Source organism: Marinobacter sp. F4216, assembly GCF_019931195.1.
Lineage (GTDB): Bacteria > Pseudomonadota > Gammaproteobacteria > Pseudomonadales > Oleiphilaceae > Marinobacter > Marinobacter suaedae.
This window is the reverse complement of sequence record NZ_JAIOUO010000005.1, coordinates 1-57,671: the sequence shown is the minus strand read 5'-3', so window position 1 is coordinate 57,671 and position 57,671 is coordinate 1. Positions and strand designations below refer to the sequence as shown.

Genomic DNA, 57,671 nt, shown 5'->3' with positions numbered 1-57,671 from the left:
TCAATCAACAGCCCCAGGCAGTCGCCGGATAGCTGGTAAACGCATTCGGTGCGGCCCTGATCGTCTTTCCGGCAGCGGACCATGGGCAGTTCCCTGGCCAGTTCCGTCATCTGCTGGGCAAGCATTTTCATTAACCGCTCACTCCGGGCCAGCCCGAGGGTGCGGTGGATCTCTTCCATGCGGGTAATACGGACAATGCCGACTATGTACTCGTCGTCCGGGTTCTGGCTGATGACCTGATTGGCCATTCGCTCGAAACGGTTTCGGTTTGGCAGCCCGGTGACCGGATCGTGGGTCATAGCCTCGGTCAGTCTTTGCTGGGCGAGGTTGCGGGCCTTCTCCTTGCGCAGACTGTTTTCCTGGGCTTCATAGCGATCTTTTCGCTCCAGATACAGGCGATCGGCCAGGGCGAGGGTCAGGATAAAGGCCTCCAGTCCGGAGCCAATCTGCATGGCGTGTTCGGTCAGGAAGTTTACCGGCAGAAAGCCCATGGCCCGTCCCGCAGTGGCCAGTACGCCGAGGGTCAGGGGTGTCCAGGCGAGGGTGAAGAACTTGCCAGCGCGGACACCCTCGGCCCATGAGACAGGGCCAGCAACAAACAGCAAGCCGAAAAAGATGATGGCAACGATGCTGAAATTGAGGATTGCCCAGTTGTATCCGGCAAACAGCGCCGTAACAAAATTCAGTGTTTCAACGAAGATCAACAGGCGAATGGCAAAATCCAGGCGCGGGCTGTGTTCCTTTGTCTTCAGGAATTCCCGACAAAACAGGAGGGAAAACAGTCCGAGGACTGGCATGGACAGTAACAGCATTCGGGCGTGTAAGGCCGGGAAATCCGGGTAAAGCACCTGGAAACTGAACCCTTTTATTGAGGCAAAGAACAGCAGATACCCGCTGATCGCGAGGGCGTAGTACAGGTAGAGCTTCTCTCTGAGGGTCAGGAACACCGCCAGGTTGATAAGAATGATGACCGAGAGACAGCCGTAGTAGAAAAAGTGCAGCTTTTGCTCCGCGGAGGCGGAACCGAAGAATTCGTGCTCGTGCCAGAGGTCCAGTGGAACGACCAGCGAGCCTTCGGTCTGCACACGTACATACAGGGTTTTGGATTCGTCCGGGCTGAGAGTGAACCGCAACAGCATGTTCGGGTGATCGATTTCCCGGGGATGGAACGGGCGCCGATCACCCGTGCGCACTTCCCGGATCGGATCGCCATTTGAGATCACATGGAAAATGACATCGTCCAACTGGGAGTAGCCGAGTTCGGCCACCAGGTTGAGCGTCTGTGCTGTTTGGTTTTGAACAGAGAATCGGAGCCAGTAGGCTGACTGGGTGATCCCAAAGGTGGCGCTGCCCTCTGGTACATGCCGCCACTGGCTGTCGTCCAGGGCCATGACCTCTTCGAGCGTTGCCTCGCCGTTCGGGTTTTCCCAGACGTCGAAATACGGTTCGATTTGGCCGCTTGACGAGACGATCACGGCTTCGGCGTCGGCCAGCGCTGGTTGGCAGATCAGCGCGCCGAGAAGCAGGAAAACAAAACGAAGTGCCGAAGACTTTGTCACGATCATATAGCCGGTTTCGACGTCAAAACGATTCGGGACAGACACGGGGAAAGCGTGGGTTTCTGTCCGGTCTGACGAGGATCACCTTGTCCCATGGATACTTGTTGTTGTGACTTGTGTTTTCTTCATGCTAACGCCGGGATGGTTGGTCCGGAATCGGCTTTATGTATAAAAATGTGTCTCGGTGCCCGCCAGGGCCCGGCATGTGGTACTTTTCGGCAATTCGACCGTGCCGACGAGGAGCGATTGTGGGACAGAACTGGATCAATCAGGCGATTGCCGCCATCGAAGCGGATTTTCGCCGCTCCTCCGATACCCATCTGCTGAAGCTGGATTTGCCGGCGTGCGGGGATATCACCCTGTACCTCAAGGACGAATCCACCCATCCGACCGGCAGCCTCAAGCACCGCCTGGCCCGATCGCTCTTCCTCTACGGCCTGTGCAATGGCCAGATTCACGAGGGCACGCCGATCATCGAGGCGTCGTCCGGCAGTACCGCCATTTCCGAGGCCTATTTCGCCAAGCTGCTCGGCCTGCCGTTTATTGCCGTGATTCCCAGGGGGACCTCGCAGGAAAAAATCGACAAGATCGCTTTTTACGGCGGCAAGTGCCACCTGGTGGAGGCCTGCGACATCTATTCCGAGGCGGCCCGGCTGGCGCAGGAGTTGAAGGGCCACTACATGGACCAGTTCACCTTTGCCGAGCGGGCGACGGACTGGCGTGGGAACAACAACATTGCCGAGTCGATTTTCCAGCAGATGAGTGCCGAACCGCACCCGGTGCCGGACTGGATTGTGGTCAGCGCCGGCACCGGTGGAACGTCGGCCACCATTGGTCGGTACATTCGTTACCAGTGCCACCCAACCCGGCTGTGTGTGGCAGACCCGGACAATTCTGTGTTTTTCGATTACTATCAGAGCGGTGACTCGAACCTGACGACTCAACGGCGTTCCATGATCGAGGGCATTGGTCGACCCCGCGTCGAGCCATCCTTCGTGTCATCGGTCATCGACCGCATGAGCAAAGTACCCGATTCAGCCGCGTTCGCGACCATCCATGAGCTGGAGAAGATGCTGGGCCGCCGGTGCGGTGGTTCCACCGGCACCAACGTGTATGCGGCGTTCCAGATTATTTCCGAGATGGTTGCCCGGAATGAGTCCGGCAGCGTGGTATCGATGATCTGCGATGGCGGCGAACGCTACCTGGATACCTACTACAACGAGCACTGGCTTGCGAACAACGGCTTCGATACCAGGCCCTACCAAAAACAGTTGGAACGCTTTTTTGAAACCGGCGTTCTGACATCCTAACTCTGAAATTTACACGCTAAACCGGGAACCAATCCGTGAAAAATTATCTGTCTGTCAGTCTGGTCGCTGCACTTTTCCTGCTCACCGGGTGTTCGCCTGAAGTCGGCAGCACCGCCTGGTGTGAAGATATGGATGAAACACCCAAGGGTGAGTGGACGGCCAACGACGCAAAAGAGTATGCCAAGAACTGCCTGTTCCGTTCCGAGGACTGATCGGGGGTCAGTTGTCCTCGTCTTTTTCCTGGGCGTCCAGTTCCGCTTTACGCTGGCGGATTTTCTCCAGTTTGTCTGGTGGAATCCGCATGTTGGCCGAGTCGCGCAAGAACATCAGGCTGCCGATGATCATGGCGGCGGCGAGGATAACAATAATCCACCCAATGGCTGGCATGGCACGAGCTCCGGAGTGAGGATGACGCTATCAGTTTGAACCACATGGGGCTGTTCCCTCAAGCCATTAACCGTCTTCAGGGAGCACGGCGATGACAGAAGACTCCATGAGCCCGGAAGAGTGGGCGGCGGTGCTGGAAGCCATTCCCGATGTGCGCGATGGCCTGACCCGTACCGAACGCCTGATTCTGTACCTCATTCACCAAACCCAGAAAGAGCTGGGCGGGCGCAATGTGCCCACCGCCATGCTCTACGGCCGCGTATTGGAATATGTGAACCTCAGCGAGGCGGAGCTGCATCTCTATCTGGACCGCCTGGGTGTCAAGGGGAACGGCGTGACGCCACGCTGATACCCGGCAAATGCAGGTTTCCCAGAACAGCCTGCTTGTTCTGGCGGCACGCCAACTATACTCCCTTCAGAATGCGGTTTACTGAACCCTGAAGGGAGACCCCTGTGAATCAGATACTGGTCGGAAAAGGCGAACAGCCCGTGTGGCTGTCGGGCCGTTACGGAAACCGCCATGGCTTGATTGCGGGTGCCACGGGTACGGGCAAGACCGTGACCATGATGGTACTGGCGGAAGGCTTTTCCCGTATGGGGGTGCCCGTGTTTCTTGCCGACGTAAAGGGTGATGTGGCCGGCCTCTCACAACCCGGGGCAGCCAGTGAAAAGCTTCAGGCCAGGGCTGCCGAACTTGGAGTGGAGGGCTATGCCTCCGAAGCCAATCCGGTGGTGTTCTGGGATCTGTATGGTCAGCAGGGGCATCCGGTGCGCACCACCATCAGCGAGATGGGGCCGGCCCTGATATCCAGATTGCTGGAACTGAATGACACCCAGACCGGTGTGATGGAAGTGACCTTCCGGGTGGCGGACGATCAGGGTCTGTTGCTGCTGGATCTGGAAGACCTCCGGGCCATGCTCGGCCTGGTGTCGGAGCTGCGCAAGGAGATTTCGGAGCAATACGGTCTGGTCAGCCCCCAGTCCATTGCCGCCATTCAGCGTGACCTGCTGACCCTGGAGCGGGAGGGTGGTGACCTCCTGTTCGGCGAGCCGGCGTTGGTATTGAACGACCTGATGGGGACCGATCTCAGTGGGCGCGGGGTGATCAATATCTTCGCGGCGGATCAGCTGATTCTCAAGCCCCGGCTGTATTCCTGTTTCCTGCTCTGGCTGCTGTCCGAGTTATTTGAAAACCTCCCCGAAGTGGGCGATCCGGACAAGCCCCGCATGGTGTTGTTCTTTGATGAGGCACACCTGCTGTTTGATGACGCCCCGCCGGTGCTCCTCAAGCGTATCGAGCAGGTGGTCCGGCTGATCCGCTCCAAAGGTGTGGGCATCTATTTCTGTTCCCAGTTCCCGGACGACCTGCCGGGGGAAGTACTGGGCCAGCTTGGAAACCGGATTCAGCATGCACTGCGGGCCTATACGCCCCGGGACCAGAAGGCTGTAAAGACGGCAGCGGAAACCTTTCCGGACAACCCGGCACTGGATGTGGCATCCGTTATCTCGGAGCTGGCAGTGGGGGAGGCGCTTGTGTCCACCTTGCAGGACAAGGGGGTTCCCATGCCGGTCGAGCGAACCCGGATTGCGCCGCCACGCTGCCGGATGGGGCCGGTGACGGCGGACGAGCGGGCTGCGAGCATGAGCCGAAGTCCGGTCGGAACCAAGTACGACACGCCCATCAACCGGGAATCGGCCCATGAAATTCTGGCCGCACGCGCCGAGGCCGCAGTGAAGGCGGCGGAAGAGGCCAAAGCATCCGTTTCTGAAAAGAAAAAACCGGACAGTAATCCGCTCAGCGAGGTGTTGTGGGGCACAGGGCGTCGGCAGGGCGTGGTGGAAGCCATGGCGAAATCGGCAGCCCGATCGGTGGGCAGCCAACTGGGACGTCAGATTCTGCGGGGGTTACTTGGCGGGTTGCTGGGCGGCGGGCGTCGTTAAACGAACGAACTGGAGGGTGGAAAACCACCGGGACAGCCAGTGCCTGAGCACTGCCCGGCTATGCAATCCATCCGGCCTCAGAAGGTGAAGGCACCGCCAACCGAGAAGTAATCGATATCGGCATTGTCCAGGTCGTAACGTTCCCATTCCGCCCGGACCTGCAGTGAAAACAAGGTAAAGCGGGCGCCGATGCCGTACAGCGGGTCGGTGCCATCGTCGTCGCCCAGGCCGCCGCTGAACTCGCTATCCCAGAGCGCAGCGCCCACCTTGCCGAATATACCGACCGGGCCCAATTTGATGCCGGCCAGTCCAGCGCCAGTCCAGGCAGTCACGTCCAGATCGGCATTGACCGGGCCTGCGCTGCCCCCGAAGGAGCCGAAATCCACGTAGGCACCCTCAACGGCCAGATCCACCAGTGGAATCAAACCGAAGTTATACCCACCGAAAATCTTGTAGCCGGTATCGTCGTCGTCGAAATCAATGGAGCCAAAATCCGGGTCCGATTCATTCAGTTCCAGGTTTGCCTGGCCCACCGACGCACCCACGTAGAAGCCGCTGTCGCTACCCGCAAACGCGGTGCCGGACACGGCCGCCAAAGATACAGCAAGAGCTAAGGGGAGGGGGTTCTTCATGGTCTTAGCCTCCTGTGCTAAGCGGTTTTGACGGTTAAAAACTAGGCGATGGTTCCCGTTTTGTCGAATAGAACGGGAAAATATCTGAAAAGCTTTGTTTGCAGGGTTTTCAACGGTTTTTGTGGTGTTTTTAAGGCATCTTTTGAGGACCCCTGGCCGGGACCGATTCCCGGTGATCGTTTCTGTCCGGTTGAGCTGGCAGTGTCTATGCTGTGTTAACCGCTGGTTATTTTTTGTCCGATAACGGTTGAGGAAGGGCACTATGTTTGTGGCAGAGACATCAACAGGGCATCTCATCGAGGTGCTGGACGCCCAGAGTCTGTTTGACCCGCACAAGTCCCAGATCCAGGGCAGTCTCCATTACGGTGAAGAGGCACAGGACCCTGAAATGTATGATAAATCCGATCTAAGTTTTCCGTCTGGTGAGGCCTTGCCCCGGTGCTGGACGGATCCCGACTACCGGCGAAAACCCTGATCCATTCCGAAGGTTTCTTCGGAAATCCCGAATGAGCGACGAAATGATCAAAATGTGATCAAGGTTGAAATCACACCAACAGCCCGTTATCATTTTATTAATTGAACGTTCAATTAACGAAAAGCGAAGTAGCGACGGCGACGTTGAAATGCCAAAGACTGGAGTCAAAGACACCCGCAGACAGCAGTTGATCGATGCCACCATGGCGTCCATCGCTGAACTGGGTATGCAGAACACCACGATTGTCAGCATCAGCAAACGGGCTGGCATGTCGTCGGGCATTATCAGCCACTATTTCGGTGGCAAGCAGGGGCTGATTGAGGCGGCATTGCGCTACATGCTCAATCAGCTGGGTGGGGAATTGAGGGAGCGAATGGCCAGGGCGGATGGATCCCCACAGCAGCGGCTGAACTGCATTATCGAAGCGAACTTTTCGGAATTTCAGCGCTCGTCCCTGGCGGCCAAAACCTGGTTGAGCTTCTGGGCCCGGTCCATGCATGAACCCGGCCTGAAGCGCCTCCAGCAGATCAACAATGCCCGGCTGTACAGCAACCTGCGCTATTCACTGGCGCAGGTGCTTGAGCCGGAACGGGCAACCGCAGTCGCGCGTCAGACCGCAGCCATGATTGACGGCTTCTGGCTTCGCAGCGCCCTGAGCCTGGACCCCGAAGAAAGCTTCGAGGCGGGCGAACTACTGTGCAAGCGTTTCGTGAAAGACGCGCTGGACCAATACACGAACTTGTAAACGCGAGGACACTCGTTATGTCTGAATCACTCCCTCGTTACCAGAACTTTGTCCACGGTCGTTTCCTGGCCAACACCAGCGGTGAAACCTTTCCCGTGGTGAACCCGGGTACCGGCGAAGTCATTTATGAAGTGGAAGTGGCGGACGAGTCCGTCCAGCAAGCGGCCATCGAAAGTGCCAAGCAGGGCTTTGCCGAGTGGTCTGCCATGCCGGCGATCGAGCGTGGCCGGATTCTGAATAGGGCCGTCGCGTTACTGCGCGAGCGTAACGATGAGTTGGCGGCGGTGGAAGTCCGGGATAACGGAAAGCCCTTGCAGGAAGCCGAGGCCGTCGATGTCGCCACTGGGGCGGACGTGATCGAGTATTTCGCCGGTCTGGCGCCATCGGTTGAGGGTATCCAGCAGGACCTGGGTGGTGATTTTTACTACACCCGTCGGGAGCCGCTGGGCGTGTGTGCTGGCATCGGTGCCTGGAACTACCCGATCCAGATTGCCTGCTGGAAGTCCGGCCCGGCACTGGCTGCTGGTAACGCACTGATTTTCAAGCCTTCGGAAGAAACCCCCATGGGCGCCATCAAGCTGGCGGAAATTTATGTCGAAGCGGGTGTGCCCGCAGGCGTATTCAACGTGGTGCACGGCGCGGCCGAGGTCGGCCAGTGGCTGACCCACCATCCGGACATCGAGAAAGTGTCCTTCACCGGTGAAGTCGCTACCGGCAAGAAGGTCATGGCCGCTGCGGCCTCCACCCTCAAGGATGTCACTATGGAATTGGGCGGTAAGTCGCCGCTGATTATCTTTGATGATGCGGATCTGGAAAACGCGGTGTCCGCTGCCATGGTGGGTAATTTCTACACCCAGGGAGAGATCTGTACCAACGGCACCCGCGTATTTGTTCAGGAAGGCATCTATCAACGTTTCATGGACCGGCTGCTGGAACGTACGCGCAACAACATCAAGCCGGGGGATCCAATGGATCCGGCCACCAACTACGGGGCCCTCATCTCTGCTAAGCACCGGGATTTGGTGCTGGACTACATCGCCAAAGGAAAGGCCGAGGGCGCGACCCTGGCAGAAGGCGGCCATACCCTGGCTCCGGCATCGGCCGAAGGGGGCTATTTTGTGGCGCCGACCATCTTCACCAACTGCACCGACGAGATGACCATCGTCAAAGAGGAAATCTTTGGCCCGGTGATGTCCGTGCTCACCTTCTCCGACGAAGACGAAGTGATTGCCCGCGCCAATGATACCGAGACGGGTCTGGCTGCTGGTGTCTTCACCAACGATATTCGTCGTGCCCATCGGGTGATTCATCAGATTGATGCCGGTATCTGCTGGATCAACAGCTACGGCGCATCCCCGGCAGAAATGCCGGTCGGTGGCTACAAGCTGTCAGGCGTTGGTCGAGAGAACGGCCGAGTCACCCTGGATCATTACACCCAGATCAAATCCGTGTATGTCGGCATGGAGGATCTGGACGCCCCGTTCTAAACGGGCGATCCAACCGGGAGGTCTGGTATGAAAGAAAACCAATACGATTACATTGTGGTAGGGGCGGGCTCGGCCGGCTGTGTGCTGGCCAACCGCCTGACCGAGGACGGCAAGAAGTCGGTGCTGCTGCTGGAAACCGGCGGCAGCGATAAGAGCATCTTTATCCAGATGCCAACAGCGCTGTCCATTCCTATGAATACCAAGAAGTACGCCTGGCAGTTCGAAACCGAGCCGGAGCCCTATCTGGACAACCGCCGTATGCACTGTCCGCGGGGCAAGGTGTTGGGTGGTTCCTCGTCCATCAACGGCATGGTGTATGTGCGCGGACACGCCCGGGATTTCGATGAATGGCAGCAGGAAGGCGCCGAAGGCTGGGATTACCGCCACGTTCTGCCGTACTTCAAAAAGGCCGAGACCTGGGCCTTCGGTGGCGACGACTACCGGGGCGGCAAGGGCCCGCTGGGCGTGAATAACGGCAACAACATGCAAAACCCGCTGTACAAGGCGTTTATCGAGGCGGGTAAGGATGCCGGTTACTTCGAGACCGAGGACTACAACGGTGCCCAGCAGGAGGGCTTCGGCCCCATGCACATGACTGTGATGCATGGTCGCCGCTGGTCTACCGCCAATGCGTATCTGCGCCCGGCCATGAAGCGCCCGAACCTGACGGTGGTAACCCATGCGCTGGCGCACCAGGTGTTGCTCGACGGAAAAACCGCCACCGGCGTCCGCTACGAAGTGGGTGGCCAGGTACACGAAGCCCACGCCAACGACGAGGTGATTCTGTCCGCCGGTTCCATCGGCTCACCGCACCTGCTGCAACTGTCGGGTATCGGCAGTCGCGAGGTCCTGGAAAAGGCCGGTATTGAAGTGAAGCACGAACTGCCAGGTGTGGGCGAAAACCTGCAGGACCACCTGGAGTTCTACTTCCAGTTCCGCTGCAAACAGCCGGTCTCCCTGAACCGAAAGCTGGACCCCTGGAGCAAGCTCAAGATCGGCGTGCGCTGGATTCTGAAGAAGGACGGCCTGGGTGCCACCAACCACTTTGAGTCCTGTGGATTCATTCGCTCCAAGGCGGGTGTGGAATGGCCTGACCTGCAATACCACTTCCTGCCGGCGGCCATGCGCTACGACGGTCGGGAAGCGTTCAAGGGTGATGGTTTCCAGCTGCATATCGGGCACAACAAGCCCAAGAGTCGTGGCTTTGTGCACGTGAAATCAGCGGATCCGAAAGACCATCCCCGCATCCTCTTTAATTACCTGCAGCACGAGGACGACCGGGAAGGCTTCCGCGACTGTGTTCGCCTGACCCGGGAAATCATCAACCAGCCGGCGATGGACGAGTACCGGGGAGCGGAGATCCAGCCAGGCGAGGACATCACTACCGACGAGCAGATCGACAAGTTCGTTCGCCAGGCGGTGGAAAGCGCTTATCACCCATCCTGCTCCTGCAAGATGGGGACCGATGACATGGCCGTAGTAGACCCGGAAACCCGGGTCCGCGGCATCCAGAATCTTCGGGTGGTGGATTCGTCCATCTTCCCGACGATACCGAATGGCAACCTTAACTCGCCGACCATTATGGTGGCCGAGCGGGCAGCCGACCTGATTCGCGGTATGGAGCCGCTGAAACCTTCCGATGCGCCCGTCGTCATGGACGACCAGTGGCAGGCACGTCAACGATCGGGCGAGGCCAAACGAGCAGCTAATTAATGGATGCTTGAGGTCTTCCCGAGCCCCGGGGTGTCGAACCCCGGGGTCGCAAGCCCTCAGGATTTCCCTATCAGCGCAGCGGTTGCGACCGCTTGGGGCGCCAGATAGGCAAGTCTTGGGTTTGTGTCCGATTCGAAATTCGAAAAAGTAAAAGTAGAGGAGGAACACGCAAATGCAGTTCGACTATCTTGAAAACGCCACGTGGAGGGTGCCGGTATGACGCTCTGGCTATCCGCAGGCATGATCTTTACCTTCGCCGCCATCGCGGTGATTCTGCTCAAATGGGGCAACATGAAGGTGATCGGTGTCACACCGGTACACACCTTCACGTTCATTGCCATTTTGTTTACTTCCGGTCTGGATGTGGGACTGATCATGTTCCCGCTGACCGAGTTTGCCGGTTACGCCAACGTGACTGAGAACCCGGAATACGGCTTTGCCAACCCGCTCGCCATCGAGTTCGGGTTCTGGGCCTTCCTGATATGGGGGTTCTATTTCCTGACCTGCTTCTATTTCGCGATCATCGAGCCGCGGGTGAAGTTCTTTGAGATTACGCCGGTCAAGATCATTAACAACGTGGTGATCATCGGGACCTGTGCGTTCACCGCCTACCTGTTGCTGGCGAACCTGCCCTGGTACCTGCCGCAACTGGGTGATGGGGAAAGCGTGGTACCCGCGTTCTACATCATCGTGTTTGTGTCCATTGCGCTGGCGGTCTACTCCAGCTCAAAACTCAAGTACGTCCGTATCCTGAGTGTGGGCTCCAGTATTCTGTTCATTGCACTCATCAGCTTCATGTGGGTGCGGGCGTTCGTGATTGGCCAAGGCTCACCGGATGAGTTCTTTGGCACCGCGGGACTGCTGACCGAGTACTTCACCAACATTCACCAGTTCATTCTGCCAATCAACGACTACCACGAGTTCTACCTGTTCTGGTGGTTCGCCTGGAGCATCATGATCGGTCAGTTCACTGCCCGTTTCGTGAGCGGTATTCGTACCTGGCAGCTGCTGATCGCCATGCTGGTGATTCCGTCCGTCGCCATTGGTGTCTGGTTCACCGTGCTGTACCAGTATCACCGAGAGGGTCTTGAGGTGATGGCGCTGACCAACATCGCGATGATCAGTGTGGGCGTACTGATGGTGATCAACTCCCTGGATTCGTTGATCCGCCTGTACACCGACAACCTGAACCTGACTGCCGAGCGCTTTGGCCAGTTCAACTACCTGCTGTTCAACTTCATTGCCATGGCAGGGCTGACCATGCTGTTCAAGCTGGAGTTCCTGCAGATACAGTGGGTCGGCGCACTGGTCATAGCGCTGTACTTCAGCTGCTTTGCCTACATCCTGTCGACCAAGAGCCGGGATGTGTTCAGCATCGACTCCTCCCCGAAGGATCGGGTTCTGGACTTCCACAAGGTGGACGAAGTGGACGAGGCGCACTCGAGCGCCTGACGCCAAAGGGGTTGGTCCTCAGGACCAACCCCTTTTTTCTGCCTGAACCGCTACTTGTTCAATTACAGCTCTCCAGCTGGTTAATCCAGTCGGCTACCAGCTCGGCTCCCCGACGATCCACCACGTGCACGCTGATCGGTGGCATACGCACCTCCCGCTCAGCCACCATCCTCAGGTAAAGCAACGAATTCTCCGCATCCCCGGGCCGCAGCAACACGGCACCGGCCTGCCCCAGATTGCCATTACGGGGTTCGGTTTCGCAGGTGCCGGTCTGACTGAGTGAGGTGGTGATGCGCCAATCCATGGCACTCTGAGTGCTGGCTCCGGGCCGGTGACAATGGCTGCAGTTGGTGTGTAGGTAGCTTCGGGCCCGGGCGTCCAGCGAGGCCTCGGTATCGGTGCTGCGGGTCAGTGTGGTCTGGCGCTGGGCGGAGGTCGGAGTATTTTCCAGCAGGCCGATGGCGGCGAACGTGTTTAGCTGATTGGCGGTTCGGCCGGTCTGCGGGTAGGTGAAATTCCGGTTCAGCTGCGCCACTTCCAGCCCCAGGCTGTTGCCGGCCGCCGAGGTGTGGCACAGGGCGCATTCGCCCGCGGAGGGGTAGTGCCAGATCTGGCCACCGACATCCACATCCCGGCCGCCGGTCACCAGGGTGGCGTCCGATCCGGTGTCGTTCCACTGATAGCTGTAGCCGGACCAGCTGCCATCAACATTATGCAGGTAAAGCCGGGTTTCGATCAGGCGCTGATCCAGGGTGAAATTCTTGACCAGTACGGTGCCCCGGGGAAACCGGAAATCACCGCTGGCGTCCACCTCGATGGTGGTTCGGTCGGGCAGGCCGAAGTAGCGGGTCTTGTCGGCCCCGTCGGACCAGAAGGGTTCGATGACGGTGTAGGGAATCAGCCCGTCAGCGGGTTGCGTTGGATCGTTGCTCTGGACGCACCCGGTATCTGACAGTCGCTGAGGCAGCTCGGTCTCCTCCAGTACCGGATCGATCCGGAACAGCCCCTGAAAGGTCACCAGATACAGTTCGCCGTCACGGTCCTCGGCAAAGGAGGCCACGTTGTAGCCGGTTTCCAGCAGAGTGCGGCGCTGATAACTGCCATCACCCTGCGGGTCCAGCGCCCACAGGGTGCCGGTCCCGAAGTCGGAAAACAGGTAGCTGCCACGGAGGGCGGGCATGGTACTGCCCCGGTACACATAGCCGCCGGTAACGGATACCCCGTCCCCGCGCCCGTAGGCGGCGACGGGGTCGGTGAACGGGCCGGTGGTGCTGCAACTGTTGCTGGTTCGCTCGAAACCTTCATAGCAGCGCCAGCCATAGTTTCCGCCGAGGGTGATGCGATTGATTTCCTCGAATCGGGTTTCGCCCACGTCTCCGGCCCACAGGTCGCCGGTGGCACGGTCAAAGCTCCAGCGCCAGGGGTTGCGCAGGCCGTAGGCGTAGATCTCCGGCACGGAACCGGAAACGCCGTTGTTCGCCGGGGTTCCGTCAGGCCGGATGCGCAGGATTTTGCCCAGCCGGGTAGACAGGCTCTGGGCCCGGTTACCGGGGTCATCGGCGGAGCCGCCGTCGCCGAGGCCGATGTACAGCAGCCCGTCGGGCCCGAAGGCAATATGCCCGCCATTGTGGTTGGCAAAGGGCTGTGACTGCTCCAGCAGATTAGTCCGAAGCAGGCCGCCGGCGGCACTCTGGCGCAGGCTACGGCCGTTATCGAGGGATTCGAAGCGCGCGACGTGGGAGGTGATGCCACCCCGTTGTTCTGTGAACGACAGGTAGACAAAACCATTGCTGGCAAAATCGGGGTCAAAGGCCATGCCCAGCAGGCCGCATTCCTCGCAGTTGGCGAGTGGGTACACCTCGGACAGATCCACCAGTTCGCTGCGGGTATTGGCGCCGGTATCAAGGCGGTAAACGATGCCGCCCTGCTGCACCACATAGAAGATATTGTCCAGGGAGGGGTGCTGCAGCATCAGCAGCGGGGCGCTGAAGGACAGGTCCCCGGCAACGGGGGTCAGCCGGACATCGGCGGATGGAGAGAAAGCCACACACTCGGCGTTGGCCGGACGTCCGTTCAGACCACCTGATCCGGAACCGTTACCTGAACCTCCACCTCCACCACAACCGGCCAGCGCGAGGAAGAAAAACAGATACAGGCAATGTTTCATAAGCCCTGTCCTCCCGGCAGAGCATTAAGAATAGATCATGAATACCGCCCAGCCTGTTGAAGTGGCGGATTCCGTCTCCATTAAGGAACACGTCGGTAGAAAGAACAAAGACTTACTGCCGGCTATAGTGGGGAGTTTTCGTGTCCACGGATCAAAATAGCCAATGCCTATCTTTGGTTTGGGAATTATCAATTTCATCATGACGGCCCGGATCCGTAATCTAGGCGTCGTTAATTCATATATACATCCACCTTTTTAGAAAGGAGTGTTCTTAATGGGCATCATCAACAGCGAGATCAAGCCGTTCAATGCAACCGCTTTCAAACAGGGCGAGTTCGTAGAGATCTCTGAAGCAGACGTGAAAGGCAAGTGGGCTGTATTCTTCTTCTACCCGGCTGACTTCACTTTCGTTTGCCCGACCGAACTGGGCGACGTTGCAGACAAGTACGAAGAGCTGCAGAAGATGGGCGTTGAAGTATTCTCCGTGTCTACCGACACCCACTTCACCCACAAGGCGTGGCACGACACTTCCGAAACCATTGGCAAGATCAACTACTACATGGTTGGCGACCAGACCGGCACCATCACCAACAACTTCGGTGTGATGCGTGAAGGCCAGGGCCTGGCCGATCGTGCGACTTTCGTGATCGACCCGGACGGCGTTATCCAGGCTATGGAAATCACTGCTGAAGGCATCGGCCGTGACGCAGACGACCTGGTCCGCAAGATCAAGGCCGCTCAGTACGTTCGCAACAATCCGGGTGAAGTGTGCCCGGCCAAGTGGAAAGAAGGCGAAGAGACTCTGGCTCCGTCTTTGGACCTGGTTGGCAAGATCTAAGGTAGCCGTAACCCGGACTACCCTGGACAAGGGCCCGCGAGGCGGGCCCTGCGCCAAAAACAAACCCCGGCTTGTGCCGGGGTTTGTTGTTTCTCGGCCTGTGAAAATCGGCCGGGATAAGACCCGTTCAGAGCGCCGCCAGAATGGCCTCCGAACTGGTGGTTTCCAGCCCTTTTTCATCGATGTTCAACAGCGAGACGACGCCATCGTCGATCACCATGGCATAACGCTGGCTACGGATGCCCATTTGCCCGGCGGTTCGGTCCTGGGTCAGGCCGAGCGCAGCCGCAAATTCGCCCAGGCCATCGGCCAGCATCACGATGTGATCGGCATTGTGAGCCTTGCCCCAGGCGTCCATCACAAAGGCATCGTTCACGGACGTACAGATGATGCTGTCGACGCCTTTGGCCTTGATCTTGTCCGCGTCCACCACAAAACCGGGCAGGTGTGCCGCCGAGCACGTAGGGGTGAAGGCGCCGGGGACCGCAAACAGGACCACCTTCTTGCCAGCCATCAGTTCGCCTGTGCGCACCGCCTGTGGGCCATCATTGCTCATAACCCGAAGTTCAATATCCGGGACCTTGTCGCCTACCTGAATCGTCATGAATGGGTTCTCCGTTTTTCGCTATGGAAATGGGATGTCTGGTCTTGGTAAAGCTATGGTACATCAGACAGTACTGCCGTAATCCACGCCTCTTGCCTTGAGCTGGTAGAAATGGTCGAGCACCTTGGCCATGTCATCGGCGTTGTAGGGGCGAAGTCCGCTCAGCACCAGACTCTTGGTGACCTCCCCCTCGACCTGTCCGCCGGACAGCAGCCGGTAATTCAGAAACACCTGGCCACGTTTGCCATGGTCCTGCAGGTCCGCGCTCTCCAGTTCCAGATCCGGTGATGTGATGGCCAGGCTGTCCAGTGCCAAACTCATGCTCTCGTACATCACCATGGGCCGTTCCGGGTTGAACATCACGCCCTTGGATTCCATCAGCGGCTGAAGCGTATGGGGAAAGTTCTTGCCCGATGCCGACACATAACAGCGGGTAAAATCTTCAATCACCGCAGGATCCCGAACTGTGTCGCCGCTTCGGTCTACCTCCAGGTAAACCTTTCCGCTGGCGTCCGCCACTTCAATCCGTTCCTCCGAGGGGGTATGAAACGCCAGACCCACGTCTTTGCTCAGCAGGGCCTTGAAGCAGAAACTCATCCGCTCCGACAGGCCAAAGCGCGAGAGTACCAGCGCGAACAGAAGGTCGCCGGGTACGCAGAAACGGCGGGCATCGGGGTCGTGAATCGGGTTGAAGTCCCCGGCAATTTCCTTGGCAAACTGGCTGGCTTGCACAGGAGTAATCCGAACGAATCCATTTTGAACGGAGTGAAAGCGGTCTAGAAACATGAATGGTTTTACCTGATTATCGCAGAGGCTGTGCGAATGAGTTACCTCCTCTCATCATAATGGAATGCTCTGACACCCTGATATGCGCTATTCGTCCTATCGGCGCCGGGATCTTCGCCTGTTCATTAATGAAATCTATGGTGTTTGAATAGCAGGCGCCTATCAATCTATTAAGGTCAATCAATTTGAGCCGAAGGTGGCGCACCCTTATCGTTACGTTCAAGTTCAAACCCGTTGTTATTAACAGTTTCCGTTAACAACGAAAGTATCTAACGCATCGAGTAGGGGAGCACTAACCGTATGTTGGACGCGAACATCAAGGCACAGCTGAACGCCTACATGGAAAAACTGCAGCAGCCGATCGAGCTGGTGGCGGCCTATGACGATGGCGCCAAGTCCCAGGAACTGAAGGGCCTGCTGGAAGAACTGGCGGCGATGTCCGATAAAATCAGCCTGCGGACCGAGGACAGCGACACCGTCCGTCGGCCATCCTTCTCCATCAACCGGGTCGGCACGGACATTGGTGTTCGGTTTGCCGGTATTCCCATGGGCCACGAGTTCACGTCGCTGGTGCTGGCTCTGCTGCAGGTGGGTGGTCACCCCCCCAAGGTGTCCCAGGACGTCATTGAACGGGTTCAGGCGCTGGAAGGCGCTTTCGAGTTTGAGACCTACTTCTCCCTGTCGTGCCAGAACTGCCCGGACGTGGTACAGGCCCTCAACCTGATGAGTGTGCTGAACCCGAACATCAAACACACCTCCATCGATGGCGCCCTGTTCCAGGACGAAGTGGAACAGCGCGAGGTGATGGCGGTGCCCAGCGTTTACCTGAACGGTGAAGCCTGGGGCTCCGGTCGGATGACCCTGGAAGAAATCGTCGCCAGACTGGACACCAAGTCGGACGAGAAAGAGGCTGAGAAGCTGAACCAGAAAGATCCGTTCGAGGTGCTGGTCATCGGTGGTGGGCCGGCCGGTTCTGCGGCCGCTATCTACGCCTCCCGCAAAGGCATTTCTACCGGTATTGCAGCAGAGCGCTTTGGTGGCCAGGTGGCCGACACCATGGGTATCGAGAACCTGATTTCCGTGCCCTACACCGAGGGTCCCAAGCTGGTGGCTGCCATGGAGCAGCACGTCAATGAGTACGATGTCGACATCATGAACATGCAGCGGGCAGAAAAGCTGATTCCTGCTGCCCGGACTGGCGGCCTGCATGAAGTGCGCCTGGCCAATGGCGCATCCCTGAAAGCGCGGACCCTTGTCCTGTCCACCGGCGCCCGCTGGCGCCAGCTGGGTGTTCCGGGTGAGGACGAGTACCGTAACAAGGGCGTCGCCTACTGCCCGCACTGTGACGGCCCGCTGTTCAAGGGCAAGCGTGTCGCGGTCATCGGTGGCGGTAACTCCGGCGTGGAAGCGGCCATCGATCTGGCCGGGATTGTCGGCCACGTGACGCTGATCGAATTCGGTGCCGAGATGCGTGCAGACGACGTACTGCAGAAGAAACTGCGCAGCCTGAAGAACGTGGAAATCATTACGTCCGGCCAGACCACCGAAATCACCGGTGAGAACGGCAAGGTCAATGGCCTGAGCTACACCGATCGCAACACCGGTGATAACCACCACGTTGCTCTCGAGGGTGTGTTTGTTCAGATTGGCCTGGTGCCCAACACCGAGTGGCTGAAAGGCGACATTGAGCTGAGCCAGCACGGAGAAATCGTGGTGAACGATCGGAACGAAACGTCCATTCCGGGTGTGTTCGCAGCAGGTGACGCGACCACGGTACCCTACAAGCAGATCGTGATCTCCATGGGGGAAGGCTCCAAGGCCGCCCTGAGTGCCTTTGACTTCCTGATCCGGAATTCCGCTCAGGATGACGAGGAGGATGTCCAGGCGGCCTGATGTTGCCCGGGCGTTGAACCTGAAGAGGGGGCCAATACTGGCCCCCTTTGCTTGTTGGCACCCTGCTATTGCAGTAAGTTATTGCGCTTCCTAAGCCATTGACCAGGAGTTCTGGGTGCCTGTATTGACGATTGTTACTCGCTCGACCCTGCTGGCAGTGCTGTTTTGCTATTCGTTTCTGGCTTCGGCAAGCGGTACCCGACCGAACGTCATTTTCCTTTCCCCTGATGACTCCCGTTTCTGGAACCTGGTGTCCGGATTCATGACCGCCGTTGCCACTGATCTGGAGATGGACCTGGAAGTGCTGGTTGATGAGGAAGAGCACCGGTTTAGTTACCTGAAACTGGCCAGGAAGGTTTTGAACCGGCCCGAAAAACCGGATTATCTGGTGTTTATGTGCAAGGAAAATGTAACGACCCAGATGCTGAGCCTGGCCAACGCTGTGGGCGTCAAGGTCTTTACCTTCAATACACAGGTGCCGGAATACACCAGAGCGGCGGTGGGTTCGCCCCGGGATAGCATGCTTGGCTGGCTGGGTCACCTCAGTGCGGACAACGTCGCTGCTGGGGAGATGCTGACCCGGTTCCTGGAGCAACAGGTTCGTCAGCAGGGTATCGTGCAATCGGACCAGCCGGTCCCGATGATTGCCCTCGGCGGTACGCTCGACTCGTCCGCCTCCAAGGATCGCAGCCAGGGCCTCATAGCCGCGGCCGATGGCCAGGGTATTGACCTTGCCCAACTGGTCTCCGCGGACTGGAACGGCGATGCAGCGGCGTACAAGACCGGCATCCTGCTAAAGCGTTATCCCGATACCCGGTCGGTCTGGAGCGCCAGCGACGGAATGGCGCTGGGAGCCCTGGATGCGGTGAAACAGGTTGGCCTGGTGCCCGGTAAGGACATACTGGTCGGTGGCGTTGACTGGGAGCCCAGGGCGCTGGATGCCATCGAGCGTGGCGAAATGGCCGTGAGCCTGGGGCGCCACTTTATGGCCGGCGGGTTACTGATGGTGTTGTTGCACGATTATCACCACGGCCAGGATTTTGCGAGTCAGCCCGAGGACTCGGTGCTGCAGTACAGGTTGCACGCAGTGACCCGTGAGAATGTGGCGCAGGTGCAACGCCTGCTGAATCCGGATAACTGGCAGGCGGTGGATTTCCGCCGGTTCAGCCGGGTGCATCATCCCGAGCAGGCCAGCGCCTTGAACAGTGCCGATCAATTGCTGGATGCCTTCACAGATGCCCTGGCCGGCAGTGGTGCGAAAGATGTGCAGGTCACCCGCGCCGAGCCGGAGCCCGTTGGAGGCTGATCAGCCGACTTCCGATGCCAGGGTGCGAGGCCCGGCAGCAATGAGCTGGCGACTCTCGAACAGGTGAGGGTAAGCCGCCTGTACGCCAGCCACTATGAACTCGTGTGGCACATCCCCGAACACCCCGTGATCCCTCACATATTCCATATGAGCCTGACCGGATTCGGTGTATTCCTGAAACACCGAATCGTTCACCCCGTCAAAGGCCAGTGGTTCCACGTTCATCAGTTCGCACAGTGACCGGTTAAAGGCCGGCGTGGCTTTCACCCACCGCCCGTTCAGGTACAGCTCGATAAACCCGTGCATGCAGAACACATCAGATTGCAGGTACTCGATCAGCTTCGGGCTCGACAGGTGGTTGCGCACATCTGCCAGGGCCAGGCGGCTGGGGATGCCCAGGGCACGGGCGGCAGCCCCAAGTAATACCGCCTTCGGGATGCAGTAGGTTTCGCCCGAGGTCAGAGCGTAACTGGCCGTGAGCGTGACCGGGTCAGTCTTGAACACGTAGGGGTTATAAGTGATGCCGTCCCGCACCGCCAGGTACAGGGTCTTGATCCGCTCAATGGGGTCTTCTGGCACGCCAGCAAGCTGCTTTTCCATCCAGTCACGGATGGCCGGGTGCTGGTAGTCAAAGAAGGTGGTGCTCTGAAGATAGGATTCCATGCAGGCGTATTCCGGATTGGCGACATCGGGCCACCATCGTCTTCAATGAGCAAGCTACTGGCAATGACAAAATCTGCCACATTGACTGCCGGGAGGGCTCAACCTGATCAGTCTGACGGTTTCCGGACCAGTTCGTAGGCGCAGATGTTGACCGAGGTGGCCAGGTTCAGGGATTCAATATCGCCGCGTCCCTCGATGGTGTAGGCCGTTGTTCCGAGCTTTTCCAGTGCCTGTCGTGGTACACCCCGGGCTTCATTACCGAACAGGTAGCAATCGTGCCGGTGAAACCCGTCGCTGGTCAGCTGTTTGCCGTTCAGGTCGAGACTGGCAATGTTGCTGTACCGTCTGGCCAGGATGTCCAGAGGTACGTCGGTTTCCAGAGGCAGGTGGAAGAGGGCGCCCATGCTTGCCCGTACCACCTTGGGATTGTACGGATCAACACTGCCGGGGCTGAGCAGGCAGCGGAAGCCCCCGAACCAGGCAAGGGTGCGCAGAATGGTACCCAGGTTGCCCGGGTCCTGAACTTCATACAGGTAAATTGCCCGTTCCCCGTCAACCGGGCTTATTTCCTGATTCCCGTCGGGGATGGGCACCACCGCCAGAATCCCCTGGGGATGCTGGGTATCGGCCAGTTGCGCCATCTGGCGCTCGCCGACGACGTGTGTGGTAAACGGGCTTTGCCAGTGTTCGTAGGCATCTGTCACGTAGAGTTCGGCGTTGCGCAGCGCTGGCTGGTGTACTGCCGCCTTCTGCAGTTCCTGAACCAGATGTTCACCCTCCACCAGATAATGTTTGAACGCATTGCGGTATTTTTTCTGGTGCAGTTTCCGGATGTCATTCAGTTTCACGGTGATGGCCTGTGTGTCTCGTGGGGGCTCCGGCAGGTCAGGCTGGCGGTACGACGGGTTGATTGTACGTGGGACCGGGGCGGCTGTCAGGGTTTTGCCGGGCACGGAGGCGACACGTACAATAAGAGACTGTCCTCCTCCGGTTTGAAGAATCCCTATGGCCCGATCAAAAAGTAGCAACCGCTGGCTTGAAGAGCACGTCAACGATCCCTTCGTGAAACAGGCGCAGCTGGATGGTTATCGTTCCCGAGCCAGCTACAAGCTTCTGGAAATCAGCAAGAAGGATCGCCTGATTCGTCCCAACATGGTGGTGATGGACCTGGGTTCGGCGCCTGGCGGCTGGTCCCAGGTGGCGGCCGACCTGGTTGGGCACAAGGGCCGGGTCATCGCTTCGGACATCCTGCCGATGGACCCGATTGCCGGCGTGGAGTTCATCCAGGGCGATTTCACCGAGAACGAGGTGTTTGATGAGATCATGGCGACCCTCGGTGATACCCCGGTGGATGTGGTGATCTCGGACATGGCGCCGAACATCAGCGGCATCGCCGTGGCGGACCAGGCGTCCTCCATGTATCTGGTGGAACTGGCGCTGGATATGGCCTGCCAGGTGCTCAAGCCGAAAGGCGACTTCCTGGCCAAAGTGTTTCAGGGCGAGGGCTACGACGAGTACCTGAAATCCGTACGCGCCGCGTTCGACAAGGTGGTGGTGCGCAAGCCGGACTCCTCCCGCGCCCGCTCCCGGGAAGTTTATATTCTGGGCAAGGGCTTCAAGGGCTGATCACGGTGTGTACCAGATCGGGCTGGTCCATGCCCGTTCCTGTATCGAGGTCGGAAGATCCTTCGGCGGTTCGACCCCGAGTTTCACCGCGTCATACAACGACCAGCGCGGCGTAGGTATTTGCAGCACGCGGGCGTAGTAAACCGCCCGTTGATCGGCCTGGAAATCCGGGTCCGTCCATACGGTCGCTAATTGGGCATCGCCAATGTCGTTGGTATAGGTGGCGTCCCTGGTGTTGACGGTGTTACCCACCGGAGGAACATCGCCATCCTCGGCGGCCTTGCGTCCGTCGGACAGCGCCACATCGTAGATTTTCTCCTGGGGTTCGCCGTTCTCATCCAGCCAGCCCTTGATGATCTGAATGCGATCCAGATTGGCGCCGTTGGCCTCTTTCATGGCGTGGATCAGGAAACTGGGGGCTTTGCCATCGGGTGCTGCCGTCAGGTCGCCGCCCATAGGCACGCCCTTGTCGTAGGCCGCTTTTAACCAGTCGCTGTCTTCGAGGCTGTTTTCGCCGTAATCAAACCCGCCAAAGAACCTTACCTTCAGGCGCGGGCCCGATGTGGCGTAGGTTTCCTTTCGGGCAATTGCCTCAAAAATCTCCTCGCGAGTGTTAGCTCCGGCCCAGACACCGGCGACACCGCCACTGCTGAATTGCCGAACCTGCTTGGCAGCGGCTTCACTGACTCCGGGCGGGCCTTCAAGGCGGTGTTTGGGGTCGTTTTCGAAACCGAATTTGCCGGAGTAGTTGTCCTCTTCAATGGTCGCGGCCGAGTTGTGGGTGTCCGAGTCACCGATGAAACCGTATTTGAACGGATTGCCGTTGCCTTCGGCTTCCAGTTTCAGGCCCCGGATCAGCGCTTCACGCATGTAACCGCCCTTTTTCTTCTCAGGTGGGGTTGCGGTTGAAGCGAGGGTGTAATCCCAAAGCTCAAAACCGCCAAACTCATCGTTCGGTGAGAGTTTCGGATGGGTTTCCGAGGTGCCCTTGATCTGGGTGATCTCATACACCGGCTCATTCCGCATCCGGTTTTCGGCATAGTCTTCGGTCAGGGCACTGCCACCGTATGACTGTTCCGTCGGGAACATCAGGCCATTACTGGCGTTACCATTGTGGGGTACCGCGAGTACTTCGGCTCCGTTTTCCCGCTGCTGGTTCATCCACGCCCAGAGCTCTTCGGGCACATCGGTGTCGACCGCCGACAGTGGCTTGTCGGGCAGGTTTTCCGAGCCTTTGAAGAACACGATCCGATGCAGATTCTGCCAACTGGGGTTGGAGGTCCATTCAAACCCGACAAAGGTGGTGAACTTGCCGGGTTCGTAGTGCTTGTCCGCGTTCTTGATCACCTTTGACCAAATATCGGTGCTGATTTCGTCGCTGCCCAGGATCGGATCCTTGTTCCGGTTAGAGATGCCATCGAGTATTTCGGTGTAGGCGTCGAACGAGGCCTTGGGATCATCCCCGGTAATGGCGTCCGCCAGTGGATGCTTGCTGGCGGGGCTGTCTTCATCGGCCATCATCGGCAGGGCGCCGAGGTATTCGGCGTGGTCCGCCACGATGTACCAGTCCAGGGGAACTTTGATTTTCAGAGGCGTGCCATCACCACCCCCGGGGATTTCCTCACCCTTGGCCCACCGGTAGGCACCATCCGGGCCGGTGGCGGCGCCATTGATGTACGCGTCGAAAGACCAGCTTGAGTGAATGTGGAAATTGCCGAAATACACATCGTTCTGAGGATTCAGATCGGGTTCGGCGGCAACCGCCGGAAAGCTCAGGCCAATCGCAAGCAAGGCGGTGGATAATGTTTTGGGATCGGTCATTTAGGAACCTGCTGCGTTGATGGTCAATAAGATTTGCAGCCTGTCCTGAAACGGCCAGCGAACATCCAGCTGTTCAGTTGTTGGCTATCTAATAAATGTAGCAGCGAATCGCCAATCAGCCATTACACCGGCACCGGTGAGTGACGGGCGGTCATGAGTGACTGAGCATAGAGTATCAACGGAAGCCAGTGCCAGGGATCATGGACGGATCTGGTGGTCTAGTATTGTTGGTCTATTCCCGGATAAAGGATGGTGACAATGACTCTGTTAAGGAAGCTGGTGTTCGTGGTTTCCGCGCTACTGTTGTCTGGTCTGGCGCAGGCGGCTGATGGCCTGATTGCGGTCAAAAGTAACCACAGCGTATCGGACACCACGGAAAGGCTGGTTGCTGCCCTGCAGGACAAAGGCATGATGGTCATGAACCGGATCGATCACGCCGCTGGCGCCGGATCGGTGGGCGCCGAGTTGCGACCCACCGAGGTGGTGATTTTCGGCAACCCGAAAGTGGGGACGCCCCTGATGCAGTGTGCCCAGAGCGTGGCGGTGGATCTGCCCCAGAAGGCGCTGATCTGGGAGGATAACGAGGGGCAGGTCTGGCTTGGGTACAATGATCCGGCCTATCTGAAGGCGCGCCACGGAATCGAAGGCTGTGATGAGGTTCTGGCGAAAGTGGAAGCTGCCCTGGATAATTTTGCCAGTATGGCCACGCGCTGATTCGACGCTTGAGGCAACCGCGCCCGGCCGGGCGTTGCTGCAAAATTTTACACCAAACCGCGAGTGACTGTGGCAGGCTGCGCAGCTCTCGAACCGATTGGCGTCCTCCGGAGCTCGGGGATGACCGGTTTTTCTTACGGTAAAAGGTGATGGTGGTATGGCTTCACGTCGAAAGAATTCAAAGCGTCCTTTATGGCATCCGGCCTTTCTGGGGGCCTGGATCACGGTTTTCATCCTCTGGTTGGTGTCCTTATTGCCGATGGCGACCAAGCAACGTTTCGGTGACTGGCTGGGGCGTAAACTGGCGCGCAAACTGAAATCCAGGGCCAGGGTCGTGGATGCCAACCTGAAGGCCTGCCTGCCAGAACTGGATGACGCTGCCCGGAAGCGGCTGGTTGAAGATACGTTCGTTGCGTCAACCCGCGGTATGCTGGAAAGCACCCACGCCTGGTGGCGGGATGTCGCTCCCTACTGCGAAAGCGAGATCGTTCTGGGTCGGGAGCACCTGGAAGAGGCCAGGAAGCAGGGCCGGGGGGTGCTGCTGATTGGTGGCCATTACAGCATCTTTGATTTTGCCCTTCCGCTGGTTGCCAGCAACCTGGATAAGCCCGGCTATATGTATCGCCCGAACAACAATCCGGTGATTGACCGGATGATCGAGCGGGGCCGGCGTCGCCATTTCAACATTCGCCCGTTTACCAAGCGCGAGCTGCGCCCGATGATGGAGTTCCTGAAAGAGGGGGGGCAGGTCTGGTATGCGTGTGACCAGGATTTTGGTCGCAAGACCGAAGTATTTGCACCTTTCTTCGGGATTCAGGCCGGGTGCATTACCACCCCCAGTTACATCGCCCGGGAATCCGGAGCGGCGATTATCTGTGTGAGTCATCTTAGGCTGCCCGATGGTGGCTACCGGGTCGAGTTTTCGCCCATTCAGGAAGGGTTTGGTGACGATCCGAAACAGGATGCGAAAACCTGGAACGGCTTTATCGAGAGCACCATTCGGGAGTTGCCAGACCAGTACCTGTGGCTGCACAAACGCTTCAAAACCCGCCCCGAAGGCGCGCCCAGCATTTACTGAATCTGGCCGCCATTTGGTTTCTTTAGCGCTGGGGTGAATAAAAACACCTATAGCTTATTCCCCAGTGCTCTGTTAGTGTGCCTGCATCCTGCCTCTAGGGATTCCGCAGTTTTTGGCGAATGACCGCCATGCGAACCTCCATACGACCTGTCAGAGGACGTCACCCCGTTGAACGGCGCGTGACCGTAGTCGTCTTTTTTCCATGAATCATCATGGCATCTGCCCGCATTCACCGGTCCCGGCGTTCGTGGAGGCAGAATAATCAAGAGTTGATCTTATATGAGTTTTTCTTCACTCGGCTTGTCCGAGCAGCTGGTACGTGCCACTTCCGAGCAGGGTTACGAAACCCCGTCCCCCATCCAGGCCAAGGCGATTCCCGCGGTGCTGTCCGGCAAGGATGTTATGGCCGCCGCACAGACAGGAACCGGCAAAACCGCCGGCTTTACCCTGCCGCTGCTGCAGCGCCTGTCGGAAAAGCCACGCACCGGCAAGGGGCCTCGTGCCCTGATCCTCGCACCGACCCGCGAACTGGCGGCTCAGGTACACGACAACGTAGCCCGCTACAGTGCGTACCTGCCCACCCGTTCCGCCGTGGTGTTTGGCGGGGTAAAAATCAATCCGCAGATGATGAAGCTGCGCAAGGGTCTGGACGTTCTGGTGGCAACGCCGGGACGTTTGATGGATCTGTACCAGCAGAACGCCGTTCGCCTGAACGAGGTGGAAGTGCTGGTGCTGGACGAAGCCGACCGGATGCTGGACATGGGCTTTATCCGCGACATCCGCAAGATTCTCGCGCTGTTGCCTGAAAAACGTCAGAACCTGCTGTTCTCCGCCACTTTTTCGAACGAGATTCGCTCACTGGCGCAGGGCCTGCTGGATAACCCCGTGCAAGTGGAAGTGGCCGCTCGCAACACCACTGCAGAGCGGGTGAAGCAGTCGGTTTACCCTGTGGATCAGAGCCAGAAAACGGCACTTCTGAGCAAGCTGGTTCGCGATCACAGCTGGGAACAGGTACTGGTATTCACCCGCACCAAGCACGGTGCCAACCGCCTGACCCAGAAGCTGGAGCGCGATGGCATCACCGCCGCAGCGATTCACGGCAACAAGTCCCAGGGCGCACGTACCCGGGCCCTGAATGAATTCAAGCAAGGGGATATTCGTGTCCTGGTGGCCACCGACATCGCTGCCCGGGGCCTGGACATCAAGCAGTTGCCGCAGGTAGTGAATTTTGAACTGCCCAATGTGCCGGAAGACTACGTGCACCGTATCGGTCGGACCGGTCGTGCCGGCGAGAGCGGCCACGCCCTGTCACTGGTGAGTGCTGACGAAGGCAAATTGCTGGCGGGTATCGAAAAGCTGATCAAGAAGCAGTTGCCGCGTACGGTGGTGGACGGTTTTGAACCGACCAACAACCTGCCGCTCAAGCCGAAGGCCAAGGCCGATCCGAGCAAGGCGCGCAAGCGCCCGGGCGGCGGTAATGGCAAACCGCGCAGCTTTGGTGCCAAGCCCGGCGGGCGCAGTGGTAATGGTAATGGAAATGGCGGTGGCGGCCAGCGTGGCCGCAGTCAGCGCGCCAGTGCCTGACCTGCCATAAAGGAAAGCCAAAAAGGCGGAGCACATGCTCCGCCTTTTTGTTTGTGTCGGATTAAAAAAGCGGGGCCATCAAGGCCCCGCGAGGGGAGTGTACCGTCGGCTTGCTTGCACCCCCCGGTCAGCCGGCCGGACGGTACAGACTTAAAACTTGTAGGTCAGACCCACCATGTAAACCCAGGGGTCGATCTCGACGTCCAGCTTACCGGTGGTGATTTTGCTGCCGTCGGCGGCGTAAACACCGATATCGGCGTCGGTGTCGATATCAATCCACCAGACGGTCGCGTTGACTCCCAGGTTGTCGGTGATCAGGTAGTCGAAGCCCAGTTCGCCGGCCAGGCCGAAACTGTCGTCCAGCTTGATATCTGTCCGGTCGACGGTGCCGGCTGGCGTTCCCAGCACCGCCTGCGCCGCACCATCCAGGGTATCGGTCAGTGTCTGGGTGGTCTTCTCTTCAAAGAAGTTGGTGTAGTTCACGCCGAGGCCAGCGTACGGCTGGAACTTGCTGCCAGAGGGCATGGGGAAGAACTGCACGGTAACGGTTGGCGGCAGATGCTTGGTCTCGGCCAGTTTGCCGGTGCCGCTCAGGGCAGCGCCGTCGCCTTTAATGTCGTGCTTGAACGGCGTTGCGGCCAGCACGCCCAGACCAATCTGGTCGGTCATCATGTAGGTGAGGGTGAGCCCCAGCTGGGTGTCCTTATCGACACTGACCTGAGCCCCGTTAACGACCTCCAGCCCGGGCAGGGAGGTTCGCAGGTTGCTGCTGGATGAATCCGGATCCACGGTGGCAGCGCCGGCGCGACCGATGAAATCGCCAGCCTCATAGGCGTTCACGATGGGGGCGGCAGCCAGAAGGCCGGCGGCAAGTACGCTGAGCTTGAATGTGCGGGACATGATTATCTCCTTAACCTGAAATCTTGTGATGGGTTCAGGTTAAGGCCAGGGCAGAAGGGGAAATTGATCTGGGGCAAGATTCGCCAGCCCACAGGAGGGGTTTGTCCGGAGGCTTGATATGGCTCAAGAAAACGTTAGCTGGCGGGCTTTTACGGATTATCAGGCCGGGCGCTTTTTGTTTCCCGGCAGGGATTCTTCGGGAATGAAAACGTCCCGGACGGACAGTGGCTGCCCCTGGGCATCCCGCACCTGTACCGGGCCGATAGGCTGGCCGCTGGTGCGATCGCGCAGGTCGAGCGGTTGTTCGTCCGGCGCCGGGTTCCACTTGTCGCCCCACTGGCGCAGCGCGATCACCACGGGGAACAGATCCCGGCCCTTGTCGGTCAGGCGGTATTCGAAGCGTGAGCCATGCTCACCCACATCCACCTTCTTCAGTACTTCGTTATCCACCAGGCGAGCCAGGCGATCACACAGAATGTTCTTGGCGATGCCCAGTTCCTGCTGAAAATCCACGAACCGGCGGGTGCCGTACATGGCGTGCAGCACAATCAGCAGGGACCACCAGTCACCGACCTCATTCAGGGCGCGGGCGACGGAGCAATTGGAGTCATCAAAACGTTTTCTGGCCATGTAGGGCAGTGTAGCGAATAGGGTTGCATTTTAAAACCAAATTGAATAGGGTTGCGTTAAGAAACCAAATTGATGAGGTAGCTACTTTGTTTTCGAGCCCTCATCCACAGCCTGAATCCTTATGAAGGAGTTTTTTTGATGAGCATGAATCTGGGTCCTCTGTTCGAACCGTTTGAGATTCAGAACCTGAAGCTCCGCAACCGTGTGGCCATGGCGCCCATGACCCGGAATTTTTCACCCGGTGGCGTGCCTACTGATGAAGTGGTGGAGTATTACCGTCGCCGCGCCGAGGGTGGGGTTGGTCTGCTGATCACCGAAGGCACCACGGTCAATCATGACGGCGCCAACGGTTATCCGAATGTACCGGCGTTTCACGGCGATGAAGCGCTGGCCGGCTGGAAGAAGGTGGTCGACGCGGTGCACGACGCGGGCGGCAAGATTTTCCCCCAGCTCTGGCATGTGGGTGCGGTGCGTAAAGAAGGCACCGAGCCGGATCCGTCCGTGCCTGGTTACAGCCCGTCCGGCCTGTTTGCTCCAGGCAAGCCAAATGGCAAGGCGATGACCAAGGACGACATCGATGATGTGATCAAAGCGTTTGCCGACGCCGCTCAGGACGCCAAGGCCATTGGCTTTGACGGTGTCGAGATTCACGGTGCCCACGGCTACCTGCTGGACCAGTTCCTGTGGGAAGGCACCAACCAGCGTGACGACGAATACGGCGGTAGCATGGAAAACCGTCTGCGCTTCGTGGTCGAAATCGTTGAGGCGGTACGTCATCAGGTCGGGCCGGACTTCCCGATCATGCTGCGTTTCTCCCAGTGGAAGCAGCAGGACTACGAGGCCCGTCTGGTGAACAGCCCGGACGAGCTGGACGCCTTCCTGAAGCCGCTGGTGGAAGCCGGCGTGGACATCTTCCACGCTTCCACCCGTCGATTCTGGGAGCCGGAATTTGAAGGTTCCAACCTGAACCTGGCCGGCTGGACCCAGAAGCTGACCGGCAAACCGACCATGTCGGTGGGCAGTGTCGGCCTGACCGAGGACTTCATCAGTGGCACCTTCGCCAGCAAGAAAGAGGCGGTGGAACAGGCCGGTATCGACGAACTGGTTGAGCGGATGAACAACCGGGAGTTTGAACTGATTGCCGTAGGCCGGGCCCTGCTGCAGGACCCGGAGTGGCTGGTCAAAGTGAAGGAAGGCCGGCTGAGTGAAGTCGAGGCCTTCGCCAGGAAGTCACTGGCCAAACTGTACTGATCTGCGTACCTCTTCAGCCCCGGTAATCCCGGGGCTTTCTTTGCCTGCGGATTAACCCCGCAGGCCGCTGACCAGTTTGTCGATGCTGTCCTTGGCATCCCCGAACAACATGTGGGCGTTATCCTTGAAGAACAGCGGGTTTTCCACGCCGGAATAGCCGGTGGCCATGCCCCGCTTGAGGATCACCACGGTTCGCGCCTTCCAGACTTCCAGCACCGGCATGCCGGCAATGGGACTGCCGGGATCCTCCGCGGCGGCCGGGTTCACGGTGTCGTTGGCACCAATCACCAGCACCACGTCGGTTTCCGGGAAATCCTCGTTGATCTCGTCCATTTCCAGCACGATGTCATAGGGAACATGGGCTTCGGCCAGCAGGACGTTCATATGCCCGGGTAGCCGCCCGGCCACCGGATGGATGCCGAAACGGACGTTCACACCCTTGTCCCGAAGGATCTTGGTCATGTCGCTGACGCCATTCTGGGCCTGGGCCACCGCCATACCGTAACCCGGCACGATAATCACCGAGTCGGAGTTGCGGAGTTCCTCGCACACATCGTCGGCGCTGATCTCCTGGACCGACTGGTCACCATCCACCGCTGCGCTGCTGCCGCCGCTCTGGCCAAAACCACCCAGAATGACGCTGATAAACGAGCGGTTCATCGCCCGGCACATGATGTAGCTGAGAATGGCACCGCTGCTGCCCACCAGTGCGCCGGTGACAATCAACAGGTCATTGCCCAACATGAAGCCGATGGATGCCGCCGCCCAGCCGGAATAGCTGTTCAGCATGGACACCACCACCGGCATGTCGGCACCGCCGATGGCCATGATCAGGTGAACCCCCAGGGCAGAGGCTATGAGCGTCATCACGACCAGGGCGACGATGCCCAGGGTCATGCTGTCGGTGCCAAGAAACCACGCGCCCAGTGCCACGGAGGCGATCACCGCCGCCAGATTCATCAGGTGCCGGCCCGGTAGCGTGAGGGGCTTGCTGTCGATGCGGCCATCGAGTTTTCCACAGGCCACCAGCGAACCGGTGAACGTGATGGCGCCGATGAAGATGCCCACGAACACCTCCACCAGTTTGATCGTGTGTTCGGTGCCGGTGGTGGCTTTCAGGGGTTCGATGTAACCGGCGAAACCCACCAGCACAGCGGCCAGACCGACAAAGCTGTGCAGCAGGGCCACCAGCTGTGGCATCTGGGTCATTTCGACCCGGTTGGCGATCAGGATGCCGCCCGCGGCACCCAGCAAAACGGCAATGGCAATGGCGATCAGGCCACCACCGGTCACCCCGGCGACGGTGGCCACCAGGGCGATGAGGATGCCGGCCACACCGTACCAGTTGCCCCGACGGGCGGATTCCTGGTGGCTGAGGCCGCCCAGGCTGAGAATGAACAGAACGCTGGCCACCACATAGGCGACACTGACGAGTCCGGTGCTCATGGTTGTGCCTCCTATTTACGGAACATTTTCAGCATGCGGTGGGTGACCCGGAAGCCCCCGCCCACATTGATGCTGGCAATCAGCACCGCCACAAACGCCATGATCCCGACGGCAATGTTTTCAGCCTGCGCCAGATGCAGCATGGCGCCGATCACGATGATGCCGCTGATGGCGTTGGTCACGCTCATCAGGGGCGTATGCAGGGACGGTGTCACGTTCCAGATCACCTGCCAGCCGATGAAGCAGGCCAGCACGAACACGGTGAAGTGACTCAGGAAACTTTCGGGGGCATAGGCTCCGACTCCGTAGAGTGCGGCCGCCGTCACGGCCAGCAACGCCAGCTTGCCAATGACTTTGCCGGTCGCTGCCGCTTTGCCCGATTTCTTCGTTTCCGGCACTGCGGGTTCTTCAGTACCCGGAGCGGGTTTGGGGCTGACCGCTGATTTGGGGGCCGGTGGCGGCCAGGTGATGTCCTTGCCGTTGACCACCGTCAGTCCGCGGATGACCTCGTCTTCCATATCCACCACCGGTACGCCGTCTTTCTCTGGCGTCAGCTCGGTGATCAGATGGAACAGGTTGGTGGAGTACAGGTCACTGGCCACCTTGGCCATGCGGCTGGGCAGGTCGGTGTAGCCAATGAGGGTGACGTCGTGTTTCTGGGCAACCTTGCCGGGCTCGGTCAGCTCGCAGTTGCCGCCGCGCTCGGAGGCCAGGTCAACAATCACGCTGCCCGGTTTCATGGATTTCACCATGTCCTCGGTGATCAGCTTGGGTGCCGGCTTGCCGGGGATCAGGGCGGTGGTGATGATGATGTCTACTTCCCGGGCCTGTTCGGCGAACAGGGCCATTTCCGCCTGGATGAATTCATCGCTCATCTGCTTGGCGTAGCCGCCGGAGCCGCTGCCGTCCTCGTCGCCGAAGTCCAGCTCCAGGAACTGGGCGCCCATGCTTTCGATCTGCTCTTTCACTTCCAGCCGGGTGTCAAAGGCGCGAACCACCGCGCCCAGGCTGTTGGCCGCACCTACCGCCGCCAGACCGGCCACACCGGCACCAATCACCATCACCTTGGCGGGCGGTACCTTGCCGGCGGCAGTGACCTGGCCGGTGAAGAACCGGCCAAAGTGATTGGCGGCCTCAATCACCGCACGGTAACCGGCGATGTTGGCCATGGCGCTCAGGGCGTCCATCTTCTGGGCCCGGCTGATGCGGGGCAGGCTGTCGATGGCAAAGCTGGTGATGTGCCGTGCCGCGAGCTTCTCCAGCAGATCGGCGTTCTGGGCCGGCCAGATGTAGCTGGCCAGGTAAGCGCCTTCTTTCATCAGATCCGCTTCGTGTAAGCCCAGCGCCGGGTTCTCCATGGGGGCGCGGACTTTCAGGATAAAGTCCGCTTCCTGCCACAGGGATTTGGTGTCCACCGCCAGAGTAGCGCCGGCGTGCTCGTAGGCGTCGTCCTGGTAGTGCGCGGCTTCGCCGGCGCCGGGTTCGACGATCACCTCGTAACCAAGGTCGATCAGCTTGTGGACGGACGGTGGGGTTGCGGCGACCCGTTTCTCGTCCGTGAAAATCTCCTTCGGGATGCCCAGTTTCATTTTGCCCGCCTCCTCCGGCCGAATCGATGAACCAGGTGTCACCTCTGAAGCCTAGTGCAAGCTGAAAAAACTGCCTGCTTTTAGCGACCTGCAGTCATCATCCTGTGCACCAGTACCCGTTTGCCCGCTCTGCTGAAATGCCGCCAATGCCCCCTGCGCCAGGGACGTGCAGTCCGCGCTGTACTCTTTTGCCTTCGAACAGAATCCCGCCGGGAGCCGGATGTTTGCCCGGCAGCGAACCTGACGTTTTGATGCCCGACAGTATCGGTGTGAACCCGAACCCGTGACCGTGGGCACTGAACACACTGCTGTCTGACCCGGCGCGGCGCCTTTCTGACGCTTGATGTAAACTGCCCTGACGACTCGTTAGCAACGGACGAAGGAGGCAGGGCAGAGTATGGCTGGTGGTACATGGCGGACAGGCGTAGCAGTTGTGCTGATGTTGTCAGCCACTGTCCGGGCGGCTGAACCCGCCTGTGGGCTGGAGGTGCGGACGGAGCTGGACCAGCTGTACTGCGATCTTGTCGCCCGGGGTGAAGGGGCTCGTTTACCATCGCCTGTGGATTTCCGGCGCAACGATCCCGGCGTACAGGCGCTGTTATTGCGCCGGCCGGCCCAGCGCCACGGGCTGGCGGTGCCTGACGCCGTGGCGCCACCGAAAACACCGGAGCCGAATCCGGAACCCAATACCACGGCTGCGACTGGTACGCGGCCAGAATCCCCCGTGGAACAACCGGCTTTACAAGGCCTGGCTCCGTCCTTGTCGGATTGCCAGCTGGCCGGGGATCACATCCGCTGTCCCGAACGCTCCTTCCTGCTGGCGGACAATCAGCCCAACAGCCAGCTCGCCCCTGGCGTACTCGGGGACGAGAATCGTCTGGGACTGACTTCCTTTGAGGGCAACAGGCAGGACCCGGACGCCGTGCGCCAGTATCTGTCCACCGCCTACGACCGTTACATCCCCGCCATGCTCAGCATCGGGCTGGGCGCCAATACCATGAGCTTCACCGCGTTCCACAACGCGTTTCACACCCTGGAGGACGGTGGCGTGGACTTCGCGGCCCGCATGGAAGAGACCTTTCGTCTGCTGAAGCAGGACAAGAAGACCCTGGCCGTGAAGGCCCGCTACCACGATGACCTGCCAGAGCGCCTGGAGCAGTGCCAGGTGATCAACCGGAACATCATCGTGTGCGATAACGTGCGAACCAACTGGGTGTACGTGCAGGAGGGCCGTTAAGCATCGCCGGTCTCCAAAGCGTCCGGGTAGTGCTCCTCCAGCAACTCGTTGACCACGGCCAGGTTCTGGCCAAGCTTCTTGAGACCCAGCAGGCGTGTCCGGCTGAACCTGGCGTCCCTGGGCACAAGCCGCAAAATATAGGCGGCGCGACTGCCCTGATGCACATCCTCTGACTTGTGGAAAAAAGCGTTGCAGAACAGAAGCGCGTCGCCGGCGTCGAGCGACGGCGTGAACTTGGTCCGCTCCAGGTAAGCGTATTCCTGCTCGGTGATCTGAAACGGGGGATGTGGGGGCACCGACGGGTCGACGACTCGAACCAGGCTGTGCAGCTGGTTGGCTTCGCGAATGAGCGATAATCGAACAGCCCCTTCCTCCATGACAATCGACAGCTGTCCGGAGCCCGCCTCCCTGACCGGCATCAGCGGTATCCAGACCGTGAGCATATCCTCGGGGTGCTCCATGAAGCCGATGGAGTCGAAGTCGGTATGGAACGGAAAACCCTGATCCTCGGGTGTCTTCTCCAGGTAAAGATCGGCCAGAATACGGTAGTTGGGCAACAGCTTTTCGATGATGCCGGTGATGTCTAATTCCGGGTCGCGGAACACCATCGGGCCGTAGATCGCCTTGTTGTAGATGTCTGCGTACCAGGTTTCCCCATTTGGCATGGCGTGCAGCTTGGCCGCCAGTTTCTCACGTGTCTCGTCGCTGAGTACCTTGCGTACTACCTCACCATGATGGGGAGAAATGCTCTTCAGAAAGTCGGGACGGGCATGCATAGGGATCCCCCTTGCGTCTGGGGTGGGAATAAACAGCAGCAAAACCACGCTAACAAATGCGAATCCATAACCCAAATCGCTCTTGCATGGACTCTGGACAGAGCAGCTAAAAAAGCGGACATGCACGCGTCTCGCTTTTCGGTCGGTTTTCGCCCGCTCCTCCATGTTTAGCCCGATGCACATTTTTTGCAGGACGGAGCGCCTGAAAATCCGTGCTGGTGTTCTTCTATCTCCATGAATTAGATTAGGAATTGGCGCTGAGATCCAGGTTTGGACGGGACGATGTCGTTGCGGTTTAATGCGAATTCAAACTAAAAGGCTGTTAGGGAGTAAGGAAATACCATGGATCAGGCAGAATATTGGTACGCGGTCGCTTCAGTGCTGCTGTTCTTCAAAATGTTTGCTATCTCCCTCTATCAAGGGTTCCATCGAATCGGGAAGGGCACGTTTAAGACTCCTGAGGATGCTGCTTTCGTCGGACGTGAGCCCGCAAAAGAGGAATTGCCCCAAGTTCAGAGAGCTGCGCGAGCTTGGTTGAATGACCTAGAGAATATTCCCATTTTTCTAGCCCTCGGCATTGCATACGTTTGGGCCGGTGCGGCCCCAGGCATGGCGGTATGGCTTTTCCTCGTGTTCACGGCCGCACGCTACCTCCACACTCTCTTCTATCTGTGCGGAATTCAGCCTTGGAGAACAGTGGCGTATGCAGTTGGGGTTGTCTGTATGTTTGTCATGAGCATTCAGATTCTCGGGGCACTTCCCTAACAAATAGTTGTAGTTTGTTCCGGCCTACACCGGACGCCCTTGTCAGGGCGCCGCTAAACCAAAGAGTTGATCGCCCAATCTGAATGTCCGCTTTGCGGCCCCAGCGGCTAAACTCTGTCGTCATCGTCCTGCCATACTGGGGTTCTAACACTAACCAGACACGGTACAGGCCGGATAGGTTAACTTCCGTACGGTGAAAAAGCCTTTGAGCGTGTACAGTTACGCCCATTCTTTCTGGCTGGAACCCACTCGATGTTTGACGCGTTTGTCTCGACTTTTGTCAGCAGTACCATCCGCTTTCTGTTCCTTCTGGCGCCCTTCTTTGTGGTGACCATGTTCCTCGCCCTGACCCGGGGAGCGCCAAAAGCGGAGAAGTCCTCGATCATCCGGCGCGCCACCGTTTCGGCGTTTGTGCTGGGGGTGCTTCTGTTCTTCGCTGGGCCTCTGCTGTTCAATGCCATCGGCATCACGCTGAATTCGTTCCGGATCGGCGCCGGCTGTTTGCTGTTCCTGACCGCCATCAGCCTGGTTACCAGTGGTACCCGGAACCACGCCACCGGCCTGCCAGATGAGGACCGCGACGATGTGGCGGTGGTCCCGCTGGCGATTCCGGTGATGATCGGTCCGGCCACCATCGGTGCGATCATGGTCTACGGGGCTGAACTCAAGGCCTTCCCGGCCGTGGCGGGTGGCCTGCTGGGGCTGGTGGCTGCGTTGATCATCATGGCGGTGTTGCTGCACCTGTCCGGTTATCTGGAACGGGTTCTGGGCAAGACCGGGCTGAACGTTTTGTCGAAGATCACTGGCCTGATCGTATCTGCCATGGCGGCGGAGATTGTTCTGACGGGTATTGCCGGGTTTATTGCCTCCACATAGAGTGGGGGTGAATTATCCGCCAACGGAGTCGTATGTCCGCCAACACCATTGAAATCAACCGTGCCCGCCAGAGCTTTGCCGGCGTTTCGGCGATCTGGCTGTTTGGCTACGGTTCGCTGATCTACAAAGTGGATTTCCCGTTTCTGGAACAGCGTCCTGCCACCATCCGGGGCTGGCAGCGCCGGTTCTGGCAGGGCTCTCACGACCATCGCGGTACCCCGGAAGCGCCCGGCAGGGTGGTGACGCTGGTCGAACAGCCGGATGCGGTGTGCAAGGGTATGGCGTACCGGGTGTCGCCTGCGGTGTTCGAGCATCTGGATGTGCGGGAGAAGAACGGTTACCTGCGCTTTACCACCCGGCTTACCTTCGACGACGGCAGCCACGGTGAGGGTGTGGTGTACATCGCCACGGAGGACAACGAGGCCTTCCTGGGCCACGCACCGGATGAAGACATTGCCCGACAGATTGCCCGGGCATCCGGCCCCAGCGGACCCAATTCCGAATACCTCCTGCGGCTTGCCGACTCTCTGCGGCAGTTGGGAGACGACTGTACACACACCTTTGCCATCGAACGCCACCTCAAAACGGTCTCATTCGACGACGAATAGTCCTCGTAACGTCAAGGGCGCGCCGCTTTCCGTAAAGATTATGCAAAGCCGGGGCGCCGCTGCTGACATTCCCTGACGGTTCGATAACCTGAAATCACGAGGCGACCGGAACGTGACCGGACGCAGGTTCAGATTCTTGATGGACAGGAGAACCGCTATGAAGGTGAAGCACCTATTGATGAGCAGTTGCATGGTTGCCCTGCTGGCCAGCGGGACATCGGCACTGGCTGGTGAGCGTGCCCATTCTGGTCGGGATGGAGCCCTGCAGAACGCGCACAAGCAGCTCACTATTCTGAAGGCTGAGTATCACCGGGATCGCAGGGATCATGACCGGGGCCGGCATGACAGTCACCGTCCTCACAAGCGGGACCATCACCGGGACCGCGATCGGCACCACAGCCGTCATGGCCATCACCATCGCGAGCATCACGGCTATAGCCGCCACGACCGTCATCGGCACGGACATGGGCATCGCAAAGGTCACTACCGCCATGACCGCCGCCACTATGGTAAATGGCACCATGGCCATCATGGTCACCGGCACGGTTACCGGACCGGTGGGCACCACTCTGTTTCCCCCGAGTTTCGGGTAGCGAGAATTATCCACAATACCCGTGAGCTGATACGGGATTCCCATCGCTGAAAACAGCGTGGTGCAGGGATGCCCCCGGGAAGCTGGGGGCATCGAAAGCTATCGTTTAAAGCCCTCGGACTGGCACGGATTCGTCCTCAAAAAACTGACCATTCTTGAGGTAGTGAATGACCTGGGCAATGACCTCATCGTCTTCCATCATGAAAGGATGGGTAACCGGCATTGTGATGTGATCGTTCATCCCTTCAAGCCTGGTGTTTTCAACGGACACCTTCCCGTCATCCGTGTCAGGGATCAGGGTCGATAAAATCCAGTTGATGCTCTGTGTTCCCGCAATAATGCCAACATCGAACCGGGCCTTGCCCAGCGCCTTCGGCACGCTGAACTCGCCGGTGCCCAACTGCAGCCCGGCATCGCCGTTAATAAAGTGAAAGCCCGGTACATCCCGTAGTTCATCGACCACTTCGCTGCCTTGATTTGGCGGGCCCAGCATCACCACCCGGCCAAGGTTCTCGATGCTGTGCTCGCTAAGATACTGGCGCACCAGAATCCCGCCGAGCGAGTGGGTGACGAAGTTGACCGCCATGCCCTGGGGGCATTTTTCGAGTGCCGGAGGTATGGCCAACTCCGCCAGTTCCTCGATCGGATGGTCCCGGGACGGATAGGTGTCGTTGATCGGGAAGAAGCCCGCATCGAGCAGGGCGTGTTCGAGCGTTTCCATGGAATCTGCGGTTCTTGCAAGACCATGCAGAAGCACCACGCAAGACGCGGCGGCGGGCAGGGAACAGGCCAGTAATGCCGCTAACAACAGTACTCTCATTTCAGTACACAGCCTCAACGAGTCAAAAGCCAGCAGGTGCCCGCTCAATGCGTTCTTCGAACAGAAGCAGGCCCTGAACCTAGTTTCGCATATTTAGCTTCAGGGCCATCTGGGTCAGGCCGCAACCTGGCAATTACGCTTTGAATCTGTGGATGGCTGGCGAACCGTCCTGTGGCGCCAGCCTATCATCAGCAGGGGCACCACGATCATCAGGCTGCCCGCCACGAACCAGAGGTCCGGCACTTCGCTGAAGCCGATCCAGCCAATACACACCGCCCAGATCAGGCCGGTGTATTCGGCGCTGGTGACCTGATTGGCATCCACCTGCCGATAAGCCAGCAACACCGTCACGTTGTAGCCCAGAATGAACAGTGCCGAGCCCAGGGCGCTGGTGAGCATGCTGAAATCCATCGGTACGCCTTCCCACAGGGCCAGGGCGCCGGCCATGGGCAACAGCAGCAGGTAGTTCAGGAACAGCTTGTGGACCGTGGACTGCTCTGCCGGGAGCCGACGCACCAGTACGGCGGCCAGAGCCAGTGCCAGCGCTGCGCCCAGGGCCGCGATCGCCGCCCAGTTAAACTCGATCGGGCGCAGAATCACGACAATGCCCAGAAAACCACTGACTACCGCACCGGTGCTGAGCAGTGTCAGGCGCTCCCGGAACAGGGCGGCCGCCAGCACCATCACCAGAATGGGTGCGGCATAGAACACCGCGTTGGCCGTGGCCAGCGGCAGGTTGCCCAGTGCGACCAACATGCACAGAATGCCGCCCAGCTGGATATGCGCCCGCAGGGCATGGATTTTCAGGCCGGTGAACAGGTGCCGGCGGCTTACCTGCTTCGCCAGAGGCAGCAGCAGAAGCAGGGTGATCAACGATCGCAGGAACGCGAACTGGAACACCGGGGCTTCCGGTTCTAGCAGCTTCACGAACACATCCGAAATCAACGCCAGGGCGTTGCCGATGACCAGCAGGATAATAACACCTTTAGATCTGCGTTTAGTGTAACGCTATCAGGCGTCTACTGTATCGGGGGGCTTGTCAGTTGCGGCCGGGGAAAGTGCCTGGAATCGAGTCTAGCACTACAGTGAGTCTTTCTTAATCTCTTCAATACCAAACTGCGCTGGGTGAAATATAACCTATTATTTTGCAATGTTTTTCAGTGAATTTTTATGGTGTTTGGTAGGCTGCTAACCACGGTAATGGCCTCGAATGCCGGTGGCGTTAGCCTTCTCTAGATGTATAGGCACATCAGGTTTCAACACTGCAGAATAATTCAAGTATGGAGAAGAACATTGAAAGGTAAGATCCTCGATTTCAACAAAGAAAGCCAAAGCGGTGTGATTTCAGGCACCGATGGGAACCGTTACAAGCTGGAAGCTGCGAACTGGAAAGGCAGTGTTGCGCCGAAGGCGGGTGCCTCCGTTGATTTTTCCGTTAACGGCGACGTTGCTGAAGAGATTTACATGGATGGCGGTCAAAGCACCGGCGGCGCTTCAAAGAAGATTGCAGCGGCCCTGTTTGCGTTCTTCCTGGGCGCTTTCGGTGCTCACAAGTTCTACCTGGGCTACACCAAGCAGGGCGTCATCATGCTGCTGACCTTCCTGTTCGGTTTCATCCTGCTGGGTATTCCATCCCTGGTGATCGGCGTCATCGCCTTCATCGAGTTCATCATGTATCTCATCAAGTCGGATGACGAGTTTGAAGCAACCTATGTTGCTGGCAATAAGGCCTGGTTCTAAACGGCCCCACCCCTTGTAGTGTGATAACCCCGTCAGGATTCGGCGCATGCTGCCGCCTGATGGGACTCTTTGAGTAAGACGTCGCTTGAACGTGACGATGAGTCTGGGGCCCTCCCGGACTCGGTCAAACCCCGGATGGGATGCCTCTCACCCAGTTCCCGAATTAGGCCCAGCCAGAGTGGTAAAAACCGACGCCGGTTTTGCTAGGGCTCGTCTGTGCAATGCCCCGATCGGAGGGCGTGGATTTAATTCGGAAGCGGGGTCAGTGAACTGCAAAAGGTAACCGTCTCCAGGCAGGCTCAACGGGTGTGAAAAGCGGCAAACCAGAAGTAATGAGAAACACAATGCTGAAGGCAGTTAGCAAAATGAAGCGATCGAATCTCGCTGCGGCGGTAGCACTGGGATCATCTGTGCTTGTGTCGGGCTGTGCGTCGATGGCGTCGTTCAAAGAAGGCGCGAGCGAATTTGGCACAGCGGTTTCGGAGAGTGCCGGAAAAATTGGAGGGGCGATCCTTGGGGCCGGTATTGGCTACCTGGCCTGTGACGGCGACCCGAGATGTATCGTGGCCGGTGCTTTTGTGGGCACCGTTTTGGGCGAAGTCTACGATCAGCGTCAGGAACAACTGCGTCGGCTGGCGGAAGAGAAGAACATTGATCTTGAAACCCGAACCGTCAAGACCTTCAACTTTGAGGCCGACTCGGAGAACGCGCTGGAGCTGGCGATCAACGAAGGCGGCATGTTCGAGGTTGGCTCCGACCGTCTGAAAACCAAGGCGCGTATGGATTTGATGTCGATCGCCGTCATCTATCGCCAACAAACCGACGCATCGCCGGAGAAACAGAAAGTTCTGGACAACAGTAAGATTCTGATCATTGGCCACTCCGATGCCACCGGCTCAGAGGCTTACAACCGGCAACTTTCCGAGCGTCGTGCCCACACCGTAGCCAAACTGTTTGCCGAGGTGGGTGTCCCATCCGATCGGCTTTATTTCCAAGGCGCCGGTGAGTCCCAGCCTGTTGCCACAAACGACACGCCTGAGGGGCGGTCGGCCAACCGTCGCGTTGAGATAGTTGAGATTGACAGCGAACCATCCTTGGCCGCGTACAACCTTCAGCGCCAGAACGATCGCAAGTACCTGGCCCACTCCAACCGAACCGCCGAAGAAAAGGCAGACATCCGCAAACGCGTAAAGCCTGAGCCTGAACAGGTCAGCCAGCCGGCCGTGGCGGCGTCAAAACCCGCGCCAGAGCCGAAATCAGCACCGGTGTCAGCACCCACGCCATCTCCCTCGTCCGTAGCGCTTCTGGACTTTGGCGGGGCACCCGCATCCGCAGACTTTAGCCGGATTCAACAAGCGGCGGGCTCCACCAAATCCGACAGTGGTATTCCCCTGTTCTCTAAAGCATTCGCGGATGATCAGGTGAGCCTGTCTCCCTGTTACATGGAAGCGCCGCGCGTCACCGGTGACATCCAGAATCTTGCGACCGGCAAGAAACTGGACGCCAGCGAACTTGACATGGCGGATCTGTGGCCGGGTCTGAACGGTAGTGTCTGGTACGACGGCAGCGTCAACGGTCACGGCATTGGTTACGACGGTTTGGTGGTCGCCAAAGGCGCGGGCATACCCAAAGGTCGGCCCACGGTGAAGATCTACGAAAATGTCCAAGCCGATCTTGCCCCAGACTACGTGAGCGAGCCTCATATCGAGTCCTATCCCGGTGAGAAGGGCCTGCTGTTGAGGACCTATTTTGAGGAGAATCATCCAGTTGCGTGCATGGATGTGGTAATGGCCAAGACCGCCAGTCCCTCGACCAAAGCCGCTGTTCTGTACTACGCCGCCGGCGACACCATCTACGAAAAAAACATCGAGCTGAAGCGCATCAAGTGACCGGCTGTTTCACATTCATTTAATCGAGGATTTCACTATGGACAGCATTCTCAGCGCCATGAACGAATACCGAATCATTCTCGGGGCGATCGTTCTCACCTTGGTGGCCTATCTCCTGATGAAGGCCTACTGGAAAAAAATCTCGTTCTCCGTTCTCCGTATTCGAATGAATATGCCCGTTTTCGGCAAGATCAATGCCCTCGCCAAGAATCCCGCTCGCGACGAATCCGGTTGGTTCCACTCAGAAAGAGATCTTTGTGGCGCATTTGAAGCCTATTACAAAGACACCACTAAGGATGCGGACTTTTATGACAACTGCGTAAACTATCTGAGTAAAGTGGGTGAGCTTGGCCGCAAGAACCTTGGATTCTTCGGTTGGCTGGTCATTAGCGTCATGGTGTTCATAGAGGCTATGGGATTAGCCTATGTGTTAGCTGGTTACGCCATTCCTGGCGCGAGCGAGTCTCTACAGCAAGAGGCTGCCATTGCACTAGCGTTTGCAGTTTCTGTTTTGCTGGTCGCCTTTACGCATCACACGGGACACGAATTGCACCGGAACCAGCTGATCAAGACCGTCCGGATCTGGTGGGAACAGAGCAAAGGCGATCCGGAGTTGTCTGCGCCCAGTGTGAAGCTTGCACAAGATAGTGATGACGATGGAGATCCCGCCTGGCGGCAATTGTTGGGTCGTCTCCCAGTCAATGGTCGAGTCACGCCTTCTTACTTAATAACCACCATTACCTTCATTTTTGTGGTTGCGGTTGCGATTGGTTCGACCTATGTGCGTGGTCAGGTATTGGAAGCGGAAGCGACCGAGCAGCATCGTGTTGAAGCCCAAGGCGGCCCGTCAGCCGTGCCAAACGATCCCTATGCCGCCGCCGTACCGCCCGATCTGATGGCAAGTCAGAGCGAGACGGATGCTGCGGTGTCCGAACAGCTCAAGGACGCCACACTTAAGGGTGGTTGGGCAACGTTCATTGTTTTGGCTGTAATCTTTATGTTCCTACAAGCGCTGGGGGTGCTGCTCGGTTACAAAACAGGCTTTGCCGGCAAGGAATCGAAAAAAGCATTCAAGTTCTCTCGTAAATTCAATACTCGAGATGAATTTGAGGCTTATCACAGGGACAAGCGTAAACTGGTTGCTCAGATTGCCCAGCGTAACTTGACCGAGCTGCAGGCGCGGATGGCCAAAAAACTGAGCCAGACCACCATCGATAAGGGGATGCTCAAAACCCTGGAGAGTGGCAATGGTCGACGTTTCCTCCATTACGTCCACGAGAGCAACATCGAGCATGGTCAGCACGATGTCAACGAAGCCCGGGCTCGCAGCGCCCGCGATTCTCAGCTCGCCGAGGTGGGCCCAGCTCATGCGGCTCCAGAGCCTGCTCCAGCGTCCGAACACGCTCCCGCATCTGATAGCCATGGCCTGAACGAAGAAGACATCCAGCAATGGATCGATAAACTGGGCTGGGATCGCCAGCGCACGATTGATCTGTTGGTCAAACAGCGCGCGAAAAAAGCCCAAGAAACCAAGCCAGCCGTGTCGGAGGAAGACGCGCTGCGGATGCTGGAGGAGGCCGATCAATGATGCCAGGGATTGGAGCTGGATTGGTACGAGCCTTTGCGGCCTGCCTGCTCGCGGGGGCGACGTCGGTCGTCCACGGCGCCGGCCGGGACGATTTTCCGACCTGTTACGGCGTGTTAGGGGGCATGGTGCAGGAACAGCCGGCCAAGCGCGAGCTGTTCGTGGTGATCGATCAAACCCTGGAGTTCAACGTCGACCTTAAGCGCCATGTGCACGCCAAGGTTCACGAATACCTTCAGCCCGGCGATCGAGTCAGTGTGTTGACGTTCAGTGCGTACGCCGAAGGTCGTTATGCGCAGATGCCTCTGACCGGAAAACTCGATCATCCCCTGGATGAGGACACCCGGTTTGAAACTGGTAAATCCGATCTCCGCAAGTTCGACCGATGCATGGAACGCCAGCAGGCGTTTGTGAGGGCGAAAGTCGATGAAACCTTGAAGGCCGCGTTTGCCGAGGCCAGCACCGACCTCCCCAAGACCGAACTGATGGGTTCGTTGTTCAACTTTGGCCACGGTGTCATCAGTGCGTCGCAAACCCCCGAGAAGACTGTCTTGATCGTCTCCGACATGATGGAAAACTCAAGTGCGGTGTCGTTCTACCGAAATGGGGGTATCTCCAACCTCAATGTCGACGCTGCTCTGAAACAAACGGAAGAAGCCGGGCTGTTCAGTAACCTCGGTGGAGCGACGGTCAACGTCATCGGGGCTGGTATTTCTGGTAACGACGGCTATCTCAGCCAAACCGCGATGCGCAAGATGCAGTCGTTCTGGCGTGATTACTTCGAGCAATCCGAAGCGCGGCTGGCCGGTTGGGGACAGCCCGAACTATTTGGTTCCATCCAATAAACTGAATGCCTAAGGGGTTTTTCTCCCGTCCATAAGGGTCACAACCGAACTCATAAACGAGACAAACAGGAGAGCACCATGACAGAGCAAAGACAATCCAGACTGAAGCCGGTTAACACCCAGAGCCCGGAAGAGCTGCGCAAGCACTTTCGTCAGATGAACGGCATGCTGAAAGCCAGCGGTGGCGGAGTTAGCGAAGAAGACATTGAGCGGATGATCCATTTGCATTGCGAAGAAGGAGTTCCTCTCGACGAGTGTGTCGAGAGAATTACCCAGGGAAGGTAAAAGACATGAGTCACAGAGAGTTGTCCATCAAGGGTTCCATTGCTCTCAAAAACATTGCCAGTAAGGAAGAATAATGTCAGAGCTTCAAGAAGCAAACGTAGCGCCCCAATCGTTTTCTGAGAAAGATGAGGCGGCAAAAGTAAATGCGCTGATCGCCTACGGACTTATGGTTGTTGGTTTTTTTACGGGGATCTTTTGGATCATTGGTGCTGTTTGGGCAATGGTTAAAAAAGAAGATGCTAAGGGTTCAATCTTTGAAGATCATTTTTCTAACATCATAAAAACATTTTGGTTCGGGCTGGGCCTTCCAATATTGGGCATTGTATTAACCTTCATGCTTTTGGGTTATCCCATCCTTTTCGTGGGTTACCCCATACTTTTTGTCGTCTGGATCTGGTCAATCTATAAGGTGGTGAAAGGTCTTTCAAAGATTACCGCGAACAAAGCCTACAGCTCATAAAAAAGAGTCGACAGCAATACTAAGCCTGTGCTTCCTTTGCTGCATGTGCAATCCAAATGCCCACTTTGCGAACTTTGCCCCGAGTTTTCAGTTACGATTTAATCGATAATCCGGCCATTTAGCTTTAGGGGCTCTTGCATGATTAGTCTGCGTTATCTGAAGTGTGCAGGTTATTTTTTTAGCCAGCGGTATATTAGCCGTCATGTTTCGCCTGAAAGCTCAACATGCCAGTGCCTTAGTTGTGGTTTTGGCGAGCATATTTGTAACTCTGTTTATGTCGCTAATCGCGGTTCGTTAGCCAGTTTTTAGAGACTTATATAAGCGAAAAACAGTTATTTTTGTCATTGATACCGACACCGGGATGCGTCTGAATATAGGGCGGCATTTGTGATAGAACAAATCATGTGGAGGCAAAAGTCAGCAACTAGTTTTTATTCGTGTGCAGTGTCACTTTTAAAAAATGATGTTAAAAGCCTGCTCACTATATGTTCATTGCCTAGGTTGGAGGCTCTCTATTGTGTAAATTAGACCTCGACAGATCAATGTCATTAAAAATTGCACAGGCGTGGTTATCGAGTCGGTAATAAAGAGGCCGGGAGACCAGGTAAAACAACACAGAAATGAAGGACGACACTTTATGCTGAAAAACAGGACGTATGCCGCGAAGTTGGGGCTTATTTCCGCATTCATCGCTATGGGCTTGGGTGGTTGTAGTGAATATCCAGGCGATGGTCGACTCGATACGTCGGCGATTACATCAAGCAACAAAATCGTAGATATTCGCGGGGAGGTCTATGGCGTAAAGCCGGACGCGGTAGCTAAGGTTTCTGCATTGCGGAGCGACAACAAAGCAATTTACGCCCTTGCATCCAGTGAAACCCAAGCGCTGATTGCAGCAGGCGAGACTATTCCGGATCTCGTGCTTGAGTATCCAAAGGTCGATGGGCTGCCTGATATGAGCTCTTTCCAGGCGACGATTCTGGAGGGCATTAATAAGGTTATCGCGGAAAACAAGTCAACTTATGACACGAATCTCGCCGAGGCTGAGGCGAAGGTGGCAGAGCTGGAGGCAGAGCGGGCTGATCTGATGAAAGTGACTGCAAAGTTTGATGCGGCCGTGGCCAGCGAGAAGAAAGCGCTGGAGTCAGCCGAGGCAGAATTGAGCAGCGCCATCAGCGACTACAGCTCGGTTATCGAAACGGCGGAAGCGGACATCAACAAGCTCGCGCTTCCCAAGAACCTGACCGACATTGGCCGCTTCAGCAACCCGGTTACCAAGTATCGCTACATCGACTACGCAGAACGCAACGCGCGAGTGCCTTCTTCCTGCCCGCAGCAACGCGGCTACGAAACGGTAGACCTGCGTTCTGAGCTGTCATCTTGCATGTATATTCGTCTTCCGGACGACTACGGTGCTATCAAGGCGCAAGTGGTCGGTATCGTGAAGCAGGGCATTATTGATGTGGAGGCTGCAAGCAAGCGCATGGGCGAAAAGGGTAGCTGGCGCAGCAAAGCAACTGGCGCATACCTTGCCGTAGCAAATGCTGAACAGGCTCTAAAGCAGGCTCAAAAGAAAGCACGCGCTGAATTTGGAGATACCCGCAGACAGCAATATGAGCTGCGCGACAACGAGCGAAAGTTGGCTGGCGCCCAGCAGGAACTGACAGAAATGAAATCGGACGAGTTTAAAGTTGCAGCTCTGTCTGGTGAGGGTTACGAGTACGATGCGTATTACATGCACAATTTCGAAGAGGCTAAAGCTCGCCACAAAGCCTATATGAGCGCTGTGAAGGCCGATGCCATGCGCAGCATTGTGAAGACTGCGCCACTGGAATTTGATGCAGAGGCGGAAACTGCGACGTTCTCCGGTGTTGACGGTGAATTTGATGCGCTGATGGTTCTTGGTGATGTAATCGTTGAGACAGGTCGCGGCCGAACTCCGGTAACTATGCTTCAGTACGTAAATCTGACCGATCCGGCCATTAAGGAATCCGACGAGCTTGTCGTGGTTTTTGATCGCGATGCCGGAAGCAACGCGGGCACCATTGATCGCGATGACGCAGAAGAGATGCAAGACAAGCTGATCTACAAAGTTCAGAAGGATGTTTCCAGGATGCTCGCGGAAACTCGCGAAGCCAATGATAAAGCAGCTTAATAGCTGAATCTGATGCACGGCCCAAGCCAGCCCGGCGAGGGGCGTGCAATTTCCCGCCTCCTAAACCTGTCTTCCGACTCTGAGGTGGGATCCGTCACTCTGAAAACTTGGAGGTCAAAGGAGGGGAGGAAGCCGTCATTTGCAGAGAAGCTATCTAGCGTTATGTAGCAAGGAATAGCTTTTGATCAGAATCGTTCTAGTTTGCTTCGCTCTCAGTGTCATTTTGACTCCACTAAATCAGACTGCGTTTGGTGTGTTGTATCTAGATCCTGATTGTGATGCTCAACTAGGCCTTACAGGGCAGCAAGTGAAAGACCTCATCATGATCGACGGGGTGAATTACCTCCGCTACTTCCGTAATCCCGTCTATTACTTCATGGAAAACTGGCCCCTTGTTATGACCATTTGGGTGGTTGCATTCCTGTCCTCGGTAATTTGCTTACGTACTCAGAGAGCGGACTGCCATGCTACATAACAAGGCCATCAAATTCGTGGAATTCCCCCACGAAGCGTGACACCCCCGAGTCTCAAACGGAGGCACTTTTGGTGGCCTTGATCGGCCATTCTGAATGTCCGCTTTGCGACCATCCAGGCCTCTCCAATTTAAACAAAAGCGAATAGTCGTAATCGAGCGAAAGAGTTCGGTGATCCCATCTTGAGCCGGGAGCTGACGTCGTCCGGATAGTGTCCACTTATTTTCTAGTGGACACTTAACATGAACGATGGCGCTGCCCAACGTTTGAGGCTGTAGTCCAACGCTTTGGCCGTGCCGGAGCCATCCGGGACCTTCTGTCGATGTGCCAGCATCCACTGATGCAGTGCGTCAGCAATTGGTTTGGCTCTGGTTTGTCGGGTTTCCCGCGCTTATCCGGTGGCAGGCCTTTGGCTTCCCGTACGATCTCGTAAAGCCCGCCGATGTATTCCAGGGCCTTGGCCGCCAGTTCGCTCTTGTTGGCCTCGCGCAGGTCGTAGAACTTGCGCCGGGCGTGGGCCATACAGCCGAATTCAGTGATGCCGTTGCCGAACAGGGGAGTGCTGTTCTGGACGATCAGTTTTAAGCACATAATGTGCAGCATCGCAAGTAAGTAGTCAGTTCTGACTTGGGATTGCCAATTGCTTTGCGATCTGGCTCCAAAACCGCTACACATGGTGGCTACGAAATGACAAGGAGTGCCTTTTGAAGACCAATGAATCCGAAAGCCACCCAAGTGATCCGACCTGGGAAAAATTACTGGATGACTACACCGGTCTTCAGCTAGACCGAAGCAAAAGAATTGAAGAGGGCAAAAACGACTTTAATCTGTTGGCATCGGTCTTGAAGGTGAACGATGAGGTGCGGCTTCACACCCGATTTCTATTCGCTATGTTCAATCCGAAAGCTAGGCACTTCCAGGGCGTCAGGTTTCTGGAGTTGTTTCTTCAGGTCATCAAGAAAGAAACCTTCATAAATCTGAACCCTGACACCCTCACAATTAAGAAAGAATACTGCCCGGTCAGCAAGGATGATCAGATCGATCTTTATATCTCAGACGGTAAAAAGACAATCGTAATTGAAAATAAACTCAACGCGCTTGATCAACCCGGGCAGGTAAAACGCTATTTACGGGGGGTTGGCGCAGACGGCAGCAAAGATTTCCGAGACACTTTGTTCATCTATTTGACCAAAGGACGCAGCGTTCCATCCCAACGCGCTTTAGCCTACCCTCCAGACAAGCAAACGGAGAAAGAAGATCCAGAACCTCTTCGAGTCTTCAACAATGAAGTGATAGGTGCGGCTGAAGACAAGCCTTGGGCGCTGTATCAGAACCTGTCCTACTGCGGCGCAGATGGGGGTATTCAATCCTGGTTAAATGACTGTTTTGAGGTAGTAAAGGACCGTGGGCCTGCGGAGAATATTCGATGGGCTATCCGTGACTACAGGGATGCCGTTAAACGAGCCACAGGGGAGTATTCAAGCAACGTGAAAAGCCTCAAAGAGCATTTCGAGGATAATAATTGGGCGGGTGACGCATACCATCATAAAGCAATCCAATTCGCTGAGGAGCTGCGCCAAGCCCACAAAAGCTGGCTCCACGAGGCGATGACCCAGAAATTGGACTCGCTATTCCAAGCTGAGCGTGACGCTGGGACGTTAGTGCGAATTGGACCTAATGATGGAAGACTGCTCGAACCCTATTTAAGCCGTAGCGAAAAGCGGAAAGCGAAAGATCTCATCTACCAAAAATCTTCGAACTTTTTCGGCGAGGGCCGGACCACGCTGCGGGGATCTTTCTTTCTGGTGACCGGCGACTCCAATAAACATAAAGATCAAGTGGTCCTAATGCTCTTCTACGGAAGGGAGTATTTGCATGTCGGCTGTCTATTTTCGTCGGACGAAAAAACTAAAATGTGTGACGTAAAGTCGGTCAAAGAATTAGCCTCACTGAAAAGGTCTTTGGACAGTATTTTCTTGAACGCACATACACAGAAGGTGCCCCTCGCAAGTACCGGCATCCTCAGTCTGGCGAACTTCGAGAGAGAGCGACGGAAAGGATGGAGATTACGCAGAAAGAGTAATTTTGGAGAAGTTGGCCCATAAATTTGCGCCAATCAAAGACTGATAAGGAAGGTGTCGATAATGACCTATGACCCAAATTTCGATCAGTTCAGGCTGGACCAACTTGCCTCTCAGTTTTTGTCTGGCAGTTCAGCCCAGGGGAAGGTGATATTTTTTAGTGAATCTGATGATAATCGTCTTGATGTCTCAACCTGGCGTTTAGAAGACGAAGATTATGCTGAGTTCAAGAAGTCTGGGTTCTGGATGTACCTGATGGAGTTGCTGGACGCTTTGCTTGTATACCGAGCGCGACAAAAACAGCCGAACGCCAGTCAGGGTGTTGTTCACATCGACCGCGGGCATCTCCACCTTGAGTGGGTTTCTAAGGAGCAAGTAGAAAGCTTGAGGAGTGCTGAAACCGTAGATTGAAGACGAAATCCAAGTCGAGTGTGCTTGTAGTTAGTCAGTTCTCTTGGATTGTCAGTCCAGCGCGGCTTCAGGCTTTTGGCAATCCAAGGTTGTTTGGTCGCCTTGGCCCTTTCTCGACCTCTCCAGCCAGGGTTGTTCTGCTGCCCACTCCCGGTGGCCCTGGCATGTTCAGTGCGCTCCCAGACTGCCAAACAGTTCCGATCTTGTGCGGATAACGGCCGTTATCCAAGGCACGATTTGTTGCTCGAAACCCCGGCTTTCTGCATTGCTTTCAGCGAAGGGCCTATCGGGAGAGGACATCGATCTGATCAAGCGAAACCTCGGGGGGCTGGAGTTTTGTAGAGCTGGCGGCGGAATACGGCGGTACCGCGGACAAGTATCGACGTCGAATTAAACGGGCTTTGGAGAAAGCTGGTATTGATCCGGGGTTGCTTGGGTAAAGACGTCTTGGTGGAGCCTTTTCAACAATTTTCGCGAAGGTTATCTCCATAAAACAAAGCGAAACCGAGTGCCTTTCGCCACTCTGATTTAGACCGTTCCTAAACAAAAGCAGACATCTACGGTGCCAGTGTATCGACTGGAAACGGAGTCAGGGGCAAAAAGGTTGTTTCTGCTGGAAATGGTTGAATTAAAGGTGCCAAAAGGTCGACTGAGTTGCATTGCGTGTCAATAAAAAGCCCCGTATCGGTGATTACGGGGCTTTTTTGGCCGATCAGGCAAAGACTCAGAACTTGCTATTTTTGTTCTCCGAGCATCTTCTTTACCTTGCAACCTTCCCTTATAGGATGTCAGCCATAATGCTGTCGAAATTGTTAACGAACTCGACGTATGTCAGATTCGGGTAACCCGGTGCTGTCACCAGTGCATCGAACACCGCCTTGAAACCGTCTTCAGAGGCATCGGAATCGTCGTAGGTCACCAGACGCTGGTTCAGGTACAGCTCCGCCATGAACAGGTCGTTATTCACACCCTCCATTGCCATGACCAGCGCCGCATTCAGTTTGTCGTTCTCAGCAGCAGCCTCCGGGATGCCTGCTTCACTGAGCAGATCCGCCGTGGGCTTGGCAATGTTACGATCCAGCAGAGAGTACGCCACTCCTTCTTCGAACCACTCCGGCATGCCGGTAAAGTAGTCGTAACGATAGGTGGTTGCCAAGTGCTTGTTCACCTCCTTGGCCATCGCCACACCCAGGTCGGTGTTGCTGATGTCCTCAGAGACCACTACAGCATTGATGCCATTCTCAGACTCGAAGCCGCTCGGAATGTTACCCTCGGTCAGGACGCAGACATTGAATACTTCGTCCACCATGGCATCGACGAACAGGTCCGGATAGTTCTCTTCCATGTACGCCTGTTCACTAGAGCCTTCCCATGCTGGAGAGAAATTGTCCACGTACTGGTACAGAACCCCAGCGTTTGGATCATCATACTCATATCGGACGAATGCGTATTGCACTTGCTCCAGAATGGTCTCTCTCAGGTTTCGATCTGCGGTCAAAATGACTTCTGATACCGCGTCACGATAGGATTCATGCTGCCCGTTTGCGAACATCGCCTTCTCTTCATCTGACAGATTCAGATCAAGATGGAAGGAAAGTTCATGCATTGCCCAGATCTCGATTTCTCGACCGCCGTTGCCGTCGGAACCAACAACCACCGGGATTCCATTTCTGGCATAATCGTTCAAGATACGATTCACCGTTTTCGGATGCAGGTGACTGAACAGATCAGCCATGAAGGTGTCTTTATTGTAGCCAATGCCTGCGATGGCCATCTCCAGCGTGCCTTGCGCGGCATCACCGATGGACTTGAGCTGATCGTCCGTTGCACCGCCGTCACTGTAGACACGGATCAGACCGTTCTCGTAGTAACGATCGTCACGACCAACGCATTCGGCAGCTTCACCAGCGTTGGCCAGGCCGAACATCGGATCGAAGGCTTCACCGGTTACAGCAATGCTCTTGATCTCGCCGCTGTAGCTGAAGGTCATGTCGTCCAGGACACCCTTCTCTACCGTCAGTCCCAGATCACCGCCATCACCGGTATCGGCACCAATGCCGCTATCATCACCACCATCGACTTCAATGTTACTGTTGATGTCGCCGCCTGAAGAGGCTTCTGAACCACCACCACAACCAGTCAAAAGAAGTGCACTGAACAGTGCTCCAATAATCTTGTACCCGTCTTTCATAAATCTCTCATTTCCGTCACTCTGAGTTTGACGAACGCTTGCGGAGCGTTCGAAGAGGTATGGAGACCCTATCAAGACACATATTTATTTCCAGTGAATTAGCTAACTAATGTGTCAAACGTTGTAAATTAAAGGTCATATATTTATGTTTTTTAAACGTTTTTAATTTTTGTCAGAAATTCTGGCGAGCTTGTCCCGATTATCCGGCGCTCAAGCGCCTTAAAATTGGCCTGTAAACTCAGCTAAGATCGGCCGAACCACTGTCTTCTTTGCGACCAGCGCCTCCTACTTTTTTCTGCGGAAATGCGTGGGATTTAATGCGAATTCAAACTAATAGGCCGTTAAAACGGAAGGTATCGGTGGAGCCGACAATATTAAATGCAATTATTGCTGGTGTGGTCGCCCTAATATCTGGTGCGATTGGATCTCTTTTCGCGCCCTGCGTGGCATGGGGAATAGAAAAACGGCGTATCAAACATGATCGCCGTGTAAAGCTGATCGTTTGGTGACGAGAGCTTTTGTCAGAACAAGATTTCGACAGGTTGCATTTGCTAAATGACCCAAGTTACGGCCCCTGAAGGTACTTTTAAGTCAAAAAGCGAGAGAAAAATTAGAGAGGCCTACGACCCATATATCATTGTCGTTAGGGAGCCCAATAACAAACTTCGATCGTGACCTAGTTTTGCAGGAGGTAGCACGAATCGAGAAAGAGTGGGGCTTGATCTGAATAGTTTTAACAAGTTAATCAAGCCGACCGTTTTGCGCTGGCGCTCCAAACGGCGGTTTATTCAGTGCGTTAGGTACTCAGGAGGAGTTGTGTTTTTGCTAAACAATATTCACGATCGTGACTATAAAAAAGTCTACCCGAATATCTCGGGTGTAATTTTCGATCTATCGGATAGCCAAATTGCGAACGCAAGAAACTCCGAATGGCATGATATTAAACCGGGCGCGATTGTATGCGTGCTCAGGAGCTCTAGAAAAATGAGTACGTTTTTTCGTGTCTCATCCATCCGAAAAACGGAAGTCACTGATGATGCAGGTGGTTACCAACATGTCCTTATCGGAGATATTATCGGGAAATTACCCAAGGACATAAAGATGACAGATCTTCTTAATACGCGTAAGGTGAATCACCCCTACTTACCAGATAATAAGCTCAGTATCGGATTCAATGTGGCCAACCTCGGTGACGCGTTATCTGAATTGAAAATTAAGATCAAAAATGGAACCTGTAACCTCTCCGAGTTGGAGCCTAAAATAGATGAAAATATCTGATAAGTCACTGTGGTCCCAATACCGATTCCCCGCTATACACCCAGTTCTGCCGCCCCATCTGAATGTCCGCTTTGCGACCCCACCACCCATAATTAGCCACCCATTGCTTGATCAGCTGGCGTAATCTATGTGTTCTTATTGCCAGGTTGTTTGGTCCCACTTGGCCTCATTCCATACAGCTTGATCGTTGATTGAGTTAGGACCAGAAGGTTGAGCCTGGGAAACGTCAGAGTTGGCGGATGAGCCTCCGCCACACGCGGTGATACCAGAGAGCGCGAAGAGCATAAGAAGGGTGTGCATTGGATAAGTCAAGCGGGTCGCTGTGGCGTTCCTGCAATCGCTTCTCTTTACGGGCGAAGCCTTTTCGTGAAAAGCCATTTGTTTCACCTTTTGGGTTAATTGAGGCGGAGAATAGCCATCTATCAAGGTGTGAACCAAAGGCCGTTAACGACCCCGCTAGCAAAGGGTGTGTTTGCCAAACTGCCGACTGATTGTCCGTTCATTCGGTAATAGATAGCCTTGGCAGGTTCGTTTTCGCCTGGCCGGCTTTGTAGTATTAACCCTACGTTCTTGGCTCTTAGGCGCGTGCCCGAATTATCGGCTATATAGCTCTGTACCATTATGTCATTAAAAGTCTGATTCAGAGGTGCGCCGATTTTTAGTGGGGTCTCGTAAGCTGAAACCAGCGAGGAAAAATTTGAGAGGCGAACTAATTCGTTGGTCTCATCGAAAACCGATATTACAGAGTGAACCAGTTCGGATTGTGCCAGAGGGTTGCTGTTTCTGGATTCTCGGTAGATACCGACCTCAGAAGAATCAATTGCACCGTCGCCATCGAAATCCCGATTGGTCTCAGATCCGGTGGCCTGAGAAAATCCACGGTTAGGGTCGTCACTGGTTCTGGGGAGCGCGTACTTCCATTCGGTGTATGAGGACACTACGGTGGGGTTGCTTCGGGCCGTGCAGACTTGAGCCTCAATCCAAATTCGCTCTGGACTGGTAGCTCCGGAAGGCCCGCCAACAGTTTGATTGTCGGTGTTGTCGAAAAACGTTCTCAAACGATAGACCACCTCGTTGCAGCCACCATTACCGCCGCGGTCATGTTTGAGTACGATGACGTTGCGAGCAGCAAGAGCGCCACTAGAGGACGCATCGAGGATGTATTCCGCTCCGAAACTAACACCCCCTGAAGCATTGACTGACGCCAGGGCGGCGAAATTGGCGTTTACTTCTTCAGCTCGTGCGGGTTGCCCGGCGCTAAAAGTGTACGGGAGTTCAATGGCATGAGAGGCAGTTGAAATGACCAGCAGTGGAGGAACAATAATGTGTCTTAAAATCATACTTACGTCCTTGTTATTAAAGAATTTAAGTTGCGCTTGGTCTGACGCAAATGTGACCATGTTGCGCCGAGGTTGATTGTTGCGTCCGCCCTGCTGGGCCCAAGAACGCGTGTGCCCTCTCGTTTGGCAAATATGAAGTTAAAAGCTACATTACCAACCTAGCTCAATGTTGTGCTTTAGGATTGACCTGGTTCACAAATAAACAAAAGCATGCTTAAAGGTATGTGCTGACACTCGTGTGGCGGCTCCACTCACCAGAACCGCCTGCCTCATTTGACGCGAGTAAGAAGAACGATGAAGATCGTGCCGGCACACAATCGGCCCGTACTTCTTATGCATTGAGGCGGGCACCGAAGTAGGGCCAAATCCATCGGCCAGATCAGGTTCGTGCATGGACCTTGCCTGGGCGATTTGTCGCTCAAGGTTTTCTCTGAAATTTCCTGGATTCAGTGTGTATTGGTCTTTCAGCCCTTTGCCGTTGAATACGAGCAGATTGCGGCTCTTCAAATCGATGTTTTTAATGCGAAGTGATAGCGCTTCGTCGATTCTCAAACCGCATCCATAGAGCAGAGCGGTAATGAGCCAATACTCGCCTTCCATGTTGGGAAAAATCGAAGCTACTTCATCGGGACTAAGGACGGTCGGCATACGCCGAGGTGATTCAGAAAGCGCTCAATCTCGTGGTTGCCCATCACCTCTAGGTGTTTCTTGTCGTTGAAGAGGATGAATTGGCGGACGCAGTAGAGATAAGACTGCTCGGTGCGGTAGCTGTACTGCTTGGTTCTGATCTCTGTCCGAACCGATTCCAGAAACGGTGATTTCGCCACAGTCGCCCTCTTTGGTAGCTGCTGTATATCCGTACAGTTACAGCAAAAAGCCGCAAAAACGCCAAATTTTCTGCGGTTTAACGTGCATGGCTATGCACGTTTTTTACAGGACACCTCTATAGGAAACTGTTTAAAAAGGTAAATCATTGATCCTTTGGATTTAGCGTGCAAAACCACGTGCACGCCTTTCACAGATCTAAACGCCCGACAACGGCTCGAGGCAGGCCAGTAAGACTCTGAAAAATTTAGTATTTGGTGTGTGAAGTGGTTTTTGACGGAGTGGTGTCGTTGCGGTTTAATGAGAATTCACGCTAATAAGCTGTTAGTTGCCTTTCCATATCGGAGTAATTTTGAAATTTAATCATATTGAAAATGTTACTGTTGAAGCCACATTCTCCGATTGTGGGAGGTATCGTTATTGCTTACGCGTCAAGAAAAATGATGCGAGCGGCAATAAGAAAGTTTGTGTAATTATGCAAAATCCAAGCGTGGCTAATTCAGAGGTGGCTGACCGCTCTGTTCAGTTCTTGGAAAAGCTCATATTCCTGAAGGGATACTCTGAATTTAATGATGTGAACGAAATCGTTATCGTAAATCAGTTTGCATATGTTCAGACTAATGATTTCAGCGGCTCATCTATCCATATCGGCCCTGAAAATGACTCATACATTAAGTCGGCTGTAGAGTCGTCGGATATTGTTCTTGTGGCGTGGGGTTCAGGCAATGGATACAATGAGCGTAAAATGGCTATAAACGCTATTATTTCCGCAGCAAAAAACAAGACCTTATTGCAAACAAAAGCTCATCCGTCGCGGGGAACATACGTTGATTTCGTAACGCCGTATAGCAACTAACAGACGGCAGCAATCGCTCCCTCCGGTCGCTGGGACAGCCAAAACGCTGTGCTTATTTGTCTGCCCTTGTGCCGGGCGTTAGGCAGCAGTAGGAGTAATTCGTGACCACTGCATTCGATTTAGCTACTAAGCTTGGCGACGAGATTGAGCAATTCCCTCTCGGTCAATGCAGTCCAAGTGATGATCCAAACTTTCAGTACGCCTATAGCGCTGGGTTTCGGGACATAGCTCGTCGATTTGTAGGAGCCGTGAAACGTATCGGTGATCCTGACCTTACTGATCTTGTATCTTCACTGAATTTGGATGTAGCTCCTTATATTGCACACGCCCATGATTTACGAAGTGAGCTTTACGTAGTGATCGATGCGTTGAGAGAAGCGAGCAGCGATCCAAGTTATGGAGAAATCGTCGCAAGCAATTCCGCATTCTTGAATGCAGATTTATTGCTGACCCTGAAAGCCACCCCGAAAAGTAAATTTGACAGCAGTAAACTTGTCAAAATGTGTGAGGAACTAAACGATGCATACGCGAGAGGTAACTACATTACGGCCGTTCTGTTGCTCCGTGCTGTCATGAACCATGTCCCACCGATATTTGAAGTCAAATCGTTTAGAGAATTGGTTGCGCAGTCGGGTCGCAGTTTGAAATCGATTTTGGGCCGGTTAGAGGATGAGGCACGCCCGATTGCTGATCTCCATACACACATGACAATCAGAAAATCAGAACACATCCCTACGAAAAACCAAATTGAACCATACAAAGCAGCTTTCGAGCTTTTGATTGCGGAAGTAGTAGCCCGGCTGGAAGGTGAGCAAAGTGCCTAACCAGCGCATTAAATTCGTTTCGGCCTGGAGGGCCTCCACCGGACGGCTTTTTCTTCGCTTCGCTGCGTAAAAGCCGCCGTTTATGTGTAAACACCCCTGTTTCAGTTGCACCGCTGATTAGAGTTTTCCGCCCGTTGGTGTTTCGCCAGGTATTCCCATGGC

Annotated in this window: 54 protein-coding genes and 1 pseudogene (1 of these 55 running past the window's edge); 34 read left to right on the top strand and 21 right to left on the bottom strand. The window is 56.2% G+C overall.

What is annotated here, in order from left to right:
* Positions 1-1,565, bottom strand: partial view of an EAL domain-containing protein gene (locus tag K8I84_RS12115; RefSeq protein WP_411722678.1) — the 5' portion only. The gene continues 1,051 nt to the left of window position 1, outside the view; the window shows 1,565 of its 2,616 coding nt (coding positions 1-1,565); the start codon lies at positions 1,563-1,565; its stop codon lies off the left edge, out of view.
* A 242-nt stretch (positions 1,566-1,807) separates the two neighbouring features.
* Between K8I84_RS12115 and K8I84_RS12110 the strand changes: the two genes are divergently transcribed.
* Positions 1,808-2,869, top strand: a complete 1,062-nt coding sequence (locus K8I84_RS12110; RefSeq protein WP_317848215.1) for a PLP-dependent cysteine synthase family protein — start codon at positions 1,808-1,810, stop codon at positions 2,867-2,869.
* Between the two features lie 35 nt (positions 2,870-2,904).
* Positions 2,905-3,081, top strand: a complete 177-nt coding sequence (locus K8I84_RS12105) for a DUF3012 domain-containing protein (RefSeq protein ID WP_223795033.1) — start codon at positions 2,905-2,907, stop codon at positions 3,079-3,081.
* Between the two features lie 7 nt (positions 3,082-3,088).
* On the opposite strand, the gene K8I84_RS12100 is transcribed toward K8I84_RS12105, so the two are convergent.
* Entirely contained in the window at positions 3,089-3,256 is a 168-nt protein-coding gene (locus K8I84_RS12100; RefSeq protein ID WP_223795032.1) for a DUF2897 family protein, read from the bottom strand.
* A 91-nt stretch (positions 3,257-3,347) separates the two neighbouring features.
* Between K8I84_RS12100 and K8I84_RS12095 the strand changes: the two genes are divergently transcribed.
* Together K8I84_RS12095 and K8I84_RS12090 are read left to right on the top strand one after the other, a co-directional pair.
* Complete coding sequence (locus K8I84_RS12095; RefSeq protein ID WP_223795031.1) at positions 3,348-3,605, top strand: hypothetical protein; 258 nt, start codon at positions 3,348-3,350, stop codon at positions 3,603-3,605.
* A gap of 104 nt (positions 3,606-3,709) precedes the next feature.
* On the top strand, positions 3,710-5,197 hold the full coding sequence (locus K8I84_RS12090; protein WP_223795030.1) for a helicase HerA-like domain-containing protein: 1,488 nt from the start codon (positions 3,710-3,712) through the stop codon (positions 5,195-5,197).
* A gap of 77 nt (positions 5,198-5,274) precedes the next feature.
* Here K8I84_RS12090 and K8I84_RS12085 read toward each other — a convergent pair whose 3' ends face one another.
* Entirely contained in the window at positions 5,275-5,829 is a 555-nt protein-coding gene (locus K8I84_RS12085; protein ID WP_223795029.1) for an outer membrane beta-barrel protein, read from the bottom strand.
* A 262-nt stretch (positions 5,830-6,091) separates the two neighbouring features.
* On the opposite strand from K8I84_RS12085, the gene K8I84_RS12080 reads away from it, so the two are divergent.
* The 5 genes from K8I84_RS12080 (at position 6,092) to K8I84_RS12060 (ending at position 11,701) form a co-directional block, all read left to right on the top strand.
* Positions 6,092-6,304, top strand: coding sequence for an acetyltransferase (locus tag K8I84_RS12080; protein ID WP_223795028.1), 213 nt, complete (start codon positions 6,092-6,094; stop codon positions 6,302-6,304).
* Between the two features lie 148 nt (positions 6,305-6,452).
* Positions 6,453-7,049: a transcriptional regulator BetI gene (gene betI / locus K8I84_RS12075; RefSeq protein WP_223795027.1), complete on the top strand. Its 597-nt coding sequence runs from the start codon at positions 6,453-6,455 to the stop codon at positions 7,047-7,049.
* Between the two features lie 17 nt (positions 7,050-7,066).
* Positions 7,067-8,536, top strand: a complete 1,470-nt coding sequence (betB, locus tag K8I84_RS12070) for a betaine-aldehyde dehydrogenase (RefSeq protein WP_223795026.1) — start codon at positions 7,067-7,069, stop codon at positions 8,534-8,536.
* Between the two features lie 27 nt (positions 8,537-8,563).
* Positions 8,564-10,249: a choline dehydrogenase gene (betA, locus tag K8I84_RS12065; RefSeq protein ID WP_223795025.1), complete on the top strand. Its 1,686-nt coding sequence runs from the start codon at positions 8,564-8,566 to the stop codon at positions 10,247-10,249.
* 216 nt (positions 10,250-10,465) lie between these two features.
* Entirely contained in the window at positions 10,466-11,701 is a 1,236-nt protein-coding gene (locus K8I84_RS12060; RefSeq protein ID WP_223795024.1) for a BCCT family transporter, read from the top strand.
* Positions 11,702-11,759: 58 nt separating this feature from the next.
* Here the strand turns inward: K8I84_RS12060 and K8I84_RS12055 are convergent, their stop codons facing one another.
* Positions 11,760-13,868, bottom strand: a complete 2,109-nt coding sequence (locus K8I84_RS12055; protein ID WP_223795023.1) for a PQQ-dependent sugar dehydrogenase — start codon at positions 13,866-13,868, stop codon at positions 11,760-11,762.
* 274 nt (positions 13,869-14,142) lie between these two features.
* Here K8I84_RS12055 and ahpC point away from each other — a divergent pair, with 274 nt between their 5' ends.
* Positions 14,143-14,706 (top strand): alkyl hydroperoxide reductase subunit C, encoded by a 564-nt coding sequence (ahpC, locus tag K8I84_RS12050; RefSeq protein ID WP_223795022.1) that lies wholly within the window; start codon positions 14,143-14,145, stop codon positions 14,704-14,706.
* Between the two features lie 127 nt (positions 14,707-14,833).
* Here ahpC and K8I84_RS12045 read toward each other — a convergent pair whose 3' ends face one another.
* Positions 14,834-15,310, bottom strand: coding sequence for a peroxiredoxin (locus K8I84_RS12045; RefSeq protein ID WP_223795021.1), 477 nt, complete (start codon positions 15,308-15,310; stop codon positions 14,834-14,836).
* A gap of 63 nt (positions 15,311-15,373) precedes the next feature.
* A complete protein-coding gene (locus K8I84_RS12040; protein ID WP_223795020.1) occupies positions 15,374-16,096 on the bottom strand; it encodes a DUF3581 family protein in 723 nt (240 codons plus the stop codon).
* A 300-nt stretch (positions 16,097-16,396) separates the two neighbouring features.
* On the opposite strand from K8I84_RS12040, the gene ahpF reads away from it, so the two are divergent.
* Positions 16,397-17,989 carry an alkyl hydroperoxide reductase subunit F gene (ahpF, locus tag K8I84_RS12035; RefSeq protein ID WP_223795019.1) on the top strand — a complete coding sequence of 531 codons (1,593 nt, stop codon included), beginning with the start codon at positions 16,397-16,399 and terminating at the stop codon, positions 17,987-17,989.
* Between the two features lie 115 nt (positions 17,990-18,104).
* Positions 18,105-19,295: an ABC transporter substrate-binding protein gene (locus K8I84_RS12030; RefSeq protein ID WP_223795018.1), complete on the top strand. Its 1,191-nt coding sequence runs from the start codon at positions 18,105-18,107 to the stop codon at positions 19,293-19,295.
* Here the strand turns inward: K8I84_RS12030 and K8I84_RS12025 are convergent, their stop codons facing one another.
* The gene (locus K8I84_RS12025; protein WP_223795017.1) at positions 19,296-19,958 is read right to left on the bottom strand and encodes a transglutaminase-like domain-containing protein; all 663 of its coding nucleotides are present in this window, start codon (positions 19,956-19,958) and stop codon (positions 19,296-19,298) included.
* A 107-nt stretch (positions 19,959-20,065) separates the two neighbouring features.
* Entirely contained in the window at positions 20,066-20,806 is a 741-nt protein-coding gene (locus tag K8I84_RS12020; RefSeq protein ID WP_223795016.1) for a TrmH family RNA methyltransferase, read from the bottom strand.
* 157 nt (positions 20,807-20,963) lie between these two features.
* Between K8I84_RS12020 and rlmE the strand changes: the two genes are divergently transcribed.
* Entirely contained in the window at positions 20,964-21,584 is a 621-nt protein-coding gene (rlmE, locus tag K8I84_RS12015; RefSeq protein WP_223795015.1) for a 23S rRNA (uridine(2552)-2'-O)-methyltransferase RlmE, read from the top strand.
* On the opposite strand, the gene K8I84_RS12010 is transcribed toward rlmE, so the two are convergent.
* Positions 21,585-23,405 carry a DUF3604 domain-containing protein gene (locus K8I84_RS12010; protein WP_223795014.1) on the bottom strand — a complete coding sequence of 607 codons (1,821 nt, stop codon included), beginning with the start codon at positions 23,403-23,405 and terminating at the stop codon, positions 21,585-21,587. It abuts the gene before it with no gap.
* Between the two features lie 258 nt (positions 23,406-23,663).
* On the opposite strand from K8I84_RS12010, the gene K8I84_RS12005 reads away from it, so the two are divergent.
* From K8I84_RS12005 to K8I84_RS11995, 3 genes are all read left to right on the top strand, one after another.
* Entirely contained in the window at positions 23,664-24,119 is a 456-nt protein-coding gene (locus K8I84_RS12005; RefSeq protein WP_223795013.1) for a DUF302 domain-containing protein, read from the top strand.
* Positions 24,120-24,276: 157 nt separating this feature from the next.
* Positions 24,277-25,197 (top strand): lysophospholipid acyltransferase family protein, encoded by a 921-nt coding sequence (locus tag K8I84_RS12000; protein WP_223795012.1) that lies wholly within the window; start codon positions 24,277-24,279, stop codon positions 25,195-25,197.
* 279 nt (positions 25,198-25,476) lie between these two features.
* Positions 25,477-26,781, top strand: a complete 1,305-nt coding sequence (locus K8I84_RS11995) for a DEAD/DEAH box helicase (protein ID WP_223795011.1) — start codon at positions 25,477-25,479, stop codon at positions 26,779-26,781.
* 150 nt (positions 26,782-26,931) lie between these two features.
* Here K8I84_RS11995 and K8I84_RS11990 read toward each other — a convergent pair whose 3' ends face one another.
* Both K8I84_RS11990 and K8I84_RS11985 read right to left on the bottom strand, forming a co-directional pair.
* The gene (locus tag K8I84_RS11990; protein WP_223795010.1) at positions 26,932-27,681 is read right to left on the bottom strand and encodes an OmpW/AlkL family protein; all 750 of its coding nucleotides are present in this window, start codon (positions 27,679-27,681) and stop codon (positions 26,932-26,934) included.
* A gap of 159 nt (positions 27,682-27,840) precedes the next feature.
* Positions 27,841-28,311 (bottom strand): winged helix-turn-helix transcriptional regulator, encoded by a 471-nt coding sequence (locus K8I84_RS11985; RefSeq protein ID WP_223795009.1) that lies wholly within the window; start codon positions 28,309-28,311, stop codon positions 27,841-27,843.
* 138 nt (positions 28,312-28,449) lie between these two features.
* On the opposite strand from K8I84_RS11985, the gene K8I84_RS11980 reads away from it, so the two are divergent.
* A complete protein-coding gene (locus K8I84_RS11980; RefSeq protein ID WP_223795008.1) occupies positions 28,450-29,562 on the top strand; it encodes an NADH:flavin oxidoreductase in 1,113 nt (370 codons plus the stop codon).
* A 51-nt stretch (positions 29,563-29,613) separates the two neighbouring features.
* On the opposite strand, the gene pntB is transcribed toward K8I84_RS11980, so the two are convergent.
* Entirely contained in the window at positions 29,614-31,008 is a 1,395-nt protein-coding gene (gene pntB / locus K8I84_RS11975) for a Re/Si-specific NAD(P)(+) transhydrogenase subunit beta (protein WP_223795007.1), read from the bottom strand.
* A gap of 11 nt (positions 31,009-31,019) precedes the next feature.
* Complete coding sequence (locus K8I84_RS11970; RefSeq protein WP_223795006.1) at positions 31,020-32,597, bottom strand: Re/Si-specific NAD(P)(+) transhydrogenase subunit alpha; 1,578 nt, start codon at positions 32,595-32,597, stop codon at positions 31,020-31,022.
* 397 nt (positions 32,598-32,994) lie between these two features.
* Between K8I84_RS11970 and K8I84_RS11965 the strand changes: the two genes are divergently transcribed.
* Positions 32,995-33,834 (top strand): hypothetical protein, encoded by an 840-nt coding sequence (locus K8I84_RS11965; RefSeq protein WP_223795005.1) that lies wholly within the window; start codon positions 32,995-32,997, stop codon positions 33,832-33,834.
* Here K8I84_RS11965 and K8I84_RS11960 read toward each other — a convergent pair.
* Complete coding sequence (locus K8I84_RS11960; RefSeq protein ID WP_223795004.1) at positions 33,831-34,610, bottom strand: hypothetical protein; 780 nt, start codon at positions 34,608-34,610, stop codon at positions 33,831-33,833. The genes K8I84_RS11965 and K8I84_RS11960 overlap by 4 nt on opposite strands.
* A gap of 342 nt (positions 34,611-34,952) precedes the next feature.
* On the opposite strand from K8I84_RS11960, the gene K8I84_RS11955 reads away from it, so the two are divergent.
* From K8I84_RS11955 to K8I84_RS11940, 4 genes are all read left to right on the top strand, one after another.
* Positions 34,953-35,375, top strand: coding sequence for an MAPEG family protein (locus tag K8I84_RS11955; protein WP_223795003.1), 423 nt, complete (start codon positions 34,953-34,955; stop codon positions 35,373-35,375).
* A 252-nt stretch (positions 35,376-35,627) separates the two neighbouring features.
* Positions 35,628-36,251 (top strand): MarC family protein, encoded by a 624-nt coding sequence (locus tag K8I84_RS11950; RefSeq protein ID WP_223795002.1) that lies wholly within the window; start codon positions 35,628-35,630, stop codon positions 36,249-36,251.
* A 32-nt stretch (positions 36,252-36,283) separates the two neighbouring features.
* Positions 36,284-36,859, top strand: coding sequence for a gamma-glutamylcyclotransferase (locus K8I84_RS11945; RefSeq protein ID WP_223795001.1), 576 nt, complete (start codon positions 36,284-36,286; stop codon positions 36,857-36,859).
* 157 nt (positions 36,860-37,016) lie between these two features.
* A complete protein-coding gene (locus K8I84_RS11940; RefSeq protein ID WP_223795000.1) occupies positions 37,017-37,502 on the top strand; it encodes a hypothetical protein in 486 nt (161 codons plus the stop codon).
* Positions 37,503-37,557: 55 nt separating this feature from the next.
* On the opposite strand, the gene K8I84_RS11935 is transcribed toward K8I84_RS11940, so the two are convergent.
* Positions 37,558-38,271 (bottom strand): esterase/lipase family protein, encoded by a 714-nt coding sequence (locus K8I84_RS11935; protein WP_223794999.1) that lies wholly within the window; start codon positions 38,269-38,271, stop codon positions 37,558-37,560.
* Positions 38,272-38,385: 114 nt separating this feature from the next.
* Positions 38,386-39,249 carry a DMT family transporter gene (locus tag K8I84_RS11930; protein WP_223795038.1) on the bottom strand — a complete coding sequence of 288 codons (864 nt, stop codon included), beginning with the start codon at positions 39,247-39,249 and terminating at the stop codon, positions 38,386-38,388.
* A 315-nt stretch (positions 39,250-39,564) separates the two neighbouring features.
* Here K8I84_RS11930 and K8I84_RS11925 point away from each other — a divergent pair, with 315 nt between their 5' ends.
* The 7 genes from K8I84_RS11925 to K8I84_RS11895 all read left to right on the top strand — a co-directional run bounded on the left by K8I84_RS11925 (position 39,565) and on the right by K8I84_RS11895 (position 47,230).
* Positions 39,565-40,011, top strand: a complete 447-nt coding sequence (locus K8I84_RS11925; protein WP_223794998.1) for a TM2 domain-containing protein — start codon at positions 39,565-39,567, stop codon at positions 40,009-40,011.
* 365 nt (positions 40,012-40,376) lie between these two features.
* Positions 40,377-41,900, top strand: coding sequence for an OmpA family protein (locus tag K8I84_RS11920; RefSeq protein WP_223794997.1), 1,524 nt, complete (start codon positions 40,377-40,379; stop codon positions 41,898-41,900).
* 37 nt (positions 41,901-41,937) lie between these two features.
* Entirely contained in the window at positions 41,938-43,488 is a 1,551-nt protein-coding gene (locus tag K8I84_RS11915; RefSeq protein ID WP_223794996.1) for a hypothetical protein, read from the top strand.
* Entirely contained in the window at positions 43,485-44,330 is an 846-nt protein-coding gene (locus K8I84_RS11910) for a hypothetical protein (RefSeq protein WP_223794995.1), read from the top strand. Before K8I84_RS11915 ends, K8I84_RS11910 begins: the two co-directional genes overlap by 4 nt.
* Positions 44,331-44,408: 78 nt before the next feature.
* Entirely contained in the window at positions 44,409-44,615 is a 207-nt protein-coding gene (locus K8I84_RS11905) for a hypothetical protein (protein ID WP_223794994.1), read from the top strand.
* A 73-nt stretch (positions 44,616-44,688) separates the two neighbouring features.
* Positions 44,689-45,075 carry a DUF4870 family protein gene (locus K8I84_RS11900; RefSeq protein WP_223794993.1) on the top strand — a complete coding sequence of 129 codons (387 nt, stop codon included), beginning with the start codon at positions 44,689-44,691 and terminating at the stop codon, positions 45,073-45,075.
* Between the two features lie 637 nt (positions 45,076-45,712).
* Positions 45,713-47,230: a hypothetical protein gene (locus tag K8I84_RS11895; RefSeq protein ID WP_223794992.1), complete on the top strand. Its 1,518-nt coding sequence runs from the start codon at positions 45,713-45,715 to the stop codon at positions 47,228-47,230.
* 726 nt (positions 47,231-47,956) lie between these two features.
* On the opposite strand, the pseudogene K8I84_RS11890 reads toward K8I84_RS11895, so the two are convergent.
* Positions 47,957-48,255, bottom strand: a pseudogene (locus K8I84_RS11890) (IS66 family transposase); the annotation flags it as partial.
* 152 nt (positions 48,256-48,407) lie between these two features.
* Between K8I84_RS11890 and K8I84_RS11885 the strand changes: the two are divergent.
* Both K8I84_RS11885 and K8I84_RS11880 read left to right on the top strand, forming a co-directional pair.
* Positions 48,408-49,808: a PD-(D/E)XK nuclease family protein gene (locus K8I84_RS11885; protein WP_223794991.1), complete on the top strand. Its 1,401-nt coding sequence runs from the start codon at positions 48,408-48,410 to the stop codon at positions 49,806-49,808.
* 39 nt (positions 49,809-49,847) lie between these two features.
* Positions 49,848-50,195, top strand: coding sequence for a hypothetical protein (locus tag K8I84_RS11880; RefSeq protein WP_223794990.1), 348 nt, complete (start codon positions 49,848-49,850; stop codon positions 50,193-50,195).
* A 778-nt stretch (positions 50,196-50,973) separates the two neighbouring features.
* Here the strand turns inward: K8I84_RS11880 and K8I84_RS11875 are convergent.
* Positions 50,974-52,386, bottom strand: coding sequence for a hypothetical protein (locus K8I84_RS11875; RefSeq protein ID WP_223794989.1), 1,413 nt, complete (start codon positions 52,384-52,386; stop codon positions 50,974-50,976).
* A gap of 816 nt (positions 52,387-53,202) precedes the next feature.
* Here K8I84_RS11875 and K8I84_RS11870 point away from each other — a divergent pair.
* On the top strand, positions 53,203-53,664 hold the full coding sequence (locus K8I84_RS11870) for a hypothetical protein (protein WP_223794988.1): 462 nt from the start codon (positions 53,203-53,205) through the stop codon (positions 53,662-53,664).
* Between the two features lie 422 nt (positions 53,665-54,086).
* On the opposite strand, the gene K8I84_RS11865 is transcribed toward K8I84_RS11870, so the two are convergent.
* The 3 genes from K8I84_RS11865 to K8I84_RS11855 all read right to left on the bottom strand — a co-directional run bounded on the left by K8I84_RS11865 (position 54,087) and on the right by K8I84_RS11855 (position 55,831).
* On the bottom strand, positions 54,087-55,004 hold the full coding sequence (locus K8I84_RS11865; protein ID WP_223794987.1) for a hypothetical protein: 918 nt from the start codon (positions 55,002-55,004) through the stop codon (positions 54,087-54,089).
* 192 nt (positions 55,005-55,196) lie between these two features.
* Complete coding sequence (locus K8I84_RS11860; protein ID WP_223794986.1) at positions 55,197-55,652, bottom strand: tyrosine-type recombinase/integrase; 456 nt, start codon at positions 55,650-55,652, stop codon at positions 55,197-55,199.
* The gene (locus tag K8I84_RS11855; RefSeq protein ID WP_223794985.1) at positions 55,622-55,831 is read right to left on the bottom strand and encodes a phage integrase N-terminal SAM-like domain-containing protein; all 210 of its coding nucleotides are present in this window, start codon (positions 55,829-55,831) and stop codon (positions 55,622-55,624) included. Before K8I84_RS11855 ends, K8I84_RS11860 begins: the two co-directional genes overlap by 31 nt.
* Positions 55,832-56,181: 350 nt before the next feature.
* On the opposite strand from K8I84_RS11855, the gene K8I84_RS11850 reads away from it, so the two are divergent.
* The gene (locus tag K8I84_RS11850) at positions 56,182-56,685 is read left to right on the top strand and encodes a DUF1643 domain-containing protein (protein WP_223794984.1); all 504 of its coding nucleotides are present in this window, start codon (positions 56,182-56,184) and stop codon (positions 56,683-56,685) included.
* A gap of 101 nt (positions 56,686-56,786) precedes the next feature.
* Positions 56,787-57,509: a hypothetical protein gene (locus K8I84_RS11845; RefSeq protein ID WP_223794983.1), complete on the top strand. Its 723-nt coding sequence runs from the start codon at positions 56,787-56,789 to the stop codon at positions 57,507-57,509.
* Positions 57,510-57,671: the final 162 nt, after the last annotated feature.

Coding starts and splice junctions, on each gene's coding strand:
- K8I84_RS12100 (WP_223795032.1), bottom strand. CDS start 3,256: ATGCCAGCCATTGGGTGGATTATTGTTATCCTCGCCGCCGCCATGATC.
- K8I84_RS12095 (WP_223795031.1), top strand. CDS start 3,348: ATGACAGAAGACTCCATGAGCCCGGAAGAGTGGGCGGCGGTGCTGGAA.
- K8I84_RS12085 (WP_223795029.1), bottom strand. CDS start 5,829: ATGAAGAACCCCCTCCCCTTAGCTCTTGCTGTATCTTTGGCGGCCGTG.
- K8I84_RS12080 (WP_223795028.1), top strand. CDS start 6,092: ATGTTTGTGGCAGAGACATCAACAGGGCATCTCATCGAGGTGCTGGAC.
- betI (WP_223795027.1), top strand. CDS start 6,453: ATGCCAAAGACTGGAGTCAAAGACACCCGCAGACAGCAGTTGATCGAT.
- betB (WP_223795026.1), top strand. CDS start 7,067: ATGTCTGAATCACTCCCTCGTTACCAGAACTTTGTCCACGGTCGTTTC.
- betA (WP_223795025.1), top strand. CDS start 8,564: ATGAAAGAAAACCAATACGATTACATTGTGGTAGGGGCGGGCTCGGCC.
- K8I84_RS12060 (WP_223795024.1), top strand. CDS start 10,466: ATGACGCTCTGGCTATCCGCAGGCATGATCTTTACCTTCGCCGCCATC.
- K8I84_RS12055 (WP_223795023.1), bottom strand. CDS start 13,868: ATGAAACATTGCCTGTATCTGTTTTTCTTCCTCGCGCTGGCCGGTTGT.
- ahpC (WP_223795022.1), top strand. CDS start 14,143: ATGGGCATCATCAACAGCGAGATCAAGCCGTTCAATGCAACCGCTTTC.
- K8I84_RS12045 (WP_223795021.1), bottom strand. CDS start 15,310: ATGACGATTCAGGTAGGCGACAAGGTCCCGGATATTGAACTTCGGGTT.
- K8I84_RS12040 (WP_223795020.1), bottom strand. CDS start 16,096: ATGTTTCTAGACCGCTTTCACTCCGTTCAAAATGGATTCGTTCGGATT.
- ahpF (WP_223795019.1), top strand. CDS start 16,397: ATGTTGGACGCGAACATCAAGGCACAGCTGAACGCCTACATGGAAAAA.
- K8I84_RS12025 (WP_223795017.1), bottom strand. CDS start 19,958: ATGGAATCCTATCTTCAGAGCACCACCTTCTTTGACTACCAGCACCCG.
- rlmE (WP_223795015.1), top strand. CDS start 20,964: ATGGCCCGATCAAAAAGTAGCAACCGCTGGCTTGAAGAGCACGTCAAC.
- K8I84_RS12010 (WP_223795014.1), bottom strand. CDS start 23,405: ATGACCGATCCCAAAACATTATCCACCGCCTTGCTTGCGATTGGCCTG.
- K8I84_RS12005 (WP_223795013.1), top strand. CDS start 23,664: ATGACTCTGTTAAGGAAGCTGGTGTTCGTGGTTTCCGCGCTACTGTTG.
- K8I84_RS12000 (WP_223795012.1), top strand. CDS start 24,277: ATGGCTTCACGTCGAAAGAATTCAAAGCGTCCTTTATGGCATCCGGCC.
- K8I84_RS11995 (WP_223795011.1), top strand. CDS start 25,477: ATGAGTTTTTCTTCACTCGGCTTGTCCGAGCAGCTGGTACGTGCCACT.
- K8I84_RS11990 (WP_223795010.1), bottom strand. CDS start 27,681: ATGTCCCGCACATTCAAGCTCAGCGTACTTGCCGCCGGCCTTCTGGCT.
- K8I84_RS11985 (WP_223795009.1), bottom strand. CDS start 28,311: ATGGCCAGAAAACGTTTTGATGACTCCAATTGCTCCGTCGCCCGCGCC.
- K8I84_RS11980 (WP_223795008.1), top strand. CDS start 28,450: ATGAGCATGAATCTGGGTCCTCTGTTCGAACCGTTTGAGATTCAGAAC.
- pntB (WP_223795007.1), bottom strand. CDS start 31,008: ATGAGCACCGGACTCGTCAGTGTCGCCTATGTGGTGGCCAGCGTTCTG.
- K8I84_RS11970 (WP_223795006.1), bottom strand. CDS start 32,597: ATGAAACTGGGCATCCCGAAGGAGATTTTCACGGACGAGAAACGGGTC.
- K8I84_RS11965 (WP_223795005.1), top strand. CDS start 32,995: ATGGCTGGTGGTACATGGCGGACAGGCGTAGCAGTTGTGCTGATGTTG.
- K8I84_RS11960 (WP_223795004.1), bottom strand. CDS start 34,610: ATGCATGCCCGTCCCGACTTTCTGAAGAGCATTTCTCCCCATCATGGT.
- K8I84_RS11955 (WP_223795003.1), top strand. CDS start 34,953: ATGGATCAGGCAGAATATTGGTACGCGGTCGCTTCAGTGCTGCTGTTC.
- K8I84_RS11950 (WP_223795002.1), top strand. CDS start 35,628: ATGTTTGACGCGTTTGTCTCGACTTTTGTCAGCAGTACCATCCGCTTT.
- K8I84_RS11945 (WP_223795001.1), top strand. CDS start 36,284: ATGTCCGCCAACACCATTGAAATCAACCGTGCCCGCCAGAGCTTTGCC.
- K8I84_RS11940 (WP_223795000.1), top strand. CDS start 37,017: ATGAAGGTGAAGCACCTATTGATGAGCAGTTGCATGGTTGCCCTGCTG.
- K8I84_RS11935 (WP_223794999.1), bottom strand. CDS start 38,271: ATGAGAGTACTGTTGTTAGCGGCATTACTGGCCTGTTCCCTGCCCGCC.
- K8I84_RS11920 (WP_223794997.1), top strand. CDS start 40,377: ATGAAGCGATCGAATCTCGCTGCGGCGGTAGCACTGGGATCATCTGTG.
- K8I84_RS11915 (WP_223794996.1), top strand. CDS start 41,938: ATGGACAGCATTCTCAGCGCCATGAACGAATACCGAATCATTCTCGGG.
- K8I84_RS11910 (WP_223794995.1), top strand. CDS start 43,485: ATGATGCCAGGGATTGGAGCTGGATTGGTACGAGCCTTTGCGGCCTGC.
- K8I84_RS11905 (WP_223794994.1), top strand. CDS start 44,409: ATGACAGAGCAAAGACAATCCAGACTGAAGCCGGTTAACACCCAGAGC.
- K8I84_RS11900 (WP_223794993.1), top strand. CDS start 44,689: ATGTCAGAGCTTCAAGAAGCAAACGTAGCGCCCCAATCGTTTTCTGAG.
- K8I84_RS11895 (WP_223794992.1), top strand. CDS start 45,713: ATGCTGAAAAACAGGACGTATGCCGCGAAGTTGGGGCTTATTTCCGCA.
- K8I84_RS11880 (WP_223794990.1), top strand. CDS start 49,848: ATGACCTATGACCCAAATTTCGATCAGTTCAGGCTGGACCAACTTGCC.
- K8I84_RS11875 (WP_223794989.1), bottom strand. CDS start 52,386: ATGAAAGACGGGTACAAGATTATTGGAGCACTGTTCAGTGCACTTCTT.
- K8I84_RS11865 (WP_223794987.1), bottom strand. CDS start 55,004: ATGATTTTAAGACACATTATTGTTCCTCCACTGCTGGTCATTTCAACT.
- K8I84_RS11860 (WP_223794986.1), bottom strand. CDS start 55,652: ATGCCGACCGTCCTTAGTCCCGATGAAGTAGCTTCGATTTTTCCCAAC.